The sequence below is a fragment of the Sedimentibacter sp. B4 genome (assembly GCF_000309315.1).
GTDB classification, from domain to species: domain Bacteria; phylum Bacillota; class Clostridia; order Tissierellales; family Sedimentibacteraceae; genus Sedimentibacter; species Sedimentibacter saalensis.
The window spans coordinates 1-50,921 of record NZ_CANG01000921.1 but is presented as its reverse complement, the minus strand read 5'-3'; the positions used below and the strand labels follow the sequence as shown (position 1 = coordinate 50,921).

General features: G+C 35.7%; 52 protein-coding genes and 1 pseudogene. 37 read left to right on the top strand and 16 right to left on the bottom strand.

From position 1 onward, the window contains the following. Positions 1–112 precede the first annotated feature (112 nt). Positions 113–1,336, top strand: coding sequence for a DUF401 family protein (locus tag BN358_RS15560; protein WP_019229467.1), 1,224 nt, complete (start codon positions 113–115; stop codon positions 1,334–1,336). Positions 1,337–1,428: 92 nt separating this feature from the next. Next, a complete protein-coding gene (locus BN358_RS15555; protein ID WP_019229466.1) occupies positions 1,429–2,016 on the top strand; it encodes an ECF transporter S component in 588 nt (195 codons plus the stop codon). Between the two features lie 78 nt (positions 2,017–2,094). On the opposite strand, the gene trxA is transcribed toward BN358_RS15555, so the two are convergent. Next, a complete protein-coding gene (gene trxA, locus BN358_RS15550; protein WP_019229465.1) occupies positions 2,095–2,403 on the bottom strand; it encodes a thioredoxin in 309 nt (102 codons plus the stop codon). A gap of 180 nt (positions 2,404–2,583) precedes the next feature. On the opposite strand from trxA, the gene BN358_RS15545 reads away from it, so the two are divergent. Next, on the top strand, positions 2,584–2,877 hold the full coding sequence (locus tag BN358_RS15545) for a hypothetical protein (protein WP_019229464.1): 294 nt from the start codon (positions 2,584–2,586) through the stop codon (positions 2,875–2,877). 37 nt (positions 2,878–2,914) lie between these two features. Here BN358_RS15545 and BN358_RS27135 read toward each other — a convergent pair whose 3' ends face one another. Then, positions 2,915–3,376 (bottom strand): hypothetical protein, encoded by a 462-nt coding sequence (locus BN358_RS27135; protein ID WP_019229463.1) that lies wholly within the window; start codon positions 3,374–3,376, stop codon positions 2,915–2,917. A 224-nt stretch (positions 3,377–3,600) separates the two neighbouring features. Here BN358_RS27135 and BN358_RS15535 point away from each other — a divergent pair, with 224 nt between their 5' ends. The 26 genes from BN358_RS15535 to nagA all read left to right on the top strand — a co-directional run bounded on the left by BN358_RS15535 (position 3,601) and on the right by nagA (position 30,358). Beyond that, positions 3,601–3,960, top strand: coding sequence for a helix-turn-helix transcriptional regulator (locus BN358_RS15535; RefSeq protein ID WP_019229462.1), 360 nt, complete (start codon positions 3,601–3,603; stop codon positions 3,958–3,960). A gap of 21 nt (positions 3,961–3,981) precedes the next feature. Then, positions 3,982–4,203 (top strand): cation transporter, encoded by a 222-nt coding sequence (locus tag BN358_RS15530; RefSeq protein WP_019229461.1) that lies wholly within the window; start codon positions 3,982–3,984, stop codon positions 4,201–4,203. Between the two features lie 8 nt (positions 4,204–4,211). Further along, positions 4,212–6,053: a heavy metal translocating P-type ATPase gene (locus tag BN358_RS15525; protein ID WP_019229460.1), complete on the top strand. Its 1,842-nt coding sequence runs from the start codon at positions 4,212–4,214 to the stop codon at positions 6,051–6,053. A gap of 259 nt (positions 6,054–6,312) precedes the next feature. Further along, positions 6,313–7,218 (top strand): bifunctional enoyl-CoA hydratase/phosphate acetyltransferase, encoded by a 906-nt coding sequence (locus BN358_RS15520; protein WP_019229459.1) that lies wholly within the window; start codon positions 6,313–6,315, stop codon positions 7,216–7,218. An 86-nt stretch (positions 7,219–7,304) separates the two neighbouring features. Further along, on the top strand, positions 7,305–9,263 hold the full coding sequence (locus tag BN358_RS15515) for a sigma 54-interacting transcriptional regulator (protein ID WP_019229458.1): 1,959 nt from the start codon (positions 7,305–7,307) through the stop codon (positions 9,261–9,263). A gap of 125 nt (positions 9,264–9,388) precedes the next feature. Then, a complete protein-coding gene (gene iorA / locus BN358_RS15510; RefSeq protein ID WP_019229457.1) occupies positions 9,389–11,173 on the top strand; it encodes an indolepyruvate ferredoxin oxidoreductase subunit alpha in 1,785 nt (594 codons plus the stop codon). Continuing rightward, entirely contained in the window at positions 11,174–11,743 is a 570-nt protein-coding gene (locus tag BN358_RS15505; RefSeq protein ID WP_019229456.1) for an indolepyruvate oxidoreductase subunit beta, read from the top strand. It abuts the gene before it with no gap. A 55-nt stretch (positions 11,744–11,798) separates the two neighbouring features. Continuing rightward, positions 11,799–12,863, top strand: coding sequence for a butyrate kinase (gene buk, locus BN358_RS15500; protein ID WP_019229455.1), 1,065 nt, complete (start codon positions 11,799–11,801; stop codon positions 12,861–12,863). 222 nt (positions 12,864–13,085) lie between these two features. After that, positions 13,086–13,973, top strand: coding sequence for a DarT ssDNA thymidine ADP-ribosyltransferase family protein (locus tag BN358_RS15495; protein ID WP_019229454.1), 888 nt, complete (start codon positions 13,086–13,088; stop codon positions 13,971–13,973). 96 nt (positions 13,974–14,069) lie between these two features. Then, positions 14,070–14,666, top strand: a complete 597-nt coding sequence (locus tag BN358_RS15490; protein ID WP_019229453.1) for a GNAT family N-acetyltransferase — start codon at positions 14,070–14,072, stop codon at positions 14,664–14,666. 174 nt (positions 14,667–14,840) lie between these two features. Then, positions 14,841–15,455: a 4Fe-4S binding protein gene (locus tag BN358_RS15485; RefSeq protein ID WP_019229452.1), complete on the top strand. Its 615-nt coding sequence runs from the start codon at positions 14,841–14,843 to the stop codon at positions 15,453–15,455. Positions 15,456–15,549: 94 nt separating this feature from the next. Further along, on the top strand, positions 15,550–16,239 hold the full coding sequence (locus BN358_RS15480; protein WP_019229451.1) for a PrsW family glutamic-type intramembrane protease: 690 nt from the start codon (positions 15,550–15,552) through the stop codon (positions 16,237–16,239). Between the two features lie 125 nt (positions 16,240–16,364). After that, a complete protein-coding gene (locus tag BN358_RS15475; RefSeq protein WP_019229450.1) occupies positions 16,365–17,627 on the top strand; it encodes an amidohydrolase family protein in 1,263 nt (420 codons plus the stop codon). A gap of 192 nt (positions 17,628–17,819) precedes the next feature. Beyond that, positions 17,820–18,557 (top strand): selenium cofactor biosynthesis protein YqeC, encoded by a 738-nt coding sequence (gene yqeC, locus BN358_RS15470; RefSeq protein WP_019229449.1) that lies wholly within the window; start codon positions 17,820–17,822, stop codon positions 18,555–18,557. Next, the gene (locus tag BN358_RS15465; protein ID WP_019229448.1) at positions 18,547–19,131 is read left to right on the top strand and encodes an NTP transferase domain-containing protein; all 585 of its coding nucleotides are present in this window, start codon (positions 18,547–18,549) and stop codon (positions 19,129–19,131) included. The genes yqeC and BN358_RS15465 overlap by 11 nt, the downstream gene beginning before the upstream one ends. After that, on the top strand, positions 19,128–19,934 hold the full coding sequence (gene yqeB, locus BN358_RS15460) for a selenium-dependent molybdenum cofactor biosynthesis protein YqeB (protein ID WP_019229447.1): 807 nt from the start codon (positions 19,128–19,130) through the stop codon (positions 19,932–19,934). Before BN358_RS15465 ends, yqeB begins: the two co-directional genes overlap by 4 nt. Before the next feature lie 153 nt (positions 19,935–20,087). Further along, entirely contained in the window at positions 20,088–20,939 is an 852-nt protein-coding gene (locus BN358_RS15455) for a MurR/RpiR family transcriptional regulator (RefSeq protein WP_019229446.1), read from the top strand. Between the two features lie 185 nt (positions 20,940–21,124). Then, a complete protein-coding gene (locus BN358_RS15450) occupies positions 21,125–22,510 on the top strand; it encodes an ABC transporter substrate-binding protein (protein ID WP_019229445.1) in 1,386 nt (461 codons plus the stop codon). 80 nt (positions 22,511–22,590) lie between these two features. Beyond that, positions 22,591–23,547, top strand: a complete 957-nt coding sequence (locus BN358_RS15445) for a carbohydrate ABC transporter permease (protein WP_198018509.1) — start codon at positions 22,591–22,593, stop codon at positions 23,545–23,547. 13 nt (positions 23,548–23,560) lie between these two features. After that, complete coding sequence (locus tag BN358_RS15440) at positions 23,561–24,394, top strand: carbohydrate ABC transporter permease (protein ID WP_019229443.1); 834 nt, start codon at positions 23,561–23,563, stop codon at positions 24,392–24,394. A gap of 10 nt (positions 24,395–24,404) precedes the next feature. Next, the gene (locus tag BN358_RS15435; RefSeq protein ID WP_019229442.1) at positions 24,405–25,454 is read left to right on the top strand and encodes a serine hydrolase; all 1,050 of its coding nucleotides are present in this window, start codon (positions 24,405–24,407) and stop codon (positions 25,452–25,454) included. A gap of 14 nt (positions 25,455–25,468) precedes the next feature. Continuing rightward, entirely contained in the window at positions 25,469–26,410 is a 942-nt protein-coding gene (locus tag BN358_RS15430; RefSeq protein ID WP_019229441.1) for a BadF/BadG/BcrA/BcrD ATPase family protein, read from the top strand. Beyond that, positions 26,398–27,495 (top strand): ABC transporter ATP-binding protein, encoded by a 1,098-nt coding sequence (locus BN358_RS15425; RefSeq protein ID WP_019229440.1) that lies wholly within the window; start codon positions 26,398–26,400, stop codon positions 27,493–27,495. Before BN358_RS15430 ends, BN358_RS15425 begins: the two co-directional genes overlap by 13 nt. Positions 27,496–27,505: 10 nt before the next feature. Continuing rightward, entirely contained in the window at positions 27,506–28,444 is a 939-nt protein-coding gene (gene murQ / locus BN358_RS15420; protein ID WP_019229439.1) for an N-acetylmuramic acid 6-phosphate etherase, read from the top strand. Between the two features lies 1 nt (position 28,445). Further along, positions 28,446–29,204 (top strand): glucosamine-6-phosphate deaminase, encoded by a 759-nt coding sequence (gene nagB, locus BN358_RS15415; RefSeq protein WP_019229438.1) that lies wholly within the window; start codon positions 28,446–28,448, stop codon positions 29,202–29,204. Continuing rightward, positions 29,201–30,358 carry an N-acetylglucosamine-6-phosphate deacetylase gene (gene nagA / locus BN358_RS15410; protein WP_019229437.1) on the top strand — a complete coding sequence of 386 codons (1,158 nt, stop codon included), beginning with the start codon at positions 29,201–29,203 and terminating at the stop codon, positions 30,356–30,358. The genes nagB and nagA overlap by 4 nt, the downstream gene beginning before the upstream one ends. A 107-nt stretch (positions 30,359–30,465) precedes the next feature. On the opposite strand, the gene BN358_RS15405 is transcribed toward nagA, so the two are convergent. The 5 genes from BN358_RS15405 to BN358_RS15385 form a co-directional block, all read right to left on the bottom strand. Next, positions 30,466–32,757: a xanthine dehydrogenase family protein molybdopterin-binding subunit gene (locus BN358_RS15405; protein ID WP_019229436.1), complete on the bottom strand. Its 2,292-nt coding sequence runs from the start codon at positions 32,755–32,757 to the stop codon at positions 30,466–30,468. Beyond that, positions 32,744–33,217, bottom strand: a complete 474-nt coding sequence (locus BN358_RS15400; RefSeq protein ID WP_019229435.1) for a (2Fe-2S)-binding protein — start codon at positions 33,215–33,217, stop codon at positions 32,744–32,746. Before BN358_RS15400 ends, BN358_RS15405 begins: the two co-directional genes overlap by 14 nt. After that, the gene (locus BN358_RS15395) at positions 33,207–33,998 is read right to left on the bottom strand and encodes a xanthine dehydrogenase family protein subunit M (protein WP_019229434.1); all 792 of its coding nucleotides are present in this window, start codon (positions 33,996–33,998) and stop codon (positions 33,207–33,209) included. Before BN358_RS15395 ends, BN358_RS15400 begins: the two co-directional genes overlap by 11 nt. A gap of 297 nt (positions 33,999–34,295) precedes the next feature. Beyond that, positions 34,296–34,790 (bottom strand): rubrerythrin family protein, encoded by a 495-nt coding sequence (locus BN358_RS15390; RefSeq protein WP_019229433.1) that lies wholly within the window; start codon positions 34,788–34,790, stop codon positions 34,296–34,298. A gap of 43 nt (positions 34,791–34,833) precedes the next feature. Next, positions 34,834–35,250, bottom strand: a complete 417-nt coding sequence (locus tag BN358_RS15385) for a Fur family transcriptional regulator (protein ID WP_019229432.1) — start codon at positions 35,248–35,250, stop codon at positions 34,834–34,836. Between the two features lie 250 nt (positions 35,251–35,500). Between BN358_RS15385 and BN358_RS15380 the strand changes: the two genes are divergently transcribed. Beyond that, positions 35,501–36,400: an NYN domain-containing protein gene (locus BN358_RS15380; RefSeq protein ID WP_019229431.1), complete on the top strand. Its 900-nt coding sequence runs from the start codon at positions 35,501–35,503 to the stop codon at positions 36,398–36,400. A gap of 26 nt (positions 36,401–36,426) precedes the next feature. Here BN358_RS15380 and BN358_RS15375 read toward each other — a convergent pair whose 3' ends face one another. The 9 genes from BN358_RS15375 to BN358_RS15335 all read right to left on the bottom strand — a co-directional run bounded on the left by BN358_RS15375 (position 36,427) and on the right by BN358_RS15335 (position 44,230). Next, positions 36,427–37,416: a GIY-YIG nuclease family protein gene (locus BN358_RS15375; protein WP_019229430.1), complete on the bottom strand. Its 990-nt coding sequence runs from the start codon at positions 37,414–37,416 to the stop codon at positions 36,427–36,429. Beyond that, entirely contained in the window at positions 37,413–38,102 is a 690-nt protein-coding gene (locus BN358_RS15370; protein ID WP_019229429.1) for a hypothetical protein, read from the bottom strand. Before BN358_RS15370 ends, BN358_RS15375 begins: the two co-directional genes overlap by 4 nt. A gap of 141 nt (positions 38,103–38,243) precedes the next feature. Then, entirely contained in the window at positions 38,244–39,716 is a 1,473-nt protein-coding gene (locus tag BN358_RS15365) for a DUF4153 domain-containing protein (protein ID WP_019229428.1), read from the bottom strand. Between the two features lie 3 nt (positions 39,717–39,719). Beyond that, a complete protein-coding gene (locus tag BN358_RS15360; RefSeq protein WP_019229427.1) occupies positions 39,720–39,926 on the bottom strand; it encodes a helix-turn-helix transcriptional regulator in 207 nt (68 codons plus the stop codon). Between the two features lie 9 nt (positions 39,927–39,935). Then, positions 39,936–40,388 (bottom strand): DUF2975 domain-containing protein, encoded by a 453-nt coding sequence (locus BN358_RS15355; protein ID WP_019229426.1) that lies wholly within the window; start codon positions 40,386–40,388, stop codon positions 39,936–39,938. Positions 40,389–40,568: 180 nt separating this feature from the next. After that, positions 40,569–41,348, bottom strand: a complete 780-nt coding sequence (locus BN358_RS15350) for an ABC transporter ATP-binding protein (RefSeq protein WP_019229425.1) — start codon at positions 41,346–41,348, stop codon at positions 40,569–40,571. Further along, complete coding sequence (locus BN358_RS15345; protein ID WP_019229424.1) at positions 41,345–42,379, bottom strand: iron ABC transporter permease; 1,035 nt, start codon at positions 42,377–42,379, stop codon at positions 41,345–41,347. Before BN358_RS15345 ends, BN358_RS15350 begins: the two co-directional genes overlap by 4 nt. Beyond that, positions 42,336–43,301, bottom strand: coding sequence for an ABC transporter substrate-binding protein (locus BN358_RS15340; RefSeq protein ID WP_019229423.1), 966 nt, complete (start codon positions 43,299–43,301; stop codon positions 42,336–42,338). The genes BN358_RS15345 and BN358_RS15340 overlap by 44 nt, the downstream gene beginning before the upstream one ends. Next, the gene (locus BN358_RS15335; protein WP_019229422.1) at positions 43,295–44,230 is read right to left on the bottom strand and encodes a hypothetical protein; all 936 of its coding nucleotides are present in this window, start codon (positions 44,228–44,230) and stop codon (positions 43,295–43,297) included. Before BN358_RS15335 ends, BN358_RS15340 begins: the two co-directional genes overlap by 7 nt. A 106-nt stretch (positions 44,231–44,336) precedes the next feature. Here BN358_RS15335 and BN358_RS15330 point away from each other — a divergent pair, with 106 nt between their 5' ends. From BN358_RS15330 to larC, 7 genes and pseudogenes are all read left to right on the top strand, one after another. After that, positions 44,337–45,224 carry a LysR family transcriptional regulator gene (locus BN358_RS15330; protein WP_019229421.1) on the top strand — a complete coding sequence of 296 codons (888 nt, stop codon included), beginning with the start codon at positions 44,337–44,339 and terminating at the stop codon, positions 45,222–45,224. Between the two features lie 200 nt (positions 45,225–45,424). Then, positions 45,425–46,437 (top strand): annotated as a pseudogene (locus BN358_RS15325) (energy-coupling factor ABC transporter permease). 26 nt (positions 46,438–46,463) lie between these two features. Continuing rightward, positions 46,464–47,270, top strand: a complete 807-nt coding sequence (gene cbiQ, locus BN358_RS15320) for a cobalt ECF transporter T component CbiQ (protein ID WP_019229418.1) — start codon at positions 46,464–46,466, stop codon at positions 47,268–47,270. After that, complete coding sequence (locus BN358_RS15315) at positions 47,270–48,028, top strand: energy-coupling factor ABC transporter ATP-binding protein (protein ID WP_019229417.1); 759 nt, start codon at positions 47,270–47,272, stop codon at positions 48,026–48,028. The genes cbiQ and BN358_RS15315 overlap by 1 nt, the downstream gene beginning before the upstream one ends. A gap of 18 nt (positions 48,029–48,046) precedes the next feature. Then, positions 48,047–48,859: an ATP-dependent sacrificial sulfur transferase LarE gene (gene larE / locus BN358_RS15310; protein ID WP_019229416.1), complete on the top strand. Its 813-nt coding sequence runs from the start codon at positions 48,047–48,049 to the stop codon at positions 48,857–48,859. Positions 48,860–48,875: 16 nt separating this feature from the next. Then, positions 48,876–49,619, top strand: coding sequence for a nickel pincer cofactor biosynthesis protein LarB (gene larB / locus BN358_RS15305; protein WP_019229415.1), 744 nt, complete (start codon positions 48,876–48,878; stop codon positions 49,617–49,619). Further along, positions 49,619–50,921: nickel pincer cofactor biosynthesis protein LarC (gene larC / locus BN358_RS15300; RefSeq protein WP_019229414.1), on the top strand; the 1,303-nt coding region annotated here is incomplete at its 3' end. The genes larB and larC, both read left to right, overlap by 1 nt.

Below are 50,921 nucleotides of genomic sequence, written 5' to 3'. Positions count from 1 at the left end.
CTAGCGGAGTTGCGGAGCAACTTTTTTACTATAATTGATAAAATTTTAATATATTGTAATATTTTCTTTTATGAAATATAATTTATATAACAAATTAGGAAGGGGAACGACTATGATTCAATTGGCATCCGTAGTAATATCATTTTTATTGATTCCAGTGCTGGGCAGGACTAAACTTAAGCTGAGCTATATATTGTTGATTTCGGCAGGTGTTTTGGCAATAATTTCAGGAATAGGATTTGAAGGCACAGCACAATCTTTAGCCGAGGTTTTTAAAGGATCATCACTTAGCACTGTACTGACCATACTCATGGTGAGTGTTCTTGGTGGCCTCATGAAACACTACAAAACTCTTGACAAAATAGTAGAAACTATTTTGCTCATAGTAAGTAGCAAAAAAATAATTCTTATGATAATACCTGCTCTAATCGGCATTCTTATAATACCCGGGGGAGCATTGTTGTCTGCACCATTTATAAATAATCTGGGGGAGGAGATGAATATTGCTCCGCCGAAGCGCGCTGCCATTAATCTTGTGTTCAGGCACGTCGCCATGTTTTTACTTCCGTTTTCAACGGGTCTTTTGGTAATTGCCAGTTCAATGCCTGAAATAAACATTACAAAACTGGTTATGTTCAATCTTGCATATGTTGTACCGGTGTTTTTTGTGGGATACTTGCTTTACATAAAAAATATAGAAAGTGAAAAATCAACTCATAAAAAAGATCTAGGCAAGAACTTTTTAAAACTTCTTTTGTATATATCTCCAATCACTATTTGCGTAATATTAAATGCTTTAACAGGATTGCCATTTTATATTACTATGATTGTAAGTGTTGTATGCGTTTATTTTCTAAGCGATAAAAAAGATTTTGTGAAAATCACCATTAAGTCAATCAACTGGCATACAGTTCTTATGGTTGCAATAATATTGCTTCTTAAAGAAATGATTTTGAAAATGGACGATCTTTTACTGATTTTTGGCAATCTGTTTAAACAAAGCGACAGCACATTTTCTGTATTGGTAATATTTCTTGTTTCATCTGTATTCTTTGGTATCATTACGGGTAATCAGACAGCTGCTTTGGCTATAATACTACCCATGGTTTCCCAGCTGAATGTTACGGGCAACATGCTGTATATATATGTTTATTTTGCTTTTGCAAGTGCATTTATAGGATATTTCTTTTCACCTATTCATCTGTGCCAGGCTTTTACAATTCAGCTTATGAATGTTACAACACTTGAACTTTACAAGGAATACAGATACTACCTCTTGTTTTCTTTGATTGTGCTTTTTAGTTCAGCATTCATACTCACTGCAATATTTGCATAAATAAATCTGTACTGCTAAAAAATATCAAATCTGGATATTTACAGAGTATCAGTCTGTCATATAATGAAAGTATAAATGATTAGGAGGCTGTTATGAAAGAGAACTCAAAAAAATATTCAGTATATAAAATGGCGGTTGTGGGTCTTATGGCAGCGATGGTTTTTGTTGCGACGAATTTCAGGATTGAAATCCCCACGCCTCTTGGTAAGACAATGCTTCATCTTGGGAATGTCATGTGTATCTTAAGCGGACTTTTGTTTGGAGGAACAGTTGGAGGACTAGCTGCAGGTTTTGGCTCTGCAATATTTGACTTGTTTGATCCGGCTTTTGCGCCGGAATTTTGGATCACTTTTATTATGAAATTTGCAATGGGTTACGTGGCCGGGAAAATTTCTCACATGGGAAGCTACAACGGTGAGAACAAAAAAGTAAACATAGTTGCTGCTGTTGTAGGAGCTTTTCTATATGTAGCGCTTTATATATCAAAGACTATTATTCTTCAGTATGTTGTGCTGCAAAGCACTTGGGAAGCAGTGGCTGCAGTTGCAGTAACAAAGTTCATAGTTTCATCAACAAATGCTGTAATAGCTGTAATAGCTTCAATTGCTCTGTCCCTGACCATAAGGCCTGCACTGAAGTCAGCAGGAGTATTTGAAAAACTTGAAAGAAACATTATGTGATTTATTTAAATAAGAAATTAACAACAAAAAGGCAGCTCCCATTGCTGCCTTTTCAAATTTTAAGAGGTGACTACTATATTATGCAAGCATTTTTAGGATTGATGCCTTAGGCCTTACTCCTACCATGCTGTTTACAACTTTTCCGTTCTTCATTACTGCAAGTGTAGGAATGCTCATTATTCCAAATGCAGATGCAAGTTCCGGCTGTTCATCAATGTTAACTTTTCCGACTTTTGCATTGGTTACTTCACTGGCAATTTCTTCAACAACAGGAGAAACCATTTTGCACGGTGTGCACCATGAAGCCCAGAAGTCCAGCAATACTGGCTTATCTGAATTTAAAACTTCCTGTTCGAAGTTGTCTTTTGTAATTTTTATTGTACTCATATATTCCATCTCCTTGATTTATTATAGACTCATTTTATCACTTAATGGATATTTAACAGTGATTAAGTCACATGAAAAATAAAAATAATTGGAAATGAAAAATTATGAAATTTACTTTTATCGGCAATACTACTATAATATAAGTACTTAAATTTATATTTATAAATGTAAGGAGATATCATGAAAAAATTATTTTTGAAAACTGACGGGGGTCTAGTCCCCGTTGATGAACAAGTTGCGGAAAAATATAATTTGAAGGAAGGAACAAGATCTCCGTTCAACCGGTTTTGGATTGTTGATGAAAGCGGAAGAACAGGTGATGGAGTCAATGAAACATCAAGTCCCGGTGCAGATGAAATGCCTGCAGGCGAAGGGCTTGAAGATGATGAGATTGTTGAATTTAAAGAAACGGGAGCAATAATGTCTCAATCAGAAATTATTGACTTTTCCCACGGAACCGATTCGGATATATAATTAAAGGGCGCCTATGCGCCCTATTTTTTATAACATTTTATGAATTTTGCACTTTGCTGTCTCTAAAAATTAAAACCTTTGTGCCGTCTCCCAAAGTTTGTTCATCCATCTTTGTTCCATTGACAAAGGCTTCTCCGTTTTCATCCACTCTTATTTCTAGTTTCCTGTTGCCTGTTCCTATGGTGTATGCAGGATATTGTCCATTGCCGTCCACATTGCTGTTAATAATTACAACATTGTCAACTTCCACAGAAGCATAGTTAAGAGATGTTGCGTCACCGCCGGCACCACCGGCACCTCCGTTGGCATCTCCGCCTTCTCCTCCGTCGCCGCCGGCACCTCCGGCACCTCCGGCAGATGTAGCTGTCTGGCTTATGGTAATTGTTGTGCTGATGTCAATAGTATTATCACTGTCAACATCCTCGATGCTTTGTACTACATCTTCGTTTTCTTCATTTTCCGGATGTTCGCAGCATCCATTGTTTCTCCATGTACCCAAGGTTCCTTGAGTGCCTGGATTGTTATATTTTTGTACATATTATCAAACTCCAAAATAATTTACAAGAATCTTGTACAATATTTTGTGCACAACAAAGTAATTGTGTACAAACATTAGAAAAATTTTCAAAAAAATAAAAAATAATATTGACAATTGAATAGTTGCTCAACTATAATAATTATAACAGTTGAGCAACTATTCAACTAAAGAAAGCAGGTGATTGTTTGTCAAAAGATGAAATATTCTGTGATTGCGAAGTTATACACGCAGATATTCTGGAAGAAGTTAAAACAAGAATGCCAATTGAAGAGGATATTTATGATTTGTCTGATTTTTTTAAGGTTTTAGGAGACAGCACGAGGCTTAAAATAATATCTGCACTTGATGCTCATGAAATGTGCGTATGCGACATAGCGGTTTTATTAAATATGACTAAGTCGGCAATTTCTCATCAGCTCAGGTATTTGAAGCAGGCAGATCTTGTGAAATTCAGAAAAGAAGGTAAAGTTGTTTTTTATTCTCTTAAGGATGACCACGTAAAAGACATCTTTGAAATAGGAATGGAACATATTAAAGAAAAATAACACAAAAATTTGGAGGACGTTATGAAAAAGAAATTTATGCTTGAAGGCTTGGATTGTGCAAACTGCACAGCAAAAATTGAAAGGGAAGTCAATGCTCTTAAGGGAGTAGAAAGTGCATCTGTCAGCTTTATGACCACTAAAATGATAATTGAAGGCGATGAGGACGAAATGGCTGATATAATTGCTGCAGCAGAAAAAATAGTGAACAAATACGAACCTAACGTTAAATTTAAGGCCTTATAGGAGCACATATGAAAAGACTTGCTTGGCGGCTTGTATTAAGCTCGATTTTTTTTGCAGCCGCATTTATTATAAATGTTGAAATACTTAAAATAATATTTTTTGTTGTGAGCTACCTGTTTGCCGGGTATGATGTTGTTAGAAATGCATTCAGAAACATTTTAAGAGGAGATGTGTTTGATGAGAATTTTCTCATGGCAGTGGCATCTCTTGGAGCATTTGCTATAAGAGAAGCTCCTGAAGGCGTTGCTGTAATGTTGTTTTATCAGATTGGTGAGCTGTTTCAAAGCTATGCTGTTGGCCAGTCCAGAAAATCTATTACAGCATTAATGGACATAAGACCTGACTATGCCAACGTAAAAACTGAAGATGGACTTGAAGTTATGGACCCGGAAGATGTGAAGATTGGGGACATCATTGTAATAAAACCAGGAGAAAAGGTGCCTCTTGACGGAATAGTCGTTGAAGGAAGTTCAATGCTTGATACTTCTGCACTTACGGGAGAATCTGTTCCAAGAGAAATAATTGCAGGAAGCGACCTCTTAAGCGGATGCATTAATATAAACGGACTTGTGACAGCAAGAGTCACCAAAGAATTTGAAGAATCAACAGTGAGTAAAATTCTTGACCTTGTTGAGAATGCAGGAAGCAAGAAGTCCAAGTCTGAACAGTTCATAACAAAATTTGCAAGATACTACACACCAACGGTTGTTATAATAGCAGCACTTTTGGCAGTTGTTCCACCATTGATAATAAAAGAAGCAACATTCAGCCAGTGGATTTACAGAGCACTATCGTTTTTGGTTGTTTCATGTCCATGCGCACTGGTTATTTCAGTACCTTTAAGCTTCTTCGGTGGAATAGGCGGAGCCAGTAAAAAAGGTATACTTGTAAAGGGAAGCAACTACCTTGAAGCATTGGCAAACACTGAAATAGTTGTGTTTGATAAAACAGGTACCCTAACAAAGGGTGTTTTCAACGTTCAGGAAATCCATCCGGAAGGAATCTCTGAACAGGAGCTTCTTGAACTCACAGCATATGTTGAAAATTATTCAAATCATCCTATTTCATCTTCATTGAAAAGAGCATATAAAAAGGAAATCAATGCAGAAAGAGTATCAAACGTTGAAGAAATTCCGGGACACGGAGTTTCAGCAGTTGTAGACTCAAAAAAAGTGTCTGCAGGCAATGTGAAACTCATGGAGAAAATGGGTATTGAATACAACAAGAATGAATTTTCAGGAACTGTTGTGCACGTTGCAGTTGACAGAATTTATGCCGGTCTTATTGTAATAGCAGATGAAGTGAAGGAAGATTCAAAAAACGCCATAAAGAAACTTAAAAATATTAATATAAAACAAATTATGATGCTTACGGGAGATACATTAAGGGCTGGAGAAAAGGCTGCAAGAGAACTTGGACTTGACAAGGTTTATGCGGAACTTCTTCCTGCAGACAAGGTTGAGAAGGTTGAAGAGCTTTTGACGGAAAAATCTCCTAAAGGGCGGCTTGCTTTTGTAGGTGACGGTATAAATGATGCACCGGTATTGGCAAGAGCTGATATAGGAATAGCAATGGGCGGACTTGGTTCAGATGCTGCCATAGAAGCAGCAGATATAGTCATAATGACTGATGAACCGTCAAAGATAGCAACTGCAATAAAAATATCACAAAAAACATTGAAGATTGCATCTCAAAACATAATTTTCGCCATAGGAATCAAACTTTTAATACTTCTTTTATCGGCAATGGGTTATGCTACCATGTGGGCAGCGGTGTTTGCCGATGTGGGAGTTGCCGTAATAGCAATATTAAATTCCTTCAGAGCACTGAACGTGAAGAACATAGATTAAAAAGGGAGTTGCCTCAGACTATTGACAAACCCTGATGCTGTCATCCTGAACGATAGTGAAGGATCTCATCTTTATTGAAAACATGAGATTCTTCGAGCAAGCTCTCAGAATGACAGCGTCCAAATATATACTTTATCATCTAAACTTGGGCATGGCCCTTTTTATTTATAAAATTTAGCTGACTAATTGCTAGTTTAAAATTTATGTCACATGTGTTATAATATATCACAAAGAAGTAGTATAAACTCAGGAGGACAAAATGGAGTTGAAAAATTTTCAGGAATTGATTGCAAAAGTTCAAAACAATGATTCTAAAAAGAGAGTCGCAGTGGCTGCAGCCCATGATGAACACACATTAGAAGCTGTTTTTAGGGCGGCAAAAGACAAGCTTGTTGAACCTGTGCTTATCGGAGACAAGGAAAAAATCAAAAAAATATTGAAAAACCTCAATGTTGAATTTGATGAAGACTCTATAATCAGCACAAACAGCGACCAGGAAGCAGCTGAAAAAACTGTGGAACTTATAAATGAAAATAAGGCCGATTTCATAATGAAGGGCAAGCTTCAGACAGCAGATTTGTTAAAAGCTGTTGTAAACAAGGAAAAAGGATTAAGAACAGGCAAGGTAATGTCGCATGTTGCAATACTTGAAGTTCCAACGTACCATAAGCTGATTTCAATAACTGACGGCGGAATGATGATGTATCCTGATGTAGAAGAAAAGAAGCAGATAATTGAAAATGCAGTTGATGTTTTTCTGGCAATGGGATATGAATGCCCTAAGGTTGCAGTGCTGGCAGCAGTTGAGACCGTAAATCCAAAGATGCCTGAAACAGTGGATGCCGATATGCTTAAAAAGATGAACGACGAAGGCAAAATCAAGAACTGCCTGGTTGAAGGACCCATATCTGTGGACCTCACTCTTAACAAGGAATCTGCTGAAATAAAAGGATTCAATTCTCCTGTCACAGGGGACGCGGACATACTTATCGCTCCAAATATTACAACTGGAAATATAATGAGCAAGGCCATACTTGAACTTGCACACGGTAAAATGGCAGGAATGATTGTTGGAGCAAAGGTTCCGGTTGTGCTTACTTCAAGGGGAGCAACATCCGAAGAAAAATACCTGTCTCTGGTGTTATCAGCTTCTGCAGTAAAATAAATACGTACAGCTGAGCTATTCAGCTGTTTTTTGTTGTGCAGCTGTTTTTGTTGTTGTATAATGTAAAAAACGAATCGGAGAAACATATGGGAAGAAAAATAGGTATCATAGCAAATAATTCTGAGCTTAAAAAAATAATTGAAAAGCTTTATGCGGACAATATAAAAAGCGGTGAAATAATTATTGAAACCCTTGATGAGGATAAAATCAGCGAACAGGGAATGTTGCTTGAGAAAAAAGGTGTGAAGGCAATTATTGCTAGGAGCGGCGGTTATTTTCACACTGTGGGCAAAGTAAGTGTTCCTGTAATACAACTTAAAATTTCCACCCTTGATATTTTGTATGCCATTATGACCGCGAAAAAGTATAAAAAAGAAGTGGTGCTTGTTCTTTCTCACATGGAAACTTTTGATCTTAATGAATGGAGCGAACTGTTAAATTGCAGCGTCACTATTGAAAAGTTTGATCATCAGGATAAAATTGAAGGAATTATAAGCAGCTATGTATTTGCAGGACGAGATGTTGTAATAGTGGGCGGAGGAATTCCCTGCAAGGCAGCTCAAAATTATAACTTAAATTTTGTGTATATTTCAGCCAGCGACGATTCCATTCACGATGCAGTGGCAAGAGCACGGGAAATAGTTGACAGTCTATATGAGCAAAAATATAAAAATGAAGTTCTTAATACAACACTTGACGGGGTCCATGATGCAGTATTGGCTGTGGACAGAGAAGGAAAAATAATTTTGTACAATCAGCGTGCCCATGAGCTTCTTAAAAAAGACCAATACAATGTGCTTGGAAAAGGCCTGACAGATGTATTTCCGGAACTTAGTACCATTGAGGATGTTTTAAAAACAAGAACTAACAGGTACAATCAAATAATGCAGCTAAAAAAGGTCGTGGTCACAGCAAATATATCAATGCTTGAAATAGAAAACCAGGCTGTAGGTGTTATATGTTCTTTCCAGGATATAACTAAACTTCAGAATTTGGAAAAGAAAATACGATATGAAATGAATAAAAAAGGTCTTGTTGCCAAATTTAAATTCAATGATATAATTGCAGCTGATTCTATCATGAAGGAAACCATGGCAAGGGCTGTTAAAATAGGAATGTCGGACAGCACTGCCATAATTTACGGCGAATCCGGAACGGGCAAGGAAATGATGGCTCAGAGCATACACAACATAAGCGACCGCAAGGATGAACCTTTCGTTGCAATAAATTGTGCTGCATTAACAGAGAGTCTTCTTGAAAGCGAGCTGTTCGGGTATGAAGAAGGATCATTCACAGGAGCCAGAAAGGGAGGAAAGCCCGGTCTCTTTGAACTTGCTCATGGAGGCACAATATTCCTTGATGAAATAAACAGTGTGTCCTTGAATCTTCAGTCAAAGCTTCTCAGGGTGCTTGAAGAAAAGGAAGTTATGAGAATAGGCTCTGATTATGTTATTCCTCTTGATGTAAGAATATTGACTGCTGCTAATGAAAGCCTCAAGGATAAAATCAAGGATGGATCCTTCAGGAGGGATTTGTTTTACAGGCTAAACATACTTGAACTTCACATACCTCCATTAAGACAGAGAAAAAAAGATATACTGCCTCTTTTCAAGCATTATTTGCATGAGTTTGCAGAGGATGGACAAGTCCCTGCAATAAGTTCAGAGTTTGAAGAAAAACTTGTTCTTTATTCATGGCCGGGCAATGTCAGGGAACTTAAGAATATTGCCAAACGATGCGTCATATTTGGAGAATTTAATCTGGACGATAGAGCAGCAGACTGCAAAAAAGACAATGAAGTATTTGAAGCTGAGAATATTGGAGAAGAAATTGAATTTACTGAAGAAAATGCTGAAATAGTAAAAAAATCTAACATTATTCTGGATTTGAAGGAAATAGACAGGTATGTTGAAAATAAAGTCATTAAAATGCTTGAAGAACAGGGAATGTCAAAAAATGATATTGCAAAAATGCTTGGTATAAGCAGGTCATCCTTGTGGAACAAAATAAATTCAGGGAAAGATGTGCAAAAAATTAAACAATAACGTACAAAAATTTATACAAAATTTAAAAAAATAGGCTTAAAATTATGGAAACCATGATTTCAAGCCTTTGTTTTTTGGCATGAATGTTGCTATTCATATTAACAGAAAAATAAAGGAGCGTTAATATGAAAAAATTAATGACAGGAAATGAAGCCATTGCACGAGGTGCTTATGAAGCAGGTGTAAGATATGCTTCAGCTTATCCAGGAACACCAAGCACTGAAATATTAGAAAACATAGCATTGTACAAAGAAAATATAGTGGCTGAATGGGCAGTTAATGAGAAGGTTGCATTGGAAACAGCAATAGGTGCATCCATGGCAGGAGCAAGGGCAATTGCTTCAATGAAACATGTTGGAGTTAATGTTGCTGCGGACCCTTTGTTCACAGTGGCATATACGGGAGTTTACGGAGGACTTGTGCTTGTATCTGCAGATGAGCCGGGACAACACTCTTCTCAAAATGAACAGGACAATCGCAATTATGCAAAATCTGCAAAAATTCCAATGCTTGAGCCTTCAGATTCCCAGGAATCAAAAGACATGACAAAGACAGCTCTGGAATTAAGCGAAAAATATGATACACCGGTACTTCTTCGAATGACTACAAGAGTGTGTCATTCAAAGGCAATAGTTGAATGTGTTGAAAGAGAAGAAAAAGAAATAATACCATACAAAAAAGACATAAACAAATACGTTACAGTTCCAGCTATTGCACGAAAATTGCGTGCAAAGGTTGAAGAAAGACAGCATAAACTTCTTGAATTTTCAAACACAACAAAGCTGAATTTCTTTGAATGGAATAATACAGCTGTAGGAGTTATCACATCAGGTGTATGTTACAGCTATGCAAAGGAAGTGTTCGGAAATACAGTGTCATACTTGAAACTTGGTTTCACCCAGCCCTTGCCAACGGAAAAAATAAGTGAGTTTTGTTCAAAGATAAAAAAGGTATACGTAATAGAAGAAAATGATCCCTATATTGAGGAACAGGTAAAAATACTTGGATTTGAATGTTTCGGAAAAAATACATTCCCTCCTTTTGGAGAAATGCTTCCTGAAGTCATACGTGCTTCCGTGTTCGGAGAAACTCTTCCAACTGTTGAGTATGATGAAAAGGAAGTTGTTTCAAGACCACCTACTCTTTGTGCAGGATGTCCTCACAGAGGATTTTACTATGAACTAGGAAAAAGAAAAAATGTTCTGGTATCAGGAGACATAGGATGCTATTCACTGGCATTTGCAGAGCCTTATAACTGTACGGATCACAACATATGCATGGGAGCAAGCATGAGCGTGGGACACGGAGCGCAAAAGGTGTTCAATATGCAGCAGGACAGCAAGATGAGAGTTGTTTCATGCCTTGGTGATTCAACATTCTTCCACACTGGCATAAACTCGCTTATGAATGTTCTGTACAACAACTCAAATACTGTGAATGTGATTCTTGACAACCGTATTACAGGAATGACAGGACATCAGGAAAATCCAGGTTCAGGCTACACGCTGCAGGGAGACAAGACAGTAATTCTTGACATTGAAGCCATAGTAAAGGCAATAGGATTTAAAAATGTTGTTGTAATAAATCCAAACGACATAAAGGCAGTAAAGACAGCTCTTGACTGGGCTTTAGCACTTGACGAACCTTCAGTTATAATAACTAGATGGCCTTGCGTGTTGAAAAAATTCTCTCCGGAAGACAAAGAAGAATTTAAAGATGCGTTTAAAACATATTGTGCGGTTGATACTGAAAAATGCATTGGCTGTAAAGCCTGCACAAGAACAGGATGTCCTGCCATATCATTTGACAAAAATGAAAAGAAATCATCCATAGATAAGAATTCATGCGTGGGCTGCGAAGTTTGTGTACAGGTATGTCCTGTAAAAGCAATAGGAAAGGTGGAAGCATAAATGACAAAAAGCATATTATTGGTTGGAGTGGGAGGACAAGGAACAATACTTGCCAGCAAACTTCTTACAACAGGATTGATGGAGGCTGGATTTGACGTGAAGATGAGCGAAATTCATGGCATGAGCCAAAGAGGAGGTTCTGTATCATCTCAGGTAAGATACGGAGAAAAAGTTGAATCTCCGGTTATAGAGCTTGGAGGAGCAGACATACTTGTATCATTTGAAAAGATGGAAGCATTGAGATACTTGAATTTTCTTAAGCCGGATGGAAAGGTTGTTGTAAATGACTATGAAATAAATTCAATGCCAATACTTTCAGGAAAAGCAGAATATCCAGTAAATGCAGTTGAAGTATTAAAAAGCAAAGCTACTACAGTTGTAATACATGCAGCGGAGAAAGCTGAAAAACTTGGAAACTCTAAGGTTATGAACATAATATTGCTTGGAACAATCATAAAGGCAATGGGGCTTGAAGAAATTGACTGGGAAAAAATACTCAGAGATAACATAAAAGAAAATTTTGTTGATATCAATTTAACAGCACTTGAAACAGGAAAAAATTTAGTTTAAACTTAAGTATGAATAGTGACTGTTCACTTAAGGTATAAAAATATAGGAGGCACTTGTGTATAAGATACTTGCAATCAACCCAGGTTCGACTACAACAAAAATAGCGCTTTATGAAAATGAGCAGGAAATTCTGGTCAAGACCCTGGATCACCCTGCTGAAGAAATGGAAAAATTTGAAAAGGTTGTTGATCAGTTTCAAATGAGAAAAGATGTTGTTCTTTTATTTTTAAAGGACAATGGTTTTGATGTAAATAAGCTTGATGCAGTGGTTGGAAGGGGAGGAATGCTTCCGCCTGTAAAGTCGGGTGCATATAGAGTCGATGATTTGATGGTTGACAGACTTAAAAACAGACCCGTTGTTGAACACGCATCGAACCTTGGAGCACTTATTGCCCATGAAATTGCTTCTTCAGTAGGAAAAGAAGCATACATTTACGATTCAGTAAAGGTTGACGAATTGATACCGGAAGCCAGAATTTCAGGAATGCCCGCATTGCCGAGAACCAGCACAAGCCACGTATTAAATTCCAGGGCTATGGCAATTAAGACAGCAAAGAACATGGGTAAAAATTACACTGAAATGAACTTTGTCGTTGCCCACATGGGAGGAGGAGTTTCCTTAAGTGTCTATGAAAAGGGAAGATTAAGCGACATCATTTCTGATGATGAGGGACCATTTTCACCGGAACGTTCAGGAAGAGTAAACTTAAGGCCTTTCATGGACATGTGTTTTTCAGGAAAGTACGACAAAAAAACAGTGGGGAAAATGATAAGCGGAAACGGAGGGCTTAAAGGCTACCTTGGAACAACAGATGCAAGAGAAGTTGAAAAGATGATCCATGAAGGTAATGATGAAGCAAATCTTGTTTATAGAGCAATGGCATACCAGATCGCAAAAGGAATAGGCGAGCTTTCAACAGTATTGAAAGGTAATGTTGACGCCATAATCTTAACAGGGGGCATTGCGTATTCAAAAATGATGACAGACATGATAAAAGAAAGAGTTGAGTTCATTGCTCCAGTTGAAATAATGGCAGGGGAAAATGAAATGGAATCACTGGCCCTTGGAACATTGAGAGTTCTTAGAAATGAGGAACAAGCAAAAGAATACACAGAATAAATTTTGGGACTGATGCATTTAGCATTTTCATGTCATCCTGAGCATTGCGAAGGATCTCATATTTTAAAGTAATGAGATTCTTCGGGCTAAAGCCCTTGAATGACACGATAATAAAAGCTAATGTAACAGCCCCTTTATTTCATAAAAAATAGTTTCAATTTTAATCACATAAATGAAAACCTTATCTAATATAAATTATTAAAGATGTGAGGAGGAATTTATGTGAAAAGTGATTGCCATAAGCTGAAAGAAACGGTCAAAAAATTGAAGGAAGAGCATGAGTTCAGGGGGTTGCTGCACTACACAGACTTTTCTAACTTAAGTTCCATAATAGAAATAGGATATCTTTGCAGCAGGGCCCTTTGTTATGCAAACAACATAGAGTTTACGGATGTATGGGATAAAGACATTAAAGCTGCCAATGACCTGAAAAACTGCACAAGGTTTTACTATGAAAAAAAATGCAACAGCCGCCTGAACATGGACGTTCCTGTATGTCTGGTGTTCAGTGAGGAATTAATTTGTTTTGATCTGTCGGTGTTTACAGACGGAGATGCAGACTCCATATATACGAAATTTGGAACTGACAATGAATTCTTCAGCAAGAAAATAGACTGGGAGACGGTGTTTAATATAGAACCAGATGATAATTTAAGTGAAAATATGAAGACTTCAAGACGAAAAAAAATGGCAGAGCTTATTATTGATGAACCGGTTTCTATAAGAAATTTAAAGAACATAGTGTTCAGGAGTATTGCAGACTACAAGAGGGCTTGCATCCTCTTCGGAAAGAATAAATATTACAGTGTAGAACCTGAAATGTTTTTTAATGAAAAAAACTTCATCAAGGATTACAACATAGTGTATGATGGTAAAATTGACAGTAACGTCTTTGTCCTTCATTTTTCTACAAACCAGCCTGTTCAAGAATCAGGAAACAATGAATATATACTCTACGACCTGGAAGGGAACATAATACGAAGTACAAAGATAAAATTTCCCGAATCCTCCAGTGTGGATTTTAATCTTGAAGTTATGAAGACGGAAGTTCCTGTTAGGTTTGAGTTTTGGTTTGGTGGAATACTTTCCATTGAGGAAACAATAGGATAAATTAGGCACAGCTTAATTTGTCTTTTTTATTTTTCATGTTGTAAATTTTGGTCATGTGCAGTATTATATATAAAATTATGATAGAGAGGGACAAAGATGAATAACTGTAAAATAAGGCTTGCTAACGAAGGTGATTATTCTTCAATCTTAAATATCTATGAACCATTTGTAAGGGATACCATTATTACCTTTGAGTACAAAGTGCCGTCAGAGGAAGAATTCGTAGAAAGAATGGCCAAAATTCAAAAAACATTTCCGCTTCTCGTTTGCGAAGAAGAAAACGTGGTTGTAGGATATGCCTACATTTCACGATTTAGAGAAAGGGAAGCCTATGACTGGTCCGTTGAATCCTCTATTTACATAGATCCTTCACATCAGGGCAAGTGCATTGGAAAGGCACTTTATGTTGCTCTTATTGAATTATCAGGTCTTTTAGGATATTGCAATATTTATGGTGTTGTAACGATGCCTAACATCAAAAGTGAAAAACTGCACAGCAAGCTTGGTTTTGAAAAAGTTGGAATATTGAAAAATGTTGGCTTCAAATTCGGAAATTGGGTGGATGTTCAATATTTGACCCTTAATATTAAGGAATACACTCTCTGTCCTGAAAAACCTAAGAATATAACTGAATTAGCCGGAACTGAAGAATTTGAATCTGTTATGAAAAGAGTTCAAAGCATCATTGAATAACGGTTAGTGATTTAATCACAGAACATATACATACCAACATGTATACTATGACAACATATTAGTTAAGTCATATTAAGATTAAAAAATATATGCAATTAATTAATTTTCACGAATGAATATCGCCAAAATTTTTAGTTGTATATTTTTTTGTCGCGAAATTGCATGGAGGTATTAATGACTAATTTTTTTAAAAACTTAAAGAACAACAAAAATCTTTTTATCATCAACATTTTATATTTCACGCTTGGTTTTGTGAATATTCACTTTTCGCTTCTGGGGCTGATTTGCATGATTCTTCCCATGGTTTTGCTTGTTAAAACAAACAGGAAGACATACTGCCAGGGGTATTGCCCAAGAGCAAATCTATATACAAAAGCAGGAAAACTTACAAGCAAGTTTTCTTTAAAAACTCCTACTTATTTCATTAAAGGAAACTTAAAATATATAATGCTGGTATATTTCGGAATAAGTTTGTTTTTCATTAGCATGTCAACAGCAAGAGTTGCGGCAGGATTCATGAATCCCTTGGAACAGCTTAGGTTTTTCATAGTATTTCCAATTCCTTTCAAATTGCCGCAATTGATTGAATTAAACAACGTATTGCCTTGGATCACACACATGGCATACCGCTTTTATTCAATGATGATGACCACAACCATAATTGGTTTGGTGCTCGCATTTGTTTACAAACCAAGAACCTGGTGCACAATTTGTCCTATTTCAACCATATCGGGAATATATCTTGACGCTCAGAAAAAAATACAGGATCAGGCAATAGGCTGCCAGTAAAAATGATTTATTATAAAAATAGTTTGCCAATTGAATAATAAAGTAATAATATAAAAGAATAAGTTTTATGTAAAAATTCATAATTGGAGAGGCTATGAACATAAATTTATTTATGACGGCAATAACCCCAGGCATTGCGCTTGGTTTGTTTTTCTATTTATTTGACAGACATGACAGAGAGCCCTTAAGAATTCTTTTGAAAGTCTTCATTATGGGGATAATTTCTGTAATTCCAACAATTTTTGTGGAAAACATTCTGACTTTTTTCAATGTGTTTCCTGGAATAATCGGTATCGGGTACACAGCTTTCATAGTAGCCGGACTCACGGAGGAATACATGAAAAGGCAGGTTGTTTTAAAAAATGTTTACTTCAACCCGGTGTTTGATGAGAAGCTTGACGGCATAGTATATTGCGTAATTGCAGCCCTTGGTTTTGCAACCATAGAAAATGTAATGTATGTTGTGTTTAGATTTTCAGATGTTGAATCCATAGGATTTTACAGAGCAATTGTGTCTGTACCTGCACACATGCTTTTTGCAGTTACAATGGGTTATTATTTATCCATGGCAAAATTTGCTCTCACAGAAGAAGAAAGCCAGTATTATTTTAAGAAATCACTCTCTGTTCCTACAGTTCTACACGGTATTTTTGACTTCATACTCATGTCGCAAATAGATATTCTGATGGTTTTATTCGTACCTTTTGTTATTTATCTTTGGGTGAACAACTTAAAGAAATTAAATGTGTATTACGCTGATTCGAAAAAAAGAAACGGGTTATAAGAAATACTCACTATTAAGGCACAGTTCGCTGTGCTTTTAATTTGTCAAAAAATGTATTGCATTATTATGGAAAATGTGATAAGATTAAAAGTTGTGTTTTTAAGGTTATAAGAAAGAGGATTTAAATGATTAAAATATATAAAGGAAATATTCTTTACACTGAAACATCAGAAAAATTTACAATAGTTAAAAATGGATATGTAGCTGTTGAAGATGGAATTATTGAAGGAGTTTATTCACAGCTCCCCGAAAAATATAAAAATATATTGCCGGAAGTAGATACAAAGGGACTCATTATACCGGGATTCAACGATGTACATGTTCACGCACCTCAGTGGGTCAATGCAGGTATGGGATTTAGCCTTGAACTTTTACCATGGCTTGAGAAATATACTTTTGCAGTTGAAGGAAATTACAAAGACGCTGAATTTGCAAGGTCATCCTATAGTCTGACAATCGAAGAGATGAAAAAGAACGGCACCACAAGAGCAAGCATGTTTGCAACAAGCCACTCTGAAGGTACTAAGATATTGATTGAACTTCTCAGAAAATCAGGCATGGGAGCATTGGTTGGAAAAGTGAACATGGATAGGAACTCAATAGAAGGCCTCATGGAAGATACATTGACATCTGCAAATGAAACAGTTGAACTTATTGAGTGGATGAACAGTACAAAAAACAATGACAATGTGGATTATATTGTTACACCCAGATATGTTCCATGCACAACTGCAGAACTCATGAAAAAACTATCTGAAATAGTAAATAAGTATAATCTTCCTGTTCAGTCACATCTTGATGAGAACAAGGATGAAATAAAGTGGGTGAAAGAACTTCATCCTGAGTGCAGGGATTTTACAAGTGTTTATAATGACTACGGTCTTATGCCCAAAGGGCAGACAGTAATGGCTCACTGTGTCCACTGCTCAGATGATGAGCTCATTATGCTTAAGGAACGTGAAGTTATGATAGCCCACTGCCCTCAGTCAAATGCAAATCTGTCAAGCGGTATGATGCCTCTTAGAAAATATATGGACGCAGGACTAAAAATTGGACTTGGCTCTGATGTGGGAGGAGCTCATTCCCTCAACATGAGAGAACACATAGTTGAAACAATCAAGACATCAAAACTTTACTGGACTGTTTTTCCGGAATATAAGCCAGTTAGCTTTTCTGAAGCATTTTATCTTGCCACTAAAGGAGGAGGCTCATTCTTCGGCAAGGTAGGCTCATTTGAGAAGGGTTACTATTTTGATGCCCTTGTAATTGATGATGAAAATCTAATAAACGAAATTCCTCACAACGTAGAGGAAAGACTTGAAAGATTTGTTTATGTGGGCTCACATGAAAACATAGTCAAAAAATATGTGGCAGGGAAATTAATATAAAATTGGAGCAATGTAATTCATTGCTCTTTTTTGTAAAGAGGAACATTTCTGCATCTAAAAATACCATTCTGTTTGAAAAACAACCAGAATCGCGTAAACATCATTTTATATTCATTGATATTTAATATGAGAAATTGTATAATTAATAAAATGCCTTCAGTATCTGCCTTCATGGTTTAAAAATGAGGATTTATGAAAACTTTAACGGAATTGTTTGATATAAAAAAGGGTGATGTTGTTTCAATTACAGGTACAGGAGGAAAGACATCCCTTCTGTTTACACTTGGAAATGAACTGAGAAAAAAGAGCAGGGTGCTTATAACCACCAGCACCAAAATTTTCATGCCTTCAAAAGAAGATTATGATTTCATATACCCTTGCATAGATGATTACATTCGAGATAAAATGAAGAATCATGAGGGAGCAACAGTGATTTCCAGCAAGTACATTAAGGAAGAAAAAAAACTGATTGGAATCAATGACGAAGACCTTGAAAGGGTATTGGATGATTTTGATGTTGTGCTTATTGAGGCAGATGGTTCAAAAATGCTGCCTCTCAAAGCATGGAAGGATCATGAACCTCCGATACTAAGAAAAACAACAAAGACAATTGGTGTTTTTCCAATTGACATGCTGGGCGAAAAAATAAAACCGGACAATATATATAATTACGAGGGTTTCATTAAGTTTGCTGAAGGAAGCTTGATTGTAGACAATGATACCGTAGGAAGAATATATTCCAGCCCAAATGGAATATTTAAAAATTCAAGAGGGAAACTGTACTTGTTCATTAACAGGGCAGATGACTTCAAGCAGCTGAAAAAGGCTTGGGATCTGGCAGAATACCTGAAAGCAAATGCTGCAGGGAATGTATTTGATTTTAAAATTTGCACGGGTTCATTGAAAGAAGGAGTTTTTTATGAATGTTAGCGCAATAGTTATGGCATCAGGTATGTCAAGAAGGATGAATAAGGATAAACTCCTCATGAAAATAAAAGACAGGCAAATTTTTGAATACATACTTGACACAATCAATAAATGCGATTTTTATGATAAATCTGTTGTGGCAAAGGATGAGGAAATACTGCAAAAGTCCAGGCTCCTGGGATTTAATGCTGTGAAAAATACAGAGTATGAGGACGGTCAGAGTCGGTCTATAATTCTTGGCGTTCGAAAATCAAAGGAAGCCGATGGTTACATGTTTTTTGTGGCAGATCAGCCGTTTGTATCTGTTGAAACAGTAAAGCTCATGCTTGAAAGTTTTGAAAAAAATCCCTGTTGTATTATAGTGCCCAGATGCAAAGATAAAATGAGGAATCCTGTAATTTTTCCGCATTGTCTAAAGGAGGAACTTTTAATGCTTAGCAAAGATAATGGAGGAAAGGCTGTCATAGGTAATAATAAGGATAAAATAGTCTTTGTAGACATAGACAGAGAATATGAATTCATGGATATTGATACCATGGAAGATTATGAAAATGTCAGTAAGAAGGTGGAAAGATGAAATCAAATATCGCTGTGGTAAGAGGAGGAGGAGACATTGCTTCAGGTGTTGTACAGAAACTTCACAGATCCGGTTTCAGGGTGCTCATACTTGAAACAAAGCAGCCTACTTCCATAAGAAGGACGTCTTGTTTCTCAGAAGCAGTATACAGCGGAATAAAAGTTCTAGAGGATACAGTTTGCATATTGGCTGAAAATGTGGATGAAATATACAGTGCATGGGAAAAGGACCAGGTTCCAATAACTGTTGATCCTGAAGGATATTATATAAATAGATTGAAACCGGATGTTGTAGTTGATTCAATAATAGCTAAAAAAAATACCGGCATGAGCAGGAATCTTGCTCCTGTTACTGTTGCAGTGGGTCCAGGATTCACAGCAGGAAAAGATGTTGATGCTGTAATTGAAAGCAACAGGGGACACAATCTTGGAAGAATTATTTTTGAAGGTGAAGCAGCTCCTAACACAAAGACTCCCGGAAGTATAGAAGGATACACATGGGAACGGGTAATTTATTCACCGTGCAAAGGAACATTCAGGACATCCCATAACATCGGGGATATAATTAAATGCGGAGAAACTGTAGCTATAGTTGACGGTAAGGAAGTAAAAGCAAAAATTGACGGCATACTGAGAGGAATTTTAAGAGACAACACATATGTGACTGAAAATTTCAAGGTTGGAGATGTGGACCCAAGAGTGGACCAGCTTGAAAATTGCTTTTCAATTTCAGACAAGGCAAGAGCCATTGGAGGAGGAGTTCTGGAGGCCGTGATGATTTTTAAGAGAATTAAAGGTATTTAAAGAGAGAAAGTAGAGAGAGTTCGCTATACTTTATTGTTTATTTTGTAATAATATGGTATGATTATAGTATCAAATGAGTTTTGACGCTCATTTCATATTATATGCGGCAAAACATTTGTACGGTCATGTCTTAAAGTTTTTAGGAGCGTAGTAATGGATATATTAAATGTTATAGAAAATTTAAAACCTACATTATCTTTAAATGATAAAAAATTAGCAGACTACGTAATAAATAACAGGCTGGAAATATGTGAAATGACTGTTCAACAATTTGCAAGTGTATCTGATACAAGTCCCGCTGCAATAATTCGTTTTTCAAAGAAGCTGGGATATAGTGGTTTTAAAGAATTTCAAATGGCTATAGCCAAAAATTTAAGTAAAGAATTAAATCAAGAAAAAGAAATATATGAACAAATCACAACAAATGATTCTACAGAAAAAATTATTTCTAAAGTAATTAATGCCCATATAAATGCTGTTAAAAATACAGAATCCATTATTAAATCAGAAATAATAGATGAAGCTGTAGAGGCAATAAATAACGCAGATACAATTCATTTGTTTGGTGTTGGTGGTTCTTATGTTGTTGCCTTGGATTTTCAATACAAATTGGTGAGAATAAATATGAAAACCAGTCTGCACAGCGATTATCATCTTCAGCTTGTTTCAGCATCTTACATAAACAAAAATGACATAGCAATTGCTATTTCCAATAGCGGCAAGACTAAAGAAACATTTAACAGCTTGAAACTGGCAAAAGAAAGAGGAGCTAAAACAATTTCAATAACTCATGTCGGTAAAAATCCAATAGCTGATATTTCTGATATAAATATTAATACAATACATATAGAACAGGGGTTTAGAATAGGAGCCATATCTTCAAGAATATCGCAGTTAACCTTAATTGACATCATATTCATGAGTTTAATTAAGAAAAATTACGATCATATTCCAAAACAAATAATAGAAACGGGCAGCATAATTTCTGGTTTAAAGCTAAAATAAGTAAGATTGCGACAACAAGTCTAAATCTTATTTATTTTTTATTGTAAAAAAGTTAAATTTATAAATTAAACTGTTGAAATAATGTTTCAAATAAACTATAATAAAATTAAAATAAAATTTCAATAAATGTTTCAAATTAATTCAGAAAGCCTTTGGCTTTCAAAAATAATTATGGAGGAATAGTAATGAAAAAGTTTGCAAAGGTATTATCGATTACTCTAGTAGCTGCAATGCTGTTAGCAGGATGCAGCAGCGGAGGGACAGCAGCAGACAGCAACGCAGCCAATAATGCATCAAACGAAGCTGCTCCCAGCGTTCCACAAGATAAAGAAGTAACTCTAAAAGTAACATTTTTCGAAGCAGGTTTCGGCAACAAGTGGCAGAACTGGCTTAAAACAGAATTTGAAAAACAATATCCAAATGTAACAGTGGAGTTGGTTGGAGATGCTAACCTTACTGAAACTTTAACACCAATGATTGAAAGCGGAGTAGATGCACCGGATGTTTATATGGCAAACGGTAGCATGTGGGAAGAATGGGGACCACAGGGTTTGGTAATGGATTTAACAAGTCTTTATGAAGAAAAAGTTCCGGGAACTGATATGACATTGGATGAGTATATTACTGATGTAGCAAAAGATAAATTTTACTTTGATCTTGGAAAAGATAATGGCGGAATAAAAAAATATTCTGTTCCTTGGTCAGCTGGTCCTATGAGCGTTGTTTACAATGTAAATATGTTTGAAGAACATGGTTGGGAATATCCAAAAACTTGGGCGGAATTCGAAGCTTTATGTGAAGAGATTAAATCTGCCGGTATTGCACCTTTGACTTATCCAGGAAAATATCCTAATTATACAAGACCGTTCATTAGAGGGTGGCAGTTACAATCAATGGGCGAAGAAAAATTCTTTGGAGAATATAAAAACCCAACAAGTGCTGATATTTATGGAGATACTGCAGTGTTAGAATCATTCAAGAACTTTAGGAAATTATTTGACAAAGGGTACATAATGAGTGGAACAACTGCATTAGATCATACTCAGGTTCAAATGGAATTCATCAACAACAAGGTAGCTATGATACTCAATGGGTACTGGTTAGAAAACGAAATGTCAGAAGCATGGCCACAAGGATACAGAATTGCTATGGCTCCTGTTCCACAAGGTGGAAAAGTAAATAAGCCTGTATCATTTATTAATATGCCAGACTACATGGCTATATATAACAATACTGAAGTGCCTGAAGTCGCAAAAGCATTTGTTTTATTCAGCTTAAGTCCGGAATCATGTGAACAGTTTGCTAAGCTTGCAGGAGGATTAAGACCATTTAATTATGAACTTAGTGATGAAGTAAGTGAATTTACTCAAACATGCCAAGATGTTATAACTAATGAGGATTATTATCAATATACAGATGCAAGCAGTAACCCTTTAATGTTTAAATCATTGGGAAATGCATATCTGACTCAGATTTCAACCGGAGAAATAACACCTGAAAAGGCTGCAGAAGACTTTAAAAATGAAGCTGCAACAGAATATGATAGGGTAAAAACAGATTTAGGCTTATAATCTGATTATAAAGGAACTCCATAATGGAACCTCATTAGGAGTTCCTTGAGTTTAAAATAGCTATCAGAGAGGTGATGATTTTGAGCGAAATTTCAAAAATCGAAAACAAAGACAAAAATAAAAAGTTAATTAAAGTGAAATCAAATAAATTGAACAAATCAAAATTATTTGTTGTTTTAATGCTGGCATGGCCTGTTGCTCATTGGCTGATTTTCACGCTTTTTATGAACTTGCAGACTTTAGCTTATTCATTTCAAAGATTAAACAGATTTACAGGTAAAATGCGTTTTGCCGGTATAGAAAACTACATGGAACTATTTAATAAGATAATAAATAATACTGCTTCATACGGAATAGCATTCAGGAATACATTCTTATGGCTTGGATTGAACGTCTTGGTTATAGTTCCCTTATCATTGGTTGTGGCATATGTGCTATCTAAAAAAATTCCTTTTTATAGATTTTTTAATGCAGTGCTTTTTATCCCCAATATTATATCAATAGTTATATTGACCATGGTTTGGTCATTTGCCTGGGCTCCAAATCAAGGATTGGTTAATGAGTTTTTAACAAGAATTGGACTGGAGAATCTTACAAGGGTCTGGCTGGGAGATCCCAAGACAGCTCTAATAAATGTGTTTATTTATTGCGTATGGGCAGGCATCGGTTTTAATAACCTGATTTTAAGCGGAGCAATTGCAAAAATACCTAAAGAGATATTGGAATCAGCTGAGTTAGATGGAATAACAAACTGGCAGGAATTCATTCACATTATAATACCAAGCGTATGGCCAACAATATGCACTGTTACAATCTTAGGTGCAACAGCAGCATTCAGAGTATTTCTCCATCCTCAATTATTGACAAACGGCCAATACGGAACATCAACCATTGCACTTAAAGTTGTTGAAGAAGTATTAGGTGGCGGAAGTTATGGCCTTGCCTCTGCAGCCGGAATAACAATGGCTGTTTTGGGTTACATTGCAGTATCTATTATTAAAAAATTCCTGGACAAAAGAGATAAGGAATGGAGTTAAAGGAGGATATAAATTGGGAAGAAAATTTAGTAAGACTGTTCTAATATTAATTGAAGTATTGTTGTTTTCATATGCATTTTCATTAATTTTCCCTTATATATGGGTTTTAATTAATTCATTTAAAACAGTTTCTGAATTTTATAGCAGCACATGGAGTTTGCCTGCAAAGTTTGATTTTACAAATTATGCAAGGGCGCTTAAAGAAACAAACATGCTCTCATATTTTAAGACAAGTATTGTTTTAACAATTATTGGGACGGTTCTTCAGGTAATCTGTTCAGCCGGTACAGCATATATACTTGCAAAATATAAATTTAGAGGTAATAAGCTGATATACGGCATGGCAATAGTTGGATTTTTAATACCAACATCAGGAACACTTGCTCCATTGTATGTTTTCTTAAAAGACACAGGTTTATTTAATATATACGGATTAATAGTTATGTATGCTACCGGCATGGGAACTAACATGGTAATTTTTTATTCTTTCTTTAAAAAAATATCGTGGAGTTATGCTGAAGCAGCATTTATTGACGGAGCCAGTGATTTTAAGGTGTTCTGGAATGTTATGTTTCCCATGGCAAGAGAAGCAACAATTGCAGTTACAATAATTACTGCAATCAACATTTGGAATGACTATTTCCTTCCATCCATACTGCTTACAAATCCAGAACTGCAGACAGTGGCTGTGGGACTCAGATCATTGCAGGTTCAGCAGCAATATAACGCAACGTGGACAGTTTTGTTTGCAGCAGTAATAATAGCCACACTACCTACAATTTTAATATATATTATATTTCAGGACAGAATTGCCAAAGGATTTCTGGTTGGCGGCCTTAAGGAATAAGGAGAGATTTATGTTTATTAAAGAAAGAGTTGAATATTTAGAAAATTACATTATTAGTTTGTGCGAAAATCAAACTTTTCCTGGAGCTGCGTTTGTTCTCATGGATGAAAAAGATTCATACATGAAATGCTTTGGAAAATCACAGCTAATACCAACTGAAGAAAATCTAATTGATAATGCCATATATGATTTAGCTTCACTGACCAAGGTCATTTCAACAACAACATCAATCATGATGCTGATGGAACAAGGGGTTTTGCACCTGGATACGCCGGTTTCAGACATATTGCCAAGATATAATAACAATAAGGTAACAATAAGACATCTGTTGACTCATACATCAGGTCATGATGCTGATATAGACTGCAAAGAAATGAACAAGGAGCAATTAATTGATGCAGTGTACAACAACAAAGTAAATGACCTACGGTTTGAAAAGCAGGTGTTGTATTCAGATATTGGATTCATTTTGTTGGGATTTATAATTGATACCTTAACAGGGTCCTATGAAAAATTTGCAGAAGAAAATGTATTTAATAAACTTAATATGACTGATACATTCTTTAATCCAAAAGATGAAATAAAAGGGCTTTGTGTTCCAACTGAATTTTGTAAAATGCGCAATAAAATTATTAAAGGTATGGTACATGATGAAAAATCATATGTTCTTGGGGGAGTTGCAGGACATGCAGGACTGTTTTCAACAGCCGGTGATTTAAGCAATTTTGCAAGAATGTATTTAAATGACGGTGAGTTTAACGGACAAACAGTTTTAAACAAGCAAACAATTAAATTGATTTCAAAATTACATACAGAAGGATTAAATGACGATAGAGGATTAGGCTGGTGGGTTAAGGGAAAGAATGCTGCATTGTGTGATTTTGCCGGTGACAGAACAATATATCACAGCGGTTTTACGGGAACTTCAATAATCATGGATTTAGACAACAAAAAAGCTTTCATACTTTTAACTAACAGAATCCACCCATCCCGCGATAATACTAAATTAGTAAGTTTAAGAAGAAATATACACAATATTGCTTTAACATCTATAAAATAAAGCTGGGAAGACATATGGAATATATAATCGGTATAGAATCTGGAGGAACTAAGTCACATCTTGCAGCATATGACTTGAAAAAAAATTTAATATTTGAAAATAACGGAGGATACGGCAATCCTTCAGTTGATGCCAAGCAAACAATTGACAATATAAGCAAGTTGATTGAAAGCTGTTTGGAAAGTTTAAAAGGTGAAAAATGCAGATTTTTAGCAGTTGGAATGGCCGGTGCCGACACCGGAGATTATAAGGAAATTTTACATAATCACATAAAAGATAAATTTATGCTGGACAACATTATATTGAATGATGCTGAAATGACAGCAAAAGCATACTTGAAAAATGAAGATGGAATAATTGCAATAGCTGGAACCGGTGCTTCTGTATATGTTCAAAAAAATAATGAAGGAAAAGTTATTGGAGGCTGGGGCCATATTTTAGGAGATAAAGGAAGCGGTTTTCATACTGCTGTTGAAGCTCTTAAAAGAATAGCTGCTCAAATAGATAACGGACTGGAGTTAGATGAATTAAGTACAAAGATCATTAGAGAAATTTGGGGAAGTCTTCCAAATTCTCAAAAAGAAATTACAGAAATTGTTCCCAAGGTGATTAAGAAGTTTGTATATGACAATCCCAAAAAAACAGTAGCTTCACTGTTTCATGTAATTGTACATCTATCAGATAAAGATAATGCTGCTGCAGTAAAACTTTTAGAAGATGCAGGGAAATATTTAGCAGAAACAACTGTATCAGCAATTAAGGAATTTAAAACTGACGAAAATATAAAAATTGGCTTAAATGGGGGAGTATTTCATAACAGCATTGTTGTACTTGAATCATATAAAAATGAAGTTTCAAAATACAGTAAAAATTGCCTGTTTATTAATAAGGACATAATGGTAACTGAAGCAGTATTTAATCTATATGAAACCAGGAGGAAAACGTGGCATCTATAACATTAAAAAATATATATAAAAAATATGATCATGATGTAACAGCAGTTGAAGATTTGAATCTGGAAATTAAAGACAAGGAATTTATAGTCTTAGTCGGACCATCAGGATGTGGCAAGACTACTACTTTACGAATGGTAGCAGGATTGGAAGAAATAACCCAAGGAGAAATGTATATTGAAGAAAGAAAAGTTAATGATGTTGCTCCTAAGGATAGAGATATTGCCATGGTTTTTCAAAACTATGCCTTGTATCCGCATATGACTGTGTATGATAACATGGCTTTTGGTTTGAAAATAAGAAAAATGAGCAAGGAAGAAATAAATGACAGGGTTATTAATGCTGCAAAGATATTAGGAATAGAAGAGTATTTAAAAAGAAAGCCACGTGCACTTTCGGGAGGACAAAGACAAAGGGTTGCCATAGGCAGAGCAATAGTCAGAGACCCTAAGGTGTTTTTAATGGATGAGCCATTGTCAAACCTGGATGCAAAGCTAAGAAATGAAATGAGAACTGAAATATTAAAACTTCATAAAAGACTTAACACCACTTTTATATATGTAACACATGATCAGACAGAAGCCATGACACTGGGAGACAGAATAGTAATAATGAAAGATGGAGTTGTTAATCAAGTTGATACACCTCAAAATGTATATGAAAATCCATCAAATGTGTTTGTGGCAGGATTTATAGGTACTCCTCAAATGAATTTTTTTGAAGCAGAATTAATTTGTGAAGACGATAATTATTTTATTATATTTAATGGACATACAATAAACTTATCAAAAGAATATGTTGAAAAACTTAAATCAAAAAATATTAAATCACAGTCAATAACTCTTGGTGTAAGACCTGAGTGCATTTCAATTACAGACAAATCACAAGACAGCCACGAAATAAATGTTGACGTATCAGAGTTAATGGGAAATGAAATGTTAATACATTCAAGAATTAATGGCAATAAAATCGTTATAAGAAGCGAAACACGCTATGATATTAAAACAGACCATAAGATAAACATATGTTTCAAATGGGACAAAATTCACATGTTTAATAAAGAAACAGGAATCAATTTAAAAGTGTAGGAGCAAATAAATGACAATTATTGAAAATGGTATGATAACGGAACAATTAAACGAAAATACCTCTAACATAGATAAGATGAGCATAAGAGAAATAATCGAAGCTATAAACAACGAAGATAAAAAAGTAGCTTTTGCTGTTGAAAATGTTATACCCGAAATCACTAAAGCCGTTGACATAACAGTATCAGCTTTAAGAAACAATGGAAGACTGATTATAATTGGAGCAGGAACAAGCGGCAGACTGGGAGTATTAGATGCTTCAGAATGTCCTCCTACATTTAATACAAATCCAGAGTTGGTTAAAGGCCTAATTGCAGGCGGTGACATAGCTCTCAGAAATGCTGTAGAAGGAATTGAAGACGATGAAAACAGCGGTGTCAATGACTTAATAAAAGAGAAATTCAATTCTAATGATGTATTGATAGGAGTTGCAGCCAGCGGAAGAACACCATATGTTAAAGGTGCAATAAAGTATGCTAAAAGTGTTGGAGCTAAAGCAATTGCAATATCCTGTAATCCAAATTCAGAAACAGGAAAGCTTGCTGATGTTAGCATTGAAGTCATAGTGGGACCGGAAGTTATATCAGGCTCAACCAGGCTCAAATCAGGAACAGCTCAAAAAATGATACTTAACATAATCAGCACAACAACCATGATAAAACTGGGAAAGACGTATAAAAATTTAATGGTTGATTTGCAGGCATCAAATTCAAAATTAAGACAAAGGGCGTTAAGAATATTTAAAAATATAACAAATTTTGAAAATGACGACGAAGCAAAATTAATTCTAGAAAAAACAAATTGGAATTTAAAAGAAGCAATTGTTATATATGAAACTGATTGTTCTTTAGATGAAGCTAAAGATTATTTGATGCAGTCAGACGGATTTGTAATCGATGCAATTCAATTAGGCAAAAAATATCTTAATGCAAAGACTATTAGAGGGTAAAATGGAAGTTATAATAAAAAACAGCTATCAGGATATAAGCAGCCTGGCAGCTGGTTATTTGTTAAATACAATAAAAAATAAAGAAAATGCAGTGCTGGGCTTGCCTACAGGCAGCACTCCATTGGAGATGTACAAAATAGTAGTCAATGAATACAAAAAAAATAATTTATCTTTTAAAAATATTAAGACATTCAATCTGGACGAATATATAGGTCTCAATAAGACTGATAAAAACAGTTATTATTTTTTCATGGAAAAAAATTTGTTCTCACATATTGACATTAACTGGGCGAACATTAATATTCCAAATGGGATGACAAACAACATTGAATCTGAATGTTTTAATTATGAAAATAAAATAAAAAAGGCTGGTTTTATAGATATATTATTTCTGGGAATAGGCAAAAATGGACATATAGGATTCAATGAACCAGCTGAATATTTTGAACCCCATACACACGAAGTTAAATTGCATCAAAATACTATAAATATTAATTCAAGATTCTTTAATAAAATTGAAGATGTTCCGAAAAAAGCCATAACTATGGGAATAAAAACAATACTGTCAGCTAAGAAAATAGTTTTAATTGCAGCAGGTTCATCAAAAGCTGAAGCTATTTCAAAAACTATCAGCGGAAAAATAGATCCCAGACTGCCGGCATCTATATTGCAGCTACACAATAATATAACAATTTTACTTGATAATGAAGCTGCTGAACACATAAAAGATTACAATTTTTTAAAGGCAGGTTGTCTATGAGTATATTACTTAGAAGCATTAAAATAATTACTCCTTCTGAAGTATTAATCGGATATGAAATTTTAGTAAAACAAGGTAAAATTACGAAAATTGATATGCAGGAAAATATGCAAAATATTGAAGTCGATGAAATTATAGATGGAAAAGGCCAATACTTATCACCAGGTTTTATAGATATTCATAACCACGGCAATTCAGGATATGATTTTATGGATTCAACTAAAGAAGCCATAGATTCCATAGGTAAATATCATTTGCAAAACGGTGTAACTTCGTATTTAGGAACTGTTTTAACTCAGTCATATGAAAATATTATTGAAGCTGTAAAAAACATTGCAAATTATGAAAATAAGGAAAATTCATCACAAATACTTGGAATTCATTTGGAAGGACCATTTTTTTCCCATAGCAAAAAAGGAGCTCAGCCGGACAAATTTATAAGAGATCCGGATATTAGTTTTATTAAAGAATTAATAAAAATATCAGACAATAAATTAAAAATGGTATCCATTGCGCCTGAAAAAGACGGAGCACTTGAATTAATCAGATATTTAAAGGAAAAAAATGTTGCAGTGTCCATGGCACACAGCAATGCTACTTATGAAGAATCCATGAAAGGCATAAATAGTGGTGCAACAATTTCAACCCACTTATATAATGGCATGAGAAGTTTTAATCATAGGGAACCTGGAATTATTGGAGCTTCACTTACAGATGACAGAGTTTATTGTGAATTAATATGTGACAGAATTCATTTGCATGATGCTGCAATTAAACTGGCATTAAAGGCAAAAGGAGCAGATAAAATAATATTAGTTTCGGATGCCATGCGGGCAGCTGGTTTAAAAGACGGCGAATTTGAATTAGGCGGACAAAAGGTAATGGTAATTAACGGCGAAGCTCGTTTGTCAGACGGCAGTCTGGCAGGCTCAACTTTAAATTTATACAAAGCAGTATACAATATGGTGAAATTTTTACATGTTCCTATACATGAAGCAGTAAAAATGGCCAGCTTATCACCTGCAAGAGCAATAGGCGTTCATGGTAACAAAGGAAGCATTGAAGTCGGAAAGGATGCAGATATGTTATTGCTTGATGATAATGTTAATATTTCTTGTGTGATAAAAGGTGGAAATGTAATATTTAAGAAGTAATGAAAAGAAATTAATACTGTAGACGTTAAAACTAATTAGAAGGTTGCTGCACGTTTGTGCAGCAACTTTTTTAATTTAAAACTGCTGCACAAACGTGCAGCAGCATATTAAATATTATATCTTTCAAGCATTTTCAACGCTATTTTTTCAGCAGTTATGGGAAGTTCCCTGAAGTTTAATCCTGTTGCATTGTAAATGGCATTTGCAATTGCAGGTGCAGGAGTGTTAATAACCACTTCACCTATGGATTTTGCCCCAAATGGACCTGTGGGTTCATAACTTGATTCAAATTCAACTCTTATGTTGCCGGCATCTATTCTGGATGGAATTTTGTACTGCATAAATGAATCGTTCATCATACGTCCATTCTCATCATAAATTATATCTTCAAACAGCGTCATTCCTATTCCCTGGACTAATCCGCCTTCTGTCTGGACTCTTGCAAGGTTTGGATTAATAGGAGTTCCGCAGTCAACAACTGCAGCATAATCAATTATGTCCACTTTGCCTGTAAGCTTGTCTAGTTCTACTTCTACAATTCCAGCCATGAATGGGGGAGGTGATGTAGGAGAATAATTAGATGCTGAGGCTGTCAGATAGTTGTTGAATCCTACAAGGCTGTTATTTCCAATGTCTTTTAATGAAATGCTCTTGTTTTCTTTCAGGGAGAACACTTCCTTGCCGTTAAACTCAACGTCATCAGAATTAAGATCAAGAAGTCTGGCTCCTTCATGAAGTATTTTATTTTTAAGAGTTTCGCATGCTTTAACAACAGCCATTCCTGTAATGTATGTTGTGCTTGAAGCATAGGATCCTGTGTCGTAAGGAGACACATCTGTATCAACGCCGTTAACTGCTATGTTGTCCAGTTCACATTCAAGACATTCTGCAGCTATCTGTGAAAGAATTGTGTCGCAGCCCGTTCCCATGTCAGTAGCGCCTATCATCAATGTGTAGAATCCGTCATCATTGAGCCTTATTTCCACTGCTCCAACATCAACATTTGAAATGCCTGAACCCTGCATGCATACAGCAACGCCCACTGATCTTACCTTATCATTTCCCATGTCCCTGCACGGGTATTTTTCATCCCAGCCTATCATTTCCTTAGCTCTTAAGAGACACTTGTCCAATGTGCAGCTTTTAAGTTCTTCATTGTAGTATGTGGGCATTTTATTTCCAACCTGTGATTGGGTGAGCATGTTTTTCATTCTAAGTTCTGTGGGGTCCATGTTAAGTCGTGCTGCCAGTTCGTTTATGGCTGATTCAAGTGCAAAGAATCCCTGAGTTGCGCCATATCCTCTGTAAGCACCGCCGCCCATGGTATTTGTGTACAACACATCGTAATTGAACTTGTATGCAGCTGCGCTGTTATAGATAGTCATGGCTTTGTGTCCGGCAAGACCAACTGTTGTTGGACCGTGGTCTCCGTACGCTCCTGCATTCCACAATGTGTCCATGTGTATAGCCTTTATCATACCTTCATCATCTGCCCCAAGGCGTATTCTGATTTCACTTTCATGTCTCGGGCTTCCGTTTGTAAGGCTTTCTTTTCTTGAGAACACAATTTTTGCAGGTTTTCCAGTTATCCATGTTACAACTGCAGGGAACATTTCACTTACAGAAGATTGTTTAGAGCCGAAGCCTCCGCCAATTCTAGGCTTAATAACACGTATTTTTGATTTCGGTATGTCCAGAGCATTTGCCATTATACGCCTTATATGGAAAGGCACCTGGGTGGAGCTTAAAATGTTAAGCCTGCCGTAAGCATCCATGTATGTGTACGTCCTGAATGTTTCCATTGCAGTCTGATGATTTGCCTTTGTGTGGTATGTTTCATCTATGATTTGAGAACATTTTTTTAATTCTTCTTCAACATTTCCAAATTCAAAAACTTCCGAAGCACATATGTTTCTGTCTTTGTCTGTTCCAACATCAACCAGAGATTTGAAATCTTCTTCCGGGTGCACAATTATTTTATTGTCCTTTGCTTTTCTAAAGTCAAGAATCGGTTCTAGAACATTGTATTTTACCTTTATTAATCCAATAGCTTTGTCAACTGATTTTTCATCCCATCCTGCAACTATTGCAACAGGATCTCCCACACATCTTATATGCTTGTCTAGAATTGCCCTGTCATAAGGACTGAACTCAGGGTATGTCTGTCCTGCAGTTGTAAACCTTGTTTTGGGAACATCTTCATATGTGAGCACGCATTCTATGCCGGGCACTTTTTTTGCTTTGTCTGTGCTGATTTCTTCAATCATGGCATGAGCATGAGGACTTCTTAAAAGCTTTACAGTCAGGCAATTTGGCGCTATATCATCTGTGTAAACGGGTTTTCCGGTAACCAGTGCTAAAGCATCTTTTTTTCTGACGCCTTTGTTAACTATTTTCATAAGAACCCTCCTTTACACATGATAAATATTTTTTTATGGCTCTTAGCTGTCCCATGTAACCGGTACAGCGGCAAAGATTTCCTTCCAGATATTTTTTGATTTCTTCCTCTGAAGGATTTTTAAGTTCATTTTTCATGGCAAGTACATTCATTATGAATCCCGGGCTGCAGAATCCGCATTGTTCAGCTCCCTCATCGGCTAAAAACCCACCGAATTCCAAGGCTTCTTTTTCAAGACCTTCAATGGTTGTGACATGTTTTTCGTTTGCCCGCACTGCAAGAGCTGAGCATGAAAGTACAGGCTTATTATCAAGCATGACGGTGCACAATCCGCAGTTTGATGTCTCGCATCCTCTTTTCACACTTAAAAACCCTTTTGATCTTATGAAATCAAGGAGCAGCATGTCAGGTGCAATATCATCATTAAATTCTTTGTTGTTAATCCATAATTTAATCTGCATGATTTCCTCCAATTATTTCTTCCATGTTTCTTTTTATAAGAACGTCAGCAAGAAGCCTGCGATACCTGGTATTTCCTCTCATGTTTGTTCCGAATGCCATCAATTTGGTTATATCTTGAACAGCCTTGTCTATTTCTTCATTACTTGGTTTTTCACTTAAGGTGAACTGTTTTAAAACTGCTTTTCCAGGGCGTGCTCCCACTGAAACATACCATTCATTTCCTTTGTTTGAAACTGCACAGGCAAGAACAGAAAAATCAGAAGAACTCATGCGGTGGCTTTTGTAGCACGATGATCTTCCATCTTTATTGATTATGATGTTCACTAGAATATCATTGTCGTAAGGCATTTCTACAAATTTTTTTAAAGGAACAATTCCTCCTTTGTGCAGCTCAACATAACTATCAAGAGACAATAGTGCGGTCAATATATCAGAAAAGCCAAATCTGGAATAAATGCTTCCTCCTATTGTTGCAAGGTTGCGCATTTGAACTCCCACGATGTGTTCAACTGATATTAAAAGCAAATTGTTGAAATAACTGTTCAATCCCAAGTGATTTTCCACATCTCTAAGCGTGCACATTGCTCCTATTTTAAAACTGTCATCATCTTCTTCAATTGTATTAAGATTGAGATTTGAAAGGTCAATAGCTGTTCCAATTTTCTTTCTTCCCATTTTAAGCCAGAGCATTCCGCCTATTATAACATTGCGTCTGTTTTGATTAAGCTCATATGCCTGATCCAGACTTTCGGCAACAACATATTTATCTATAGTAAACATGAATACACTCCCTTCATATAAATTAATCTATCTGAATAGTCACTTAATTTTACATTAATTCGACAAAATATTCAATCAGACTTTTATGGAAGGTATAAATAATTTGAATTGACAGATGATTAGACATTAAAAAACCGTTCATTACTTGAACGGGTTAGTTGATTGCAAAGTTACTTCCGACGTTGTCATTCTGAGGGCGTGGCCCGAAGAATCTCATGTTTTCAATAAAGATGAGATCCTTCACTAACGTTCAGGATGACAGCGTCAGGGTTTGTAAATAGTCTAATATTGAGGAAATTAATACTTTATAAATTTAGTGCCTGGTACGCCGCAGATGCTGCATTTATCAGGAACAGATGTTTCAATGTTTCCACATACAGGACATAAGTAATAAGTAACTTCTTCTGTATTGTCTATATTTTCCAAAGCTTCCTTGTATAATTTCGCGTGAACTTCTTCTGCTTTCATTGCAAAAGTAAATGAATTTATTGCTGCTTTGTTTCCTTCAGCTTCTGCTGCTTTAATGAATTCAGGATACATGCTTTCAAATTCAAATGTTTCTCCTGCAACTGCATCTGCCAGGTTGTCAGCTGTCGTCTTGATTTTTCCTGCAACTTCTAAATGTTTTTGAGCGTGCAATGCTTCTGCATCAGATGCTGCTTTGAAAAGTTTAGCTGCATTAGTTTTTCCTTCTGCTTCAGCTTTTTTTGCGTATGCAAGGTATTTTCTGTTAGCCTGTGACTCTCCAGCGAAACCATCCATTAAATTTTTAAGTGTTTTGTTATCTTCCATAATATCCTCCATAAATTTTATTTTATATTCTGCCTTACGGCGATTAAGCATTTGAACATTTAGGGCATAAGCCCTTGAAATACACATTTTTATCAGTTGTTTTAAAGCCGTTTAAATCATCAGTGTTTATTGAATCTATGTTTATTCCAAAATCAAAAATTTCTTTGCACTGCTGACATTTGAAGTGGCCGTGATTAAAGGTGTTTATGTCATATCTGGTTTCATTGTCCTCAATGTTTATGACCTTTACCAGATTTGCACTGGTCAATGAGTTTAAAGTGTTATAAACAGTTGTTTTTGACAGAGTTGGAACATCCTTGTGAAGTCCGTTGTAAATCTGGTCAACTGTAGGGTGACATTGATTTAAAACAAGGAATTCCAATACCTTCAATCTTTGATGTGAAAGACGTATATTATTTTTTTTAAGTTCTTCCAATAAATCTTCAAGTATTATTTTCATATGACACCTTCTTTAGATTTATATTGATTTCTAACTTGTAATGATTACAAACTAATAATACTATCAATAAAATGATTTGTCAAGCACAATTTATGAAAACATGTAATTTCTTTTTTATGATTACAGTCAGATACTATTACAGTAAGAAATCAGAATAATTAATCTACAATTCACTTATTATTTGTTTTTGTTGATAAATTATGTTAATTGAAGTATTATATATATAACATAATTTCGGAGAGTGAATGCAATGGTTGAAGAAAAACGATTTGCAGTGCTGATAGATGCGGACAATGTGTCAGCAAAATACATAAAGAACATATTGGACGAAATAACAAATTACGGTGTTGCAACGTACAAGAGAATTTACGCTGATTGGACAAAGCCCAATACTTCATCATGGAAAGATGTCCTTCTTGAAAATTCTGTTACTCCCATACAGCAGTACGGCTACACTGTAGGAAAGAATGCCACGGATTCAGCCATGATTATTGATGCCATGGATATTTTGTATTCCGGCAATGTTGATGGATTTTGCATAGTGTCAAGCGACAGCGACTTTACAAAACTGTCCTCAAGGCTCAGAGAGTCAGGCATGCTGGTGGTTGGAATGGGAGAAAGGAAGACTCCAAAACCATTTATTGCTTCATGCAATCAGTTCAAATATCTGGATGTATTGGCAGAATCGGAAAATCAAATTGCTGCTGACAATTCTTCAGGGCAAAGGGCCGATGGGTCAAAGACAGAAGGGGATAGTCAGGCAGATAAAACTTCAAAAGCATCTAAAAACAGTACAGACAAAAATGACAAGACTATGACTGATATAAACACCATTAAGATGGCAATTATCAAAATGGTTAATGAAATAGACGATGAAGATCAAAGCATGAACATAGGAGAATTAGGAAGCAGGCTTGTAAAAAGATATCCTGACTTTGACGTGAGAAATTACGGTGATACGAAGCTTTCTAAATTTTTAAAGAAATTTGACTTCCTGGATATGCATACAAAGGGAGCAGAAGGAACATCTCTGTGGGTGTCATTAAAGCACAATCCAACAGAGCAGGAATCACATGCTGAAGCTGCAAAGTCAGCCAAAACACAAAAAGTTCGAAAAAGAACCTACAACAAAAAAAAGAAAACACAATAAATTCCGGGGACGGACCTTTAATTCAATTACTGAATTAAAAGGTCCGTCCCCACAGTCTTGTATTCGTCGGGAAGATTTATTATTTCAGAATACAGGATGTCCCTGTAATCCATGTGCGATTTTTCGTCCATGTCAGCTGGAAAGTTTTCTGTTGATTTCATTCCCCGCCTGATAAAGTCATTTTTAATCGCATCACTTATTTCGCTTGTTTCAGATAATTTTTCTTTTAAAACAATGTTTCCACCGGATATGAAAAAAAGTTTGTACCCATTTTTCAGAGGTATTGTTATAAATATGTTTGAAGTCATGATGATTTTGTACTTATTTATTGCTGTTTTAAGATATTCCATGTTTTGAATCATGTTTCTGTACATTATTGCTGACTCGAAATTACACAGAGATGATTCTGTCTGCATTTTTTGATTTAAAATTTTAATGAAAATATCAAAGTTATTTCCGTCAGATAACAAATAGAGCAATGATTTTTTATTTTCCTGAAAAATTTCCTTGTTCATGGAAACAGGAAAGAGGTTATATTCAAAATCATAGCTGTCATTTGATTTTATTATGGGGTACAGGTTCTTTAACGAATCCATGATATCATACAGCATGTACTTGTTCCTGAAAGGTCCGAAGGAATTTTCTTCTCTTGTGCTTGTAACCTTTAAGGAATTGTGGTGGTTGAAGTCTTCTATTTTAAGATAGACGTAACGTTTGTCATTTTTCATCTGAGAGTTGAATATGGGCTGTATGGATTTAATGAGACTGCATTCCAGAAGCATTGCTTCTAAATGAGTGTCAGTGACCACGTACTCAATGTTGTCAATGAGTCGCACCATTCGGTTGACTTTTTCCCACTTAGGATTATCTGCAAAATAAGTTTTCACTCTTTTTTTAAGGCTCTTGCTTTTTCCGATATATATAATGTTTCCTCTTTGATCAATCATTTTGTAGATACCGGGAAGTTCAGGAAGTTGCTCAAGTATAGTTTTAATTTTGTCTGAAATATCTATCATTTATCACCATCATTATCTTTTGATTTCAGGTTGTATGTGTACTTCAAAATATTATCTATTTTATCCTTGTCAGAATAATTCACTCTTACTGCCAGTTCACGGTTGCTTTGAAAAATACTGTCCATGTAGAACACCAGGTTGCAATATATCCCTTTAAAAAACATTTTGTTTTCATAGGCACCGCCCCACTCATACTGGAGTAGCTTATCCTTATTATAAAATTTGTCTCTAACGAGCACGCCATCTTGAAATAGGGCGATTTTTACTTTTTCTTTGTTAATATCCAATATTAAAATACATACGGAAGCGATAATCATATAGAGACTGTTCATGAAGTCATTTGGATAACGCAACGTTTCATAATATTCAATCATCTTGTCATTTTCGTAAAAGTAATTGCTTAAGCTCTCTATATATTTGGGATTGAACAGTTGAAAAATACTGTTTAAATATTCTCCCTTAAGTATCCTGTGCATGCTGCTGATGTCTTTAGTGAACATGCCAATCCAAATGATCACAAGAATCAAATAAAACCATGCAAAGTTGTATTTGTTGTTCAGCTGCACAATAAGATAATCTTCTTTTTTTCTTCTTAGAGATATGTTTTTATTAATGGAATAGGCAGTATAAATAATTGAAAATGCGCTTACTACGGAATAAAAAAGCATTGAAACAGAAGCATTCATATAATCCCCTCCATCATTATAATAACACATTATCATAATAATTTCTCTACAATGTAAAAAATAATGCACCGTATGTAAAAATTCATTCTGGGGACGGACCTTTTAGTTCATTTATTAAATTAAAAGGTCCGTCCCCGGGTTTTATTTGCTTATTAGCTCTATGGCTTTGTCCATGGAATAATTTCTGCTCTGCCAAAGGGAATCTCTGCTGTAATTTTTTTCAATATTTTTAAAGTACAAATCTGCTTTATACCTGGTCATTATGTCTGCGTTGTTGTTTTCAACAAGCCTTGCTATCTGTGGAGCCGCGTCCACAGATAAACTCATGAGGTAATCTATATCCAGCGAATCTGTTTCTTTTGCAAGATACATATCAACATTATGTTTGGCAATTATGTAATCAATTTGAACCACATTCAAACACAAGTAATAACATAATCCAATAACCATGTATACGGCCATAATATTGAATTCAGGTCTCATTATAAATGCAGCAGTAATTATAAGACCAATGGATTCAAATATGAGGAATCCGTAAACCAAGACCCTAAGGCGTGTAAATCCGTATTCCTGGTCGTACAAATACATTCTGTAAAATGAAGATATGAGCATTACAAATGTTACTGCGCACAGATACATCATGAATATTTTTGTAAGATTTGACCATTTGCTTCTTTGAACATAAATTTTTTCTTTATATAAATATACTGTCAGTAATATAAGCCCAATATTTAAAAAGCTCAGGAAAATGAGTTCAAAAAATCCTCTTCTGGCATATTCGGCGTAATTTAAGTTTGCCGGCAAGACAGAACCCGCAAATAAATATTTGAACTGAATGAAAATAAACAGTGTATACACCAGCAGTATTGATGAAAGCAAAATATTTATGACAATTGTGTCTGCATTTTTGGGTCGTATTTCTAAGGTGAAAAATGCATTTTGGGAATCTGACTTTTTCTCTGCAAATACAATGTATATTAGACCAAACAAATACAGTCCTGCAATCATTCCAAAAATGATTTTAAATATTAACTCTATATCAAGCATTTTTGAAAACCATTCAAGTGTATTTTCAACTTTGACGGAAAAAACAAGGTCCGCAGAGGACAGCATAATCAACAGGAATACTACAAAGGGAAGAGATATGAATATTCCGAGCAATATGCTGGAATGAAGCTTTTTTTTCGCGTCATCGCTTTTATACTTATTGATCCATTTAAAAGGAATGTTGAAGTTTCTTAATGGAACAATAACATGTTCGAGTATTTTAAATAAGAATTTAAAATTAAGTTCTTTCACTGGGAAGTTGTCTGTAAGAATTGCAACCATGGTACTGTACAACAGTATTGTGCACAGGAAATTAGGCGCTCTCCATAAATAACTTCCGCTTAAGTAATAGTTAAGAGACAAAATGAATATAGGAACAAACATTAACAGTCCTTTTTTATTTTTTGCCTCTTCACGCTTATAGATTAAGGTGAATATTGAAACAAACTGAATGATTGTAAATACAGGAACACTTATTCCCGGGTTGTGAGTAAGTATTAAATATATGAAACTCACTGCTGAAAGCAGTCCATAAATAGACAGCTTAATTTTTATTGAATTATCCATGATTTACTCCTTAACATATTCTATAATATCTCCCGGCTGACAATCCAATGCCCTGCAGATTTCTTCCAGCGTGGAGAATCTTATGGCCTTGGCTTTGTTGTTTTTCAATATTGATAAATTGGCAGGCGTAATATTTACCTTTTCCGCCAGCTCCATGAGTCCTATTTTTCTCTTTGCCATCATGACATCTAACTGAATAACAATACCCATTGTATCCTCCTACACTGTTAAATCATTTTCATCTTTATAGTATACGGCTTGCTTGAACAAATCCTTGAGGGTCAGGCAAAACAAGCATGCAATAACAAATATGAGAATAATCACAATGGTTGATATGGTAAACCAAAACAAGCTTTTAATGCAGAATATAATTGAAATTAACATGCTTGCAACAGCCATCTTTCTAAGGCAAGTAACATTTTTTAAAACAAAGGGATTTCCTCCAATCAATGTTTTGAACATCACCCTAAGCTGCCATAAAATATATACGGAAGCAATGCCTGAAGCAATCAACACTAATATCATGGGCAAAATCAATTCATCCTGCAAGTTGAAGTAGTACACCAGCCATGGCTTAGAAAATGGTACAAACAAGCAGCAGATTATTCCTACAATGAAAAGTACATCAACACAAATTTTAGATACATAATGAACAAAACTATTTTTATACATGAAAGTCCTCCTTGCTTTTATAACTAAATTATAGCAGATGTTTTTCTAATGTCAATAATTATTTATTGATAATCAATAAATAATTATTGTTTGTCTTTCGCATTGAAGAAAACGCAAAAAAGACGGGCCATAAGAAATGCCCGCCGTGATTTATGAGATAAGTATATTTAAGCAATTAAGCTAGGGAAGAGTGAAGATGTAATGCTTTGAGGAATAGTTTTCTAAACTGGCCTCCATGCAGCGTATGTTGAATATCTGGTTTATTTTTCCGGTTTTTATAACTTTTTCAGGAACATCATGAACAGCAATATGACCGTTGTCCATGAGACATATTTTATCTGAGCAGGAAAAGGCAAGATTCAAGTCATGAAGAACCATGACAACTGTCTTACCAAGTTTTTTCAAGTTTTTCACAGTTTGAATTATTTCAAGCTGGTGGTTTATATCAAGATAAGTTGTGGGTTCATCCAGAAATATTATGTCTGTGTTTTGAGCCAAGACCATTGCAATAAATGATTTTTGCCTTTGACCTCCGGATAATTCCTGCAAGTTACAGTTTTTAAACTGTTCCAGGCCCATTAATTCAATTGACTCCTCAACAATTTTTTTATCGCTTTTCTGAGGAATTCTGGAAAAGTTCAAATATGGGAATCTTCCATGCATTACAAGGCCGTACACTGTAATGTTTGGAACTTCCTTGTTTTGAGGAAGATATGATATGTAACGTGCAATATCCTGGCTTTTCATAGTGGATAAATCTAAGTTTTTTCCATTAACATCAATAATAACTTCTCCTGACATTGTTTTTAACAAATTTGAAGAAGTTTTTAACAGAGTTGTTTTGCCGCAGCCGTTTTTTCCGATTATAGTTGTGATGGTACCTTCTTCAAATGAAATGTCTATGTTTTTAATTATTTCCCTGCCATTATATCCTGCAGTCACATTTTTCAAACTTATCATATATGACCTCTTTTCTTCATCAATAAAAGATACACAAAAAACGGTCCTCCAATAAAGGACATGATTATTCCCACAGGCAGTTCATAGGGTGCAAACAATATTCGGGAAAGTATGTCGCAAAAAAGAGTGAAGCTGCTTCCAAGAAGAGCACTCACAACAATAAGAATCCTGCTGTCGTTTCCAATCAGAAATCTTGCAGCATGAGGTACAATTAACCCTATGAAACCAATGAGCCCTGAAAAACTTATGGCACTTCCGGACAAAAGAGCAGCAACTGCCAGGAGAACAAATCTATACAAAGAAACATTAAGTCCCAGGGACTTAGCCGACTCGTCCCCTAAAGACAAAATATTCATGTCATAGCTTAGCATTAAAGATACTGCAATACCGAAAATTATAAATATGGCTGCATACTGAAGCTTTTCCATTGTTACTCCTGAAAAACCTCCAATCATGAATGCAGTCCTGCTTATTGAAGCATCAGGAACAATTGTGAGAACTGTGTCTGTTATGGCACTGATGAAACTTGATACGGCAATTCCTGATAATACAATGGTCATCCGCGAAGCTCCGGTTTTTAGAGCTATAAAATAAACAAGATTAACAGCAATCAGCGCTCCCATGAATGCAGCAATGGGAGTAAGATAAAAATTAGCAGGGAAAAATGCTGCAATAAGAACAACAAAAAGTCCTGATCCTGCATTTACTCCTATGACATTGGGGCTTGCAAGAGAATTGTTTAGTACAGTCTGCAATATAACCCCTGCAACAGACAAGGAGCTTCCGGCAAGAAGCGCTGCTAACATTCGGGGCAGTCTCACATAATTTACAATCTGATAAGCATTTGATGAAGACTCATCAAACAATGCATTTATTGTTTCTGTCAAAGTGAGTTTAGTTGATCCAAGAGAAATGCTTAAAATTATTCCTGCTGCAAGTGTAATTGAAAGCAGAGCCATAACAGCAATGTTATAGCTCAGTGAGTCTTTATTTGAAAATTTCAGGATATATAATTTTTGCCATGTATTCATAACTTTCTCCCCACTTTGCATTTGGTTTGTAGTGGAAAAGTTCCTTAGGAAGTACAATGTACATGCCGTTTTTTACAGCAGACAAATTGCTCCAGGCAGGATTTTTTTCTATTCCGCTTTTCATTGCTTCAATGGCTTTTTCTGTGTTGCCCATAGTTGTGACGAATATATAATCAGGGTCTTCTTCGATAATTTCTTCCATGCTCAACTCTTCCAGAATTGACTGGTGCTTTGACGCAATGTTTGTGGTTTTAAGGTCATCAAGTATCCTGCATGCAAAGTTGTCATCGTCCTTTGCCTTGGCACCCCCTGAATAGGCACGTATGAATAAAACTGATGAGTTTGATGATATAATTTTTGATTTCACCGTTTCAATTTTATTTTGTACTTCAAGGCCGTTTTTTTCATACAAATCTTTGTTTCCGGTTATGTCAGTACATATATCAAGCATTTTTAAATAATCCTCAAACTGTTCAACCTTAAAGTATGCATGAGGTATATTTGCTTTTGTCAATGTTTCTTTTAATTCCAAATGGCTTTCTATATCCGAGGAAAGGATTATGAAATCAGGAGAAAGAGACAATATTTCTTCAAGGTTTGGCTCTTTTATGGTACCCACAATCTTAGTGGTTTCAGATAACTTTATGTTTCGTTCTGAAATACTGTCGTCTGTTGTTCCGGCAATATTTCCTCCTGCAAGAATCCACGTTTCAGCATAAGAGCCTGAAAGAGCAACCACCTTACGAGGTTTTTCCTTTAATACAACCTCATTACCAAGGGAATCCTCAAATGTGTAGTACATATTTTCTGCGCTGACTTTAGTTTCATCAGATGAAGCTTGGCTATTGCTGCATGATACAGCAACCATTGCTGTTAGTAAAATCAAAATAAGCAGTGGTATTTGAATGTTTTTTTTCAGCACATTGCACCGCCCTTTGTTTTAATTCCAAGTATTTCTTCTTTTTTGTCCATAATATTGTCTGATACAAGCATTTTTCCTACTTCATCCACTCCAAGTCTGTCTACTGTTGAAGCAAAGCGTTCACCAGTTACACCTTTTAATTTGAACAACAATATTGCTTTCTCTGCAACATCCATGGCTTCTTCTTTTGTAAAAAGCTTTCTTATGGGAGAGCCCATGCGTATTTTTTTACCCCATCTCCCGCCAACGTATACTTTGTATCCTTTATTTCCATCGGGAATTGAATCAAAGGCACATTTGTTGATGCACATGCCGCAGTTAATGCAAATTTCTTTATCAATAACAAGTTTCGTATTTACTACTTTTGCTGCATTCATGGGACATACATTTTCAATGCTGCACTTTTTACAGCCCCTGCATTTGTCCTGGTTGTAGTTTGGAACCATTTGACCTACAATTCCCAAGTCGTTCAGGTCAGGCTTGACGCAGTTGTTTGGACACCCTCCCACTGCTATTTTGAACTTATGAGGAAGAGTCACACTCCTGTATCCTATGTAAAAGCGATTATGAATTTCAGTTGCCATTGCCTGAGTGTCGAAAAATCCGTTTGTACATACAGTTCCTTTGCATGCAACTACAGGACGAACTCTTGATCCTGTTCCTCCAATGGACATGTTGTCTTCTGCCACATGGTTTTTCACTGCTTCAATATCTTCAAATTTAATTCCAGGCAGTTCTACTGTCAGTCTTGAAGTGAATGCAATTTGTCCGTTTCCGTATTTTTCTGCAACCAAGGTTAAGTTTTTCATTTGTTTTGATGTAAGAACACCGTTTTCAGTTATTATTCTTGCTGAAAAGTGCTCCATATCATTGTTGGAAAGGAATCCTTCACCCTTAACTTTTTTTCTCTGCTCTGCTGTAATTTCCATATTTCCTCCGCTACATATTTTATATTTAATATTATAATACTTGAATTCCATAATTAAAAATAGTATTATTGTATAATATGATAGGTAATTACCTATGGGAGGAACCATGACAATAAGACATCTGAAAATTTTTATAGCAGTTTGCGATTACGGGAAGATGAGTCTGGCCGCAGAAAAACTCTTCATGGCTCAGCCGTCAGTGAGCCAGGTAATTGCAGAAATAGAACAGCACTACGGAGTAAGAGTTTTCGAAAGGCTGTCAAAAAAGCTTTATCTTACAGAAGCAGGAGAAAATCTTCTGAAGTATGCACGTCACATTGTTTCTTCTTTTGAAGAAATGGAAGACAGCCTCCTTAACTCGAGCAGCAACACCTCTTTGAAAATTGGAGCAACCATAACTGTGGGAACATGCGTGTTAAATGATATTTTAAATGACTTTAAAATAAAGAAACCAAACATAAGTACAAAGGTATATGTAGAAAATACAAACGTCATAGAAGAAATGATATTGAAGAGTAACCTTGATTTGGGAATAGTTGAAGGAATAATTAAAAGTCGGGACATAATTACAGTTCCAATAGTTTCGGATGAACTCATTCTTGTTTGTCCTTCCTCCCATGAATTTTCATCACTTGAAGAAATAACTGCAGAGAAGCTCAACAATCAAGACTTCATTCTCAGGGAAGAAGGCAGCGGAACAAGGGAACTTTTTGAAAAGAAAATCGAAAACCTGGACATAACAATTAACAAGAAATGGATTTGCAACAACTCAGAAGCCATAAAAAATGCAGTCATAAGCGGGCAGGGACTCACGGTCATTTCCCAAATGCTGGTCAGAAAAGAAATTGAAGAAAAAAAGCTGCATAAGATTAAAATAAATGACTTAAAGCTCACTAGGAACTTTTATCTTGCATACCACAAAAACAAATATTTATCTGATAATCTTAAAAGCTTTATAAGTACATGCATGGATTGTTCAATCAAATTAAGTTAAATATCATTTTCATTAATGGTTGACAAGAACAATATAATTTGCTAAAATCTAAAAAGTCGTCTGAAGACGATTAAATTTTGGAAGACCAAGATTATGACATCAAACCACGAAGGTTTTATTGCTTGAGAACAAGCATACTTTGTGGTTTTTATTTTATTTAACTTTGGAAAATTATGTCAATATTAAAAGGAGATGGTTATATGCATATGGCTGATGCGCTGATATCGGCTGCAACAGGCGGAGCAATGTGGGCTGCTTCTGCTGGCGCTGCCACATATTCTGTAAAAAAGGTGCAGACAGAAATTGAAGAAAATGAAAAAAAGATTCCTTTGATGGGGGTTATGGGAGCATTTGTTTTTGCTTCTCAGATGATAAATTTTACTATTCCCGGAACGGGTTCCAGCGGTCATATTGGAGGAGGCATCCTCTTAGCAGCACTTCTAGGACCTCATGCAGGATTTTTGACGCTGATTTCAATACTGGCAATTCAAGCTCTTTTTTTTGCTGATGGTGGGCTGCTTGCACTTGGATGCAACATATTCAACATGGGATTTTTCACATGCTATGTTGCATATCCTCTTATTTATAAAAAATAATACATAAGAAAATGTCAAAGAAAAATATTCTTATTGGCTCGCTGATTGCAGCTGTAGTGGGACTTCAGCTTGGTTCATTTGCTGTTGTACTTGAAACATTTTTTTCAGGGAAGACTGAACTTCCTTTTGGCACGTTTTTAATTATGATGCAGCCAATACACCTGGCAATAGGTATTGTTGAAGGACTGCTGACTGCTGCAGTCATTTCGTTTTTATGGAACACCCGCCTTGAACTTCTTGAAAGCAGCAACATGAATAAAGTTGATAACAGTCATAATAAAAAAGTTATTGTATTGCTTCTTTGTGCGGCACTTGTTATAGGAGGAATTGCATCATGGTATGCATCAAATAATCCTGACGGTCTTGAATGGTCAATAGAAAAAACAATTGACAGCAATGAGGTTGAAGGCAAAAGCAGCATACATGAACTTCTAAGAAATGTTCAGGAGAAAATTTCATTTCTCCCGGATTATAATTTTAAATCTGATCAGGAAGCTCAAACTCAAGCAAAACTTGGAACTTCAGTTTCAGGAATATCAGGAAGTATTTTGACGTTAATAGTTGCTGTATTAATAGGAAAAATTTCAAAAAAATACAGACAAATAAATAAAGGCTAAAATCAATAACTAACCGGGACAGACAAATGAATAAAATAACAAAATCAATGTATGGATTAAGGTATTTCGATGAAACAGCTCAAAATGACACGGTGATTCACAAACTGAATCCTTTGGTCAAATTATTGGTAAGTTTTTTTTACATTTTGACTGCTGTTTCATTCAACAAGTATGAAATTGTGTCACTGATTCCACTGGCAATATATCCGTCTATAGTTTTCAACCTTGGAGACATTAAGGTTATGCCTGTATTAAAAAGGTCGCTGCTGGTGCTGCCTCTTATTTTGCTTGTTGGAATTTCCAATCCAATACTTGACAAAGAAACGGTTGTAATTTTTGAAAATGTGGTTGTATCAAGAGGAATTTTATCATATATAAGCCTCATAATAAAAAGCACATTATCAGTTATATGCGGAATGCTTTTAATTGCAACTACTTCAGTGGACGATATTGCAAAGGCCCTTGGCAGCCTCCATGTGCCGAAAATTTTTATAATGGTTTTTTTGCTCACATACCGCTACACATATGTCTTGATTGAAGAATTTTCAACCATAAGTACTTCATATTTTTTAAGGGCTCCGGGACAAAACGGAATTCACTACAATTTGTGGGGACCGCTTTTGGGGCAGTTATTGATGAGAACATACGACAGAGCACAATCAATTTACAGTGCAATGTGCTTGCGTGGATACCAAGGGGAATATTATTCGACTAAAAATATTTTTCGCATCAACGATTATGTGTATTTGATTTTGTGGGATGTATTTTTATTTTTAGTCAGATTTTACAATGTGCCGGTAATACTTGGCAATATTATGACAGGAGCATTTTAATGAGTCATCACAATGTAATTATAGACAATGTTTACTATTCATATCCTGATGGGAAAAAGGCACTAAACGGCGTAAATTTTGAAATTTATCACGGAGAATCAGTGGCAGTCGTAGGAAGTAACGGTGCAGGTAAATCAACTCTTCTTTTGTCAATGGTAGGAATTTTGTTCCCTGACAGAGGTGAAATTAGAATAGGCAATGTTCCGCTTGATAAAAAAACACTTCCGTCAATAAGGCAGAGAATTGGTTTTACATTTCAAAATCCGGATCATCAGCTGTTCAGCACCACAGTTTATGATGATGTTGCCTTTGGACCAAGAAATTATAAATTATCAGAAAATGAAGTTAAGAAAAGAGTTGAAAGAGCCCTGGAAATTGTAGGAGCGTCACATTTGTCGGACAGACAGACCTACAAGCTTTCAGGAGGAGAAAAGCGTTCGGTTTCAATAGCTTGTGTATTGTCAATGGAGCCTGACATACTTCTCATGGATGAACCTTCATCCAACCTTGACCCTAAGTCAAGAAGAAGGCTCATTAACATATTGAAAGAATTTAAACACACAAAAATAATAGCAACTCACGACCTGGACATGGTACTTGATGTTTGCGAAAGAACAATAGTTATAGGCGAAGGCATAGTTCTGGCCGACGGAAAATCAGATGAAATATTAAGAAATGAAGAGCTTCTTGACAGATGCGGACTTGAAAAACCATTTGTGCTTCAGGGGTGTCCTGTTTGCTCAAAAATAAGCAAATGACCTAACATGGGAGGAATTATGGAAAATAAATTTTTATTGTTAGAAGAAAAAATAAGCAAGCTTGTTGAAGGAGGAGTATGTATTGCCTTTTCAGGAGGAGTTGACAGCAGTCTCATACTTAAACTTGCATGCGAAGCAGGGAAAAAACAAAACAAGAATGTATACGCCGTAACTTTTGAAACAAAACTTCACCCTGTTTCTGACGTAACTGTTTCAAAAAAAGTAGCAGGAGAAATGGGAGCCATTCATAAAATAATTCAGGTAAACGAATTTGAAAATAAGGAAATATTGAATAATCCCGTAAACAGATGCTATTTGTGCAAAAAATCGCTGTTTGTAAATTTGACTGAATTTGCAAAGAACAATGATCTTAAATACGTGGTCGACGGTACTAATGCAGATGATCTGAAAGTCTACAGACCTGGCGTAAAGGCTCTTGGGGAATTGGGAGTTGTAAGCCCCTTAGCAGAGCTTGATATATCAAAGCAGGAAGTAAGAGAAATGGCAAAGAGCTTAAACATTTCTGTTGCATCAAGACCATCGGCACCATGCATGGCTACAAGGCTTCCTTACAATACTGAATTAAATTTTGAACTTTTAGAAAAAATAGATAAAGCAGAGGATTTTATAAAAACCTTGGGCTTTGATGTGGTTAGAGTTAGGGTTCACAATGACATAGCAAGAATAGAGGTAACAAAGGAAAATATGATTAAATTGGTTGAAAACAGACAATCAATCATTGATTTCATGAAAAGATCCGGCTTTGTTTATATTACATTGGATATAGAAGGCTTCCGTTCCGGAAGCATGGATATTAATTTGGAAAAATAAAATAAAAGAGGTTAAGATGGATATTCACGAATTGCTGTTAAAAGTAAAGAACAATGAAATTGAATTGAGTGAAGCTGAAAAAACTCTTAAAAAACTTCCTTACGAGGACCTTGGGTTTGCAAAGCTTGACCACCACAGAATGCTTCGGTCGGGATTTGGAGAGGTTGTTTACTGCAGCGGAAAATCAACAGAGCACCTTGTTAGAATTTTTCAGTCATTCAATGAAAAAAATATAAACATAATGGGTACAAGAGCTTCAAAGGAACAATATGAAGCAATAAAAGCACTTTTGCCCGAAGCAGAATATGACGAAATGTCGCGTATTGTAAAAATAATGAGGAATGTTCCGGAACAAATTGGTTTAATTGCAGTGTGTACAGGAGGAACATCGGACATTGCAGTTGCAGAAGAAGCTGCACAGACAGCGGAATTTTTCGGAAGCAGGGTAATGAGGGTTTACGATGTTGGAGTAGCAGGAATTCACAGACTTCTTTCAAAAATTGAAGACATAAACAAAGCCAACTGCATTGTAGCTGTTGCCGGAATGGAAGGAGCCTTGCCCGGAGTAATAGCAGGAATGTCCGATAAACCAGTAATAGCAGTGCCCACATCAATAGGGTACGGTGCAAATTTCAACGGGCTTTCGTCTCTTCTTACAATGCTTAATTCATGTGCAGAAGGAATTGCTGTAGTAAACATTGACAATGGTTTTGGAGCAGGTTACATGAGCACACAAATAAACAGATTGGCGGTACAATAATGAGCAAAAGAATTTTGTATATGGAATGTTATTCGGGAATAAGCGGTGATATGACTGTAGCATCCCTTCTTGACCTGGGCGGTGACAGGGAAGTGATGATAGAAGGATTGAAGAGTCTGAATGTAGACGGATACAGCATAGAAATAGGAAGAACAAAGAAATGCGGCATAGATGCATGTGACTTTAATGTTGTTTTAGAACAAGATCATGAGCACCATCATGAAAATGAGCACATTCACGACCATGAACACCATCACAACCATGAACATTATCACGAGCACAGACATGAACATGAAATAGAACATGGACACTGTCACTCACATGAGCATGACCACCATGAACATTATCAAGAAGCAGATGACAGTCATGGGCATCATGCACATCATAGCCATGAACACAGAAACATAGTCGATATATTTAAAATAATTGATGAATCAAAAATTACAAACAAGGCAAAATCAATTTCCAGAAAGATTTTCCTGGTTGTGGCAGAAGCTGAAGCAAAGGCACACGGTCTTGGAGTTTCTGAAGTTCATTTCCACGAGGTAGGAGCAGTTGATTCCATAATTGACATTGTTGCTGTAGCCATACTTATTGACAACCTTGACATTGATGACATAGTGGTTTCAGAATTGTATGAAGGAAGAGGTCATGTAAAATGCCAGCACGGCATAATTCCTGTTCCTGTTCCTGCGGTCGTAAACATTGCAGCAGAACATTCTCTGCCTATAAGAATAACCGAAGCCAGGGGTGAAATGATAACACCTACAGGAGCAGCAATTGCAGCAGCTCTTAAGACTATGGATTCTCTGCCTCTATCCTACACCATCAAGAAGACAGGAACAGGTGCCGGCAAAAAAGATTTTGACAAAGCAAATGTGCTCAGAACTTATCTGATTGAAGAGTCAAATGAACAATCAGCAATAGACATGCATCATTGCCAAGGAAATAAATATATGTGGGTGCTTGAAACAAACATTGATGATTCTACGGGAGAAAATTTGTCATTCACAATGGAGAAACTTTTTGAAAGCGGAGCAAGCGATGTTTTCTTCACTCCAATTTACATGAAAAAAAGCAGACCGGCTCACAGACTGACAGTAATATGCAAAGAAGATGACATTAGAAAAATGGAATCTGAAATATTTAACAACACAACAACTATTGGTATCAGAAGATACAGGACTGAAAGGACTGTTCTTAACAGGGAAATAATAGAAGTGGAAACAAAGTATGGTCCTGTTAAAGTAAAAGTAAGCAGCTATGAAGGAAATATGTTTTATAAGCCTGAATATGAAGATG

Bases quoted from the DNA above. Each gene is read 5' to 3' on its own strand.
- yqeC (WP_019229449.1), top strand. From the start codon at position 17,820: ATGAAAACTTTAACGGAATTGTTTGATATAAAAAAGGGTGATGTTGTT.
- BN358_RS15560 (WP_019229467.1), top strand. From the start codon at position 113: ATGATTCAATTGGCATCCGTAGTAATATCATTTTTATTGATTCCAGTG.
- BN358_RS15520 (WP_019229459.1), top strand. From the start codon at position 6,313: ATGGAGTTGAAAAATTTTCAGGAATTGATTGCAAAAGTTCAAAACAAT.
- BN358_RS15345 (WP_019229424.1), bottom strand. From the start codon at position 42,379: ATGAATACATGGCAAAAATTATATATCCTGAAATTTTCAAATAAAGAC.
- BN358_RS15515 (WP_019229458.1), top strand. From the start codon at position 7,305: ATGGGAAGAAAAATAGGTATCATAGCAAATAATTCTGAGCTTAAAAAA.
- BN358_RS15555 (WP_019229466.1), top strand. From the start codon at position 1,429: ATGAAAGAGAACTCAAAAAAATATTCAGTATATAAAATGGCGGTTGTG.
- BN358_RS15395 (WP_019229434.1), bottom strand. From the start codon at position 33,998: ATGTTTACTATAGATAAATATGTTGTTGCCGAAAGTCTGGATCAGGCA.
- BN358_RS15335 (WP_019229422.1), bottom strand. From the start codon at position 44,230: ATGGAAATTACAGCAGAGCAGAGAAAAAAAGTTAAGGGTGAAGGATTC.
- BN358_RS15455 (WP_019229446.1), top strand. From the start codon at position 20,088: ATGGATATATTAAATGTTATAGAAAATTTAAAACCTACATTATCTTTA.
- BN358_RS15505 (WP_019229456.1), top strand. From the start codon at position 11,174: ATGACAAAAAGCATATTATTGGTTGGAGTGGGAGGACAAGGAACAATA.
- BN358_RS15485 (WP_019229452.1), top strand. From the start codon at position 14,841: ATGACTAATTTTTTTAAAAACTTAAAGAACAACAAAAATCTTTTTATC.
- iorA (WP_019229457.1), top strand. From the start codon at position 9,389: ATGAAAAAATTAATGACAGGAAATGAAGCCATTGCACGAGGTGCTTAT.
- BN358_RS15480 (WP_019229451.1), top strand. From the start codon at position 15,550: ATGAACATAAATTTATTTATGACGGCAATAACCCCAGGCATTGCGCTT.
- BN358_RS15330 (WP_019229421.1), top strand. From the start codon at position 44,337: ATGACAATAAGACATCTGAAAATTTTTATAGCAGTTTGCGATTACGGG.
- nagB (WP_019229438.1), top strand. From the start codon at position 28,446: ATGGAAGTTATAATAAAAAACAGCTATCAGGATATAAGCAGCCTGGCA.
- cbiQ (WP_019229418.1), top strand. From the start codon at position 46,464: ATGAATAAAATAACAAAATCAATGTATGGATTAAGGTATTTCGATGAA.
- murQ (WP_019229439.1), top strand. From the start codon at position 27,506: ATGACAATTATTGAAAATGGTATGATAACGGAACAATTAAACGAAAAT.
- BN358_RS15380 (WP_019229431.1), top strand. From the start codon at position 35,501: ATGGTTGAAGAAAAACGATTTGCAGTGCTGATAGATGCGGACAATGTG.
- larB (WP_019229415.1), top strand. From the start codon at position 48,876: ATGGATATTCACGAATTGCTGTTAAAAGTAAAGAACAATGAAATTGAA.
- BN358_RS15490 (WP_019229453.1), top strand. From the start codon at position 14,070: ATGAATAACTGTAAAATAAGGCTTGCTAACGAAGGTGATTATTCTTCA.
- BN358_RS15375 (WP_019229430.1), bottom strand. From the start codon at position 37,416: ATGATAGATATTTCAGACAAAATTAAAACTATACTTGAGCAACTTCCT.
- BN358_RS15545 (WP_019229464.1), top strand. From the start codon at position 2,584: ATGAAAAAATTATTTTTGAAAACTGACGGGGGTCTAGTCCCCGTTGAT.
- BN358_RS15530 (WP_019229461.1), top strand. From the start codon at position 3,982: ATGAAAAAGAAATTTATGCTTGAAGGCTTGGATTGTGCAAACTGCACA.
- trxA (WP_019229465.1), bottom strand. From the start codon at position 2,403: ATGAGTACAATAAAAATTACAAAAGACAACTTCGAACAGGAAGTTTTA.
- BN358_RS15360 (WP_019229427.1), bottom strand. From the start codon at position 39,926: ATGGGTATTGTTATTCAGTTAGATGTCATGATGGCAAAGAGAAAAATA.
- larE (WP_019229416.1), top strand. From the start codon at position 48,047: ATGGAAAATAAATTTTTATTGTTAGAAGAAAAAATAAGCAAGCTTGTT.
- BN358_RS15465 (WP_019229448.1), top strand. From the start codon at position 18,547: ATGAATGTTAGCGCAATAGTTATGGCATCAGGTATGTCAAGAAGGATG.
- BN358_RS15525 (WP_019229460.1), top strand. From the start codon at position 4,212: ATGAAAAGACTTGCTTGGCGGCTTGTATTAAGCTCGATTTTTTTTGCA.
- yqeB (WP_019229447.1), top strand. From the start codon at position 19,128: ATGAAATCAAATATCGCTGTGGTAAGAGGAGGAGGAGACATTGCTTCA.
- BN358_RS15475 (WP_019229450.1), top strand. From the start codon at position 16,365: ATGATTAAAATATATAAAGGAAATATTCTTTACACTGAAACATCAGAA.
- BN358_RS15430 (WP_019229441.1), top strand. From the start codon at position 25,469: ATGGAATATATAATCGGTATAGAATCTGGAGGAACTAAGTCACATCTT.
- BN358_RS15385 (WP_019229432.1), bottom strand. From the start codon at position 35,250: ATGAAAATAATACTTGAAGATTTATTGGAAGAACTTAAAAAAAATAAT.
- nagA (WP_019229437.1), top strand. From the start codon at position 29,201: ATGAGTATATTACTTAGAAGCATTAAAATAATTACTCCTTCTGAAGTA.
- BN358_RS15400 (WP_019229435.1), bottom strand. From the start codon at position 33,217: ATGCAGATTAAATTATGGATTAACAACAAAGAATTTAATGATGATATT.
- BN358_RS15315 (WP_019229417.1), top strand. From the start codon at position 47,270: ATGAGTCATCACAATGTAATTATAGACAATGTTTACTATTCATATCCT.
- BN358_RS15350 (WP_019229425.1), bottom strand. From the start codon at position 41,348: ATGATAAGTTTGAAAAATGTGACTGCAGGATATAATGGCAGGGAAATA.
- BN358_RS15405 (WP_019229436.1), bottom strand. From the start codon at position 32,757: ATGAAAATAGTTAACAAAGGCGTCAGAAAAAAAGATGCTTTAGCACTG.
- BN358_RS15435 (WP_019229442.1), top strand. From the start codon at position 24,405: ATGTTTATTAAAGAAAGAGTTGAATATTTAGAAAATTACATTATTAGT.
- BN358_RS15450 (WP_019229445.1), top strand. From the start codon at position 21,125: ATGAAAAAGTTTGCAAAGGTATTATCGATTACTCTAGTAGCTGCAATG.
- BN358_RS15390 (WP_019229433.1), bottom strand. From the start codon at position 34,790: ATGGAAGATAACAAAACACTTAAAAATTTAATGGATGGTTTCGCTGGA.
- BN358_RS15365 (WP_019229428.1), bottom strand. From the start codon at position 39,716: ATGGATAATTCAATAAAAATTAAGCTGTCTATTTATGGACTGCTTTCA.
- BN358_RS15370 (WP_019229429.1), bottom strand. From the start codon at position 38,102: ATGAATGCTTCTGTTTCAATGCTTTTTTATTCCGTAGTAAGCGCATTT.
- BN358_RS15355 (WP_019229426.1), bottom strand. From the start codon at position 40,388: ATGTATAAAAATAGTTTTGTTCATTATGTATCTAAAATTTGTGTTGAT.